The 56178-nt window shown below is 71.4% G+C and carries 55 protein-coding genes and 1 pseudogene (2 of these 56 cut by a window edge); 32 read left to right on the plus strand and 24 right to left on the minus strand.

Going from position 1 to position 56178, the window contains the following annotated elements; all coding sequences use genetic code 11:
• Positions 1-150, minus strand: partial view of an anion permease gene (locus ACFUO4_RS18015; RefSeq protein WP_383485472.1) — the beginning only. It extends 1095 nt beyond the left edge of the window; the window shows 150 of its 1245 coding nt (coding positions 1-150); its start codon is at positions 148-150; the stop codon falls past the left edge of the window.
• 154 nt (positions 151-304) lie between these two features.
• Positions 305-1054: a lysozyme gene (locus tag ACFUO4_RS18020; RefSeq protein ID WP_383485475.1), complete on the minus strand. Its 750-nt coding sequence runs from the start codon at positions 1052-1054 to the stop codon at positions 305-307.
• Between the two features lie 198 nt (positions 1055-1252).
• Between ACFUO4_RS18020 and ACFUO4_RS18025 the strand changes: the two genes are divergently transcribed.
• The 3 genes from ACFUO4_RS18025 to ACFUO4_RS18035 all read left to right on the plus strand — a co-directional run bounded on the left by ACFUO4_RS18025 (position 1253) and on the right by ACFUO4_RS18035 (position 5181).
• Entirely contained in the window at positions 1253-1984 is a 732-nt protein-coding gene (locus ACFUO4_RS18025; protein WP_383485478.1) for a class II aldolase/adducin family protein, read from the plus strand.
• A gap of 488 nt (positions 1985-2472) precedes the next feature.
• Positions 2473-3600, plus strand: coding sequence for an alpha/beta hydrolase family protein (locus tag ACFUO4_RS18030; protein ID WP_383485481.1), 1128 nt, complete (start codon positions 2473-2475; stop codon positions 3598-3600).
• A 168-nt stretch (positions 3601-3768) separates the two neighbouring features.
• Positions 3769-5181 carry a hypothetical protein gene (locus tag ACFUO4_RS18035; protein ID WP_383485484.1) on the plus strand — a complete coding sequence of 471 codons (1413 nt, stop codon included), beginning with the start codon at positions 3769-3771 and terminating at the stop codon, positions 5179-5181.
• A 9-nt stretch (positions 5182-5190) separates the two neighbouring features.
• On the opposite strand, the gene ACFUO4_RS18040 is transcribed toward ACFUO4_RS18035, so the two are convergent.
• Both ACFUO4_RS18040 and ACFUO4_RS18045 read right to left on the minus strand, forming a co-directional pair.
• A complete protein-coding gene (locus ACFUO4_RS18040) occupies positions 5191-5604 on the minus strand; it encodes a VOC family protein (protein WP_079308267.1) in 414 nt (137 codons plus the stop codon).
• A gap of 118 nt (positions 5605-5722) precedes the next feature.
• Positions 5723-6616 carry a neutral zinc metallopeptidase gene (locus ACFUO4_RS18045; protein ID WP_383485489.1) on the minus strand — a complete coding sequence of 298 codons (894 nt, stop codon included), beginning with the start codon at positions 6614-6616 and terminating at the stop codon, positions 5723-5725.
• Between the two features lie 189 nt (positions 6617-6805).
• On the opposite strand from ACFUO4_RS18045, the gene ACFUO4_RS18050 reads away from it, so the two are divergent.
• The 3 genes from ACFUO4_RS18050 to ACFUO4_RS18060 all read left to right on the plus strand — a co-directional run bounded on the left by ACFUO4_RS18050 (position 6806) and on the right by ACFUO4_RS18060 (position 9884).
• A complete protein-coding gene (locus ACFUO4_RS18050) occupies positions 6806-8404 on the plus strand; it encodes an ABC-F family ATP-binding cassette domain-containing protein (RefSeq protein ID WP_383485492.1) in 1599 nt (532 codons plus the stop codon).
• A gap of 335 nt (positions 8405-8739) precedes the next feature.
• Complete coding sequence (locus tag ACFUO4_RS18055) at positions 8740-8961, plus strand: helix-turn-helix domain-containing protein (protein ID WP_004002281.1); 222 nt, start codon at positions 8740-8742, stop codon at positions 8959-8961.
• Positions 8962-9089: 128 nt separating this feature from the next.
• On the plus strand, positions 9090-9884 hold the full coding sequence (locus ACFUO4_RS18060; RefSeq protein ID WP_079308218.1) for an enoyl-CoA hydratase/isomerase family protein: 795 nt from the start codon (positions 9090-9092) through the stop codon (positions 9882-9884).
• 13 nt (positions 9885-9897) lie between these two features.
• Here ACFUO4_RS18060 and ACFUO4_RS18065 read toward each other — a convergent pair whose 3' ends face one another.
• Positions 9898-10581 (minus strand): nucleopolyhedrovirus P10 family protein, encoded by a 684-nt coding sequence (locus ACFUO4_RS18065; RefSeq protein WP_383485497.1) that lies wholly within the window; start codon positions 10579-10581, stop codon positions 9898-9900.
• A gap of 87 nt (positions 10582-10668) precedes the next feature.
• Between ACFUO4_RS18065 and ACFUO4_RS18070 the strand changes: the two genes are divergently transcribed.
• The 5 genes from ACFUO4_RS18070 to amaP are packed head-to-tail and all read left to right on the plus strand — an operon-like array spanning position 10669 to position 12973.
• Positions 10669-11133 (plus strand): Asp23/Gls24 family envelope stress response protein, encoded by a 465-nt coding sequence (locus tag ACFUO4_RS18070; protein WP_383485500.1) that lies wholly within the window; start codon positions 10669-10671, stop codon positions 11131-11133.
• A 31-nt stretch (positions 11134-11164) separates the two neighbouring features.
• Positions 11165-11365 carry a hypothetical protein gene (locus ACFUO4_RS18075; protein ID WP_059197240.1) on the plus strand — a complete coding sequence of 67 codons (201 nt, stop codon included), beginning with the start codon at positions 11165-11167 and terminating at the stop codon, positions 11363-11365.
• Positions 11362-11736 carry an Asp23/Gls24 family envelope stress response protein gene (locus ACFUO4_RS18080; protein WP_383485504.1) on the plus strand — a complete coding sequence of 125 codons (375 nt, stop codon included), beginning with the start codon at positions 11362-11364 and terminating at the stop codon, positions 11734-11736. Before ACFUO4_RS18075 ends, ACFUO4_RS18080 begins: the two co-directional genes overlap by 4 nt.
• A complete protein-coding gene (locus ACFUO4_RS18085; protein ID WP_383485507.1) occupies positions 11733-12389 on the plus strand; it encodes a DUF6286 domain-containing protein in 657 nt (218 codons plus the stop codon). Before ACFUO4_RS18080 ends, ACFUO4_RS18085 begins: the two co-directional genes overlap by 4 nt.
• Positions 12386-12973, plus strand: coding sequence for an alkaline shock response membrane anchor protein AmaP (gene amaP / locus ACFUO4_RS18090; protein WP_383485510.1), 588 nt, complete (start codon positions 12386-12388; stop codon positions 12971-12973). The genes ACFUO4_RS18085 and amaP overlap by 4 nt, the downstream gene beginning before the upstream one ends.
• Positions 12974-13025: 52 nt before the next feature.
• Here the strand turns inward: amaP and ACFUO4_RS18095 are convergent, their stop codons facing one another.
• From ACFUO4_RS18095 to ACFUO4_RS18125, 7 genes are all read right to left on the minus strand, one after another.
• Complete coding sequence (locus ACFUO4_RS18095) at positions 13026-13781, minus strand: SDR family oxidoreductase (RefSeq protein WP_079308214.1); 756 nt, start codon at positions 13779-13781, stop codon at positions 13026-13028.
• 5 nt (positions 13782-13786) lie between these two features.
• Positions 13787-15574, minus strand: a complete 1788-nt coding sequence (locus ACFUO4_RS18100) for a glycoside hydrolase family 15 protein (protein ID WP_383485514.1) — start codon at positions 15572-15574, stop codon at positions 13787-13789.
• Positions 15575-15810: 236 nt separating this feature from the next.
• Positions 15811-16614: an SURF1 family protein gene (locus tag ACFUO4_RS18105; protein ID WP_383485517.1), complete on the minus strand. Its 804-nt coding sequence runs from the start codon at positions 16612-16614 to the stop codon at positions 15811-15813.
• Positions 16615-16683: 69 nt separating this feature from the next.
• Entirely contained in the window at positions 16684-16917 is a 234-nt protein-coding gene (locus ACFUO4_RS18110) for a hypothetical protein (RefSeq protein WP_079083468.1), read from the minus strand.
• Positions 16918-17181: 264 nt separating this feature from the next.
• A complete protein-coding gene (locus ACFUO4_RS18115) occupies positions 17182-18189 on the minus strand; it encodes a DEDDh family exonuclease (RefSeq protein ID WP_383485521.1) in 1008 nt (335 codons plus the stop codon).
• Between the two features lie 104 nt (positions 18190-18293).
• A complete protein-coding gene (locus ACFUO4_RS18120) occupies positions 18294-21119 on the minus strand; it encodes an MXAN_6230/SCO0854 family RING domain-containing protein (RefSeq protein ID WP_383485524.1) in 2826 nt (941 codons plus the stop codon).
• Positions 21120-21276: 157 nt separating this feature from the next.
• On the minus strand, positions 21277-21912 hold the full coding sequence (locus tag ACFUO4_RS18125) for a TetR/AcrR family transcriptional regulator (protein WP_079308212.1): 636 nt from the start codon (positions 21910-21912) through the stop codon (positions 21277-21279).
• Positions 21913-22012: 100 nt separating this feature from the next.
• Between ACFUO4_RS18125 and ACFUO4_RS18130 the strand changes: the two genes are divergently transcribed.
• The 8 genes from ACFUO4_RS18130 to ACFUO4_RS18165 all read left to right on the plus strand — a co-directional run bounded on the left by ACFUO4_RS18130 (position 22013) and on the right by ACFUO4_RS18165 (position 29675).
• On the plus strand, positions 22013-22810 hold the full coding sequence (locus tag ACFUO4_RS18130) for an acetoacetate decarboxylase family protein (RefSeq protein ID WP_383485528.1): 798 nt from the start codon (positions 22013-22015) through the stop codon (positions 22808-22810).
• On the plus strand, positions 22810-23694 hold the full coding sequence (locus ACFUO4_RS18135) for an SDR family NAD(P)-dependent oxidoreductase (RefSeq protein ID WP_383485531.1): 885 nt from the start codon (positions 22810-22812) through the stop codon (positions 23692-23694). Before ACFUO4_RS18130 ends, ACFUO4_RS18135 begins: the two co-directional genes overlap by 1 nt.
• A gap of 10 nt (positions 23695-23704) precedes the next feature.
• Positions 23705-24988, plus strand: a complete 1284-nt coding sequence (locus ACFUO4_RS18140; RefSeq protein ID WP_079308210.1) for an amidohydrolase family protein — start codon at positions 23705-23707, stop codon at positions 24986-24988.
• Positions 24985-26211, plus strand: coding sequence for an amidohydrolase family protein (locus tag ACFUO4_RS18145; RefSeq protein ID WP_383485534.1), 1227 nt, complete (start codon positions 24985-24987; stop codon positions 26209-26211). Before ACFUO4_RS18140 ends, ACFUO4_RS18145 begins: the two co-directional genes overlap by 4 nt.
• Positions 26212-26236: 25 nt before the next feature.
• Positions 26237-26947, plus strand: a complete 711-nt coding sequence (locus ACFUO4_RS18150) for a VIT family protein (RefSeq protein ID WP_079308208.1) — start codon at positions 26237-26239, stop codon at positions 26945-26947.
• Positions 26948-27060: 113 nt separating this feature from the next.
• Entirely contained in the window at positions 27061-27927 is an 867-nt protein-coding gene (locus tag ACFUO4_RS18155; RefSeq protein WP_383485539.1) for a sterol desaturase family protein, read from the plus strand.
• Positions 27924-28595, plus strand: a complete 672-nt coding sequence (locus ACFUO4_RS18160) for a lysoplasmalogenase (RefSeq protein WP_383485542.1) — start codon at positions 27924-27926, stop codon at positions 28593-28595. The genes ACFUO4_RS18155 and ACFUO4_RS18160 overlap by 4 nt, the downstream gene beginning before the upstream one ends.
• A 36-nt stretch (positions 28596-28631) precedes the next feature.
• Positions 28632-29675, plus strand: coding sequence for a zinc-dependent alcohol dehydrogenase family protein (locus ACFUO4_RS18165; protein ID WP_383485545.1), 1044 nt, complete (start codon positions 28632-28634; stop codon positions 29673-29675).
• Positions 29676-29734: 59 nt separating this feature from the next.
• On the opposite strand, the gene ACFUO4_RS18170 is transcribed toward ACFUO4_RS18165, so the two are convergent.
• Both ACFUO4_RS18170 and ACFUO4_RS18175 read right to left on the minus strand, forming a co-directional pair.
• Positions 29735-30745 (minus strand): CopD family protein, encoded by a 1011-nt coding sequence (locus tag ACFUO4_RS18170; RefSeq protein ID WP_383485548.1) that lies wholly within the window; start codon positions 30743-30745, stop codon positions 29735-29737.
• Positions 30746-30845: 100 nt separating this feature from the next.
• Positions 30846-32204 (minus strand): CoA transferase, encoded by a 1359-nt coding sequence (locus ACFUO4_RS18175; RefSeq protein WP_383485550.1) that lies wholly within the window; start codon positions 32202-32204, stop codon positions 30846-30848.
• Positions 32205-32421: 217 nt separating this feature from the next.
• Between ACFUO4_RS18175 and ACFUO4_RS18180 the strand changes: the two genes are divergently transcribed.
• Positions 32422-32580, plus strand: coding sequence for a hypothetical protein (locus ACFUO4_RS18180; protein ID WP_383485553.1), 159 nt, complete (start codon positions 32422-32424; stop codon positions 32578-32580).
• 144 nt (positions 32581-32724) lie between these two features.
• Here the strand turns inward: ACFUO4_RS18180 and ACFUO4_RS18185 are convergent, their stop codons facing one another.
• Positions 32725-34254, minus strand: a complete 1530-nt coding sequence (locus tag ACFUO4_RS18185; protein ID WP_079308202.1) for a S8 family serine peptidase — start codon at positions 34252-34254, stop codon at positions 32725-32727.
• Between the two features lie 327 nt (positions 34255-34581).
• On the opposite strand from ACFUO4_RS18185, the gene ACFUO4_RS18190 reads away from it, so the two are divergent.
• The 3 genes from ACFUO4_RS18190 (at position 34582) to moaA (ending at position 37721) form a co-directional block, all read left to right on the plus strand.
• Positions 34582-34938 (plus strand): DUF485 domain-containing protein, encoded by a 357-nt coding sequence (locus tag ACFUO4_RS18190; RefSeq protein ID WP_079308200.1) that lies wholly within the window; start codon positions 34582-34584, stop codon positions 34936-34938.
• On the plus strand, positions 34935-36554 hold the full coding sequence (locus tag ACFUO4_RS18195) for a cation acetate symporter (protein ID WP_079308198.1): 1620 nt from the start codon (positions 34935-34937) through the stop codon (positions 36552-36554). The genes ACFUO4_RS18190 and ACFUO4_RS18195 overlap by 4 nt, the downstream gene beginning before the upstream one ends.
• A gap of 177 nt (positions 36555-36731) precedes the next feature.
• Positions 36732-37721: a GTP 3',8-cyclase MoaA gene (moaA, locus tag ACFUO4_RS18200; RefSeq protein WP_383485558.1), complete on the plus strand. Its 990-nt coding sequence runs from the start codon at positions 36732-36734 to the stop codon at positions 37719-37721.
• Between the two features lie 13 nt (positions 37722-37734).
• Here moaA and ACFUO4_RS18205 read toward each other — a convergent pair whose 3' ends face one another.
• Both ACFUO4_RS18205 and ACFUO4_RS18210 read right to left on the minus strand, forming a co-directional pair.
• Entirely contained in the window at positions 37735-37962 is a 228-nt protein-coding gene (locus ACFUO4_RS18205; RefSeq protein ID WP_079308194.1) for a hypothetical protein, read from the minus strand.
• 215 nt (positions 37963-38177) lie between these two features.
• Positions 38178-38576, minus strand: coding sequence for a DUF3099 domain-containing protein (locus ACFUO4_RS18210; protein ID WP_079308192.1), 399 nt, complete (start codon positions 38574-38576; stop codon positions 38178-38180).
• 244 nt (positions 38577-38820) lie between these two features.
• Here ACFUO4_RS18210 and ACFUO4_RS18215 point away from each other — a divergent pair, with 244 nt between their 5' ends.
• Entirely contained in the window at positions 38821-39099 is a 279-nt protein-coding gene (locus ACFUO4_RS18215) for a GlsB/YeaQ/YmgE family stress response membrane protein (protein ID WP_079308190.1), read from the plus strand.
• A 111-nt stretch (positions 39100-39210) separates the two neighbouring features.
• Here the strand turns inward: ACFUO4_RS18215 and tyrS are convergent, their stop codons facing one another.
• The 3 genes from tyrS to ACFUO4_RS18230 are packed head-to-tail and all read right to left on the minus strand — an operon-like array spanning position 39211 to position 43450.
• Positions 39211-40479 (minus strand): tyrosine--tRNA ligase, encoded by a 1269-nt coding sequence (gene tyrS / locus ACFUO4_RS18220; RefSeq protein WP_079308188.1) that lies wholly within the window; start codon positions 40477-40479, stop codon positions 39211-39213.
• A gap of 56 nt (positions 40480-40535) precedes the next feature.
• Positions 40536-41930 carry a metallopeptidase TldD-related protein gene (locus ACFUO4_RS18225; RefSeq protein ID WP_383485564.1) on the minus strand — a complete coding sequence of 465 codons (1395 nt, stop codon included), beginning with the start codon at positions 41928-41930 and terminating at the stop codon, positions 40536-40538.
• Positions 41927-43450 (minus strand): TldD/PmbA family protein, encoded by a 1524-nt coding sequence (locus ACFUO4_RS18230; protein WP_383485567.1) that lies wholly within the window; start codon positions 43448-43450, stop codon positions 41927-41929. The genes ACFUO4_RS18225 and ACFUO4_RS18230 overlap by 4 nt, the downstream gene beginning before the upstream one ends.
• 241 nt (positions 43451-43691) lie before the next feature.
• Here ACFUO4_RS18230 and fabG point away from each other — a divergent pair, with 241 nt between their 5' ends.
• The 3 genes from fabG (at position 43692) to ACFUO4_RS18245 (ending at position 45657) form a co-directional block, all read left to right on the plus strand.
• Entirely contained in the window at positions 43692-44396 is a 705-nt protein-coding gene (gene fabG, locus ACFUO4_RS18235) for a 3-oxoacyl-[acyl-carrier-protein] reductase (protein ID WP_079308182.1), read from the plus strand.
• 4 nt (positions 44397-44400) lie between these two features.
• Positions 44401-45174 carry an enoyl-ACP reductase FabI gene (fabI, locus tag ACFUO4_RS18240; protein ID WP_079308180.1) on the plus strand — a complete coding sequence of 258 codons (774 nt, stop codon included), beginning with the start codon at positions 44401-44403 and terminating at the stop codon, positions 45172-45174.
• 147 nt (positions 45175-45321) lie between these two features.
• Positions 45322-45657 carry a hypothetical protein gene (locus tag ACFUO4_RS18245; RefSeq protein WP_079308178.1) on the plus strand — a complete coding sequence of 112 codons (336 nt, stop codon included), beginning with the start codon at positions 45322-45324 and terminating at the stop codon, positions 45655-45657.
• Here the strand turns inward: ACFUO4_RS18245 and ACFUO4_RS18250 are convergent.
• Positions 45638-46327: a FadR/GntR family transcriptional regulator gene (locus ACFUO4_RS18250; RefSeq protein WP_079308176.1), complete on the minus strand. Its 690-nt coding sequence runs from the start codon at positions 46325-46327 to the stop codon at positions 45638-45640. The genes ACFUO4_RS18245 and ACFUO4_RS18250 overlap by 20 nt on opposite strands.
• Before the next feature lie 70 nt (positions 46328-46397).
• Between ACFUO4_RS18250 and ACFUO4_RS18255 the strand changes: the two genes are divergently transcribed.
• From ACFUO4_RS18255 to ACFUO4_RS18270, 4 genes are all read left to right on the plus strand, one after another.
• A complete protein-coding gene (locus ACFUO4_RS18255; RefSeq protein WP_383485573.1) occupies positions 46398-47771 on the plus strand; it encodes a CynX/NimT family MFS transporter in 1374 nt (457 codons plus the stop codon).
• Between the two features lie 48 nt (positions 47772-47819).
• Complete coding sequence (locus tag ACFUO4_RS18260) at positions 47820-47936, plus strand: SGM_5486 family transporter-associated protein (protein ID WP_097262240.1); 117 nt, start codon at positions 47820-47822, stop codon at positions 47934-47936.
• Positions 47937-48111: 175 nt separating this feature from the next.
• Positions 48112-48318: a hypothetical protein gene (locus ACFUO4_RS18265; protein ID WP_059197204.1), complete on the plus strand. Its 207-nt coding sequence runs from the start codon at positions 48112-48114 to the stop codon at positions 48316-48318.
• Positions 48319-48418: 100 nt separating this feature from the next.
• A complete protein-coding gene (locus ACFUO4_RS18270) occupies positions 48419-48937 on the plus strand; it encodes a SixA phosphatase family protein (RefSeq protein WP_383485578.1) in 519 nt (172 codons plus the stop codon).
• Between the two features lie 91 nt (positions 48938-49028).
• Here the strand turns inward: ACFUO4_RS18270 and serB are convergent, their stop codons facing one another.
• A complete protein-coding gene (gene serB, locus ACFUO4_RS18275) occupies positions 49029-50240 on the minus strand; it encodes a phosphoserine phosphatase SerB (RefSeq protein ID WP_079308170.1) in 1212 nt (403 codons plus the stop codon).
• Positions 50241-51272: 1032 nt separating this feature from the next.
• A pseudogene (locus ACFUO4_RS18280) lies at positions 51273-52808 on the minus strand (streptophobe family protein); the annotation flags it as partial.
• Positions 52809-53045: 237 nt separating this feature from the next.
• Here ACFUO4_RS18280 and ACFUO4_RS18285 point away from each other — a divergent pair.
• Positions 53046-55571: an FHA domain-containing protein gene (locus ACFUO4_RS18285; protein WP_383485774.1), complete on the plus strand. Its 2526-nt coding sequence runs from the start codon at positions 53046-53048 to the stop codon at positions 55569-55571.
• 106 nt (positions 55572-55677) lie between these two features.
• On the opposite strand, the gene ACFUO4_RS18290 is transcribed toward ACFUO4_RS18285, so the two are convergent.
• Positions 55678-56178: the 3' portion of a transglycosylase SLT domain-containing protein gene (locus ACFUO4_RS18290; protein WP_383485582.1), read on the minus strand. It continues 240 nt past the right edge of the window; 501 of the gene's 741 nt are visible here — the last part of the coding sequence; the start codon falls outside the window, past its right edge; its stop codon occupies positions 55678-55680.

The raw sequence follows: 56178 nt of genomic DNA on the forward strand, positions 1-56178 counted from the left end.
GGCGGACATGGCCACCGCGACCTTGGGCTTGAGCGCACCGGTCGAGATGGTCGTGGCCATCGCGTTGGCGGTGTCGTGAAAACCGTTCGTGAAATCGAACGCGAGTGCGGTTACCACCACAATCGCGAGGATCAGCGAGAAGTTTTCCATTTACCCAGGCAATCGTTCGAGCGTCATTGGCTCATTGAAGGTAGGTAACCAGGGTGAACGGAAGATGAACTGAGGCGGGCCGCACGGTGTCTGGAACCGAGGGTTTTCCCTCCGGTGTCGCCGACGCCCGCCGCACGGCCCGTGCGCCGCACGGTCACGCGCCCCGGGCGAACTTCCTCAGCTGTGCCGCCGAGCCGTTGAAGAGATTCTGGTCACCCGGCAGGTTGCCGCTGTTGTCGTACTGCCAGAGCGTCCAGTACGACCATCCGTTCGGCAGCGATCCGGCGTCCGCCGCGTCGTAACGGGCCACCCACAGTGCGTGATTCGCGGCGAACGCGCGGCTGCCGCCGGTGCAGACGTTCCACCAGTGGGCGGTCGTGTAGATCACCGGGCGCCGGCCGGTGAGCCGCTTGACCTCGTTGCTGAAGGACTTGATCCAGCTGACCATCGCGGCCTTCTTCAGGCCGTAGCACCGGTGCTTGCCGTCGTACGGGTTGTATTCGATGTCGAGCGCCGGCGGCAGCGTCCAGCCGTCCGCGCTCCAGCCGCCGCCGTTGTTCACGAAGTACCGCGCCTGCGCCTTGCCCGACGACTTGTCCGGCAAGGCGAAGTGGTACGCCCCGCGGAGGAGTCCCGCGGCGCGCGATCCGGTGTACTGCTGGTCGAAGTACGGGTTGCGATAGGTCCGGCCCTCGGTCGCCTTGATGTAGACGAACCTGGCGCCCTTGCTCTTCGCGCTCTGCCAGTCGACGTTCTTCTGGTGCGAGGAGACGTCGTGCCCCTTCGGCTTGCCCGCCGCCGCGGCCGGGAACTCGGCCAGTGCGGTTCCCGAGAGGGCGAGGGCGGCCACGGAGGCCGCGAGGACGCGGGCGCGGTGGCGGGACGGTTTGCGATCACGAGCCATATTTCCCCCCGGAATGGCGACGTGCACGACAAATCAGGCAGCGAGATTACTGGAAGATCAGGGAACCTTCGGTGATGTCTGGCCAAGCTGCGCAAGAGGGTGATGTATCCGTAGATGCGTACTTCCGGACGCCGTGCCTCCGCCCTAAAGTGCCCCGGCCCGGCGGTGCGCGAGAGGCCTGCCTGGGAGGATCGCGACATGGCTGAGCAGCGGCAGGAGCAGCGGGACGGACGGGACGACCGGGAGGGCGCGCGGACCGTGGGCGAAGCGTGGGGGCGCGGTGTGCGCGAGGAGGAGGCCCGCGCCTGGGAGCACCTCGTCGCCACCGCCCGCCGCACCGTCACCGACGGACTCGTCGTCGGCACCTCTGGCAACGTCTCCGTCCGCGTCGGCGACACCGTGCTGGTCACGCCGTCGGGAGTGCCGTACGACCGGCTGACGCCGGACGACGTCACCGGCGTCGACCTCGACGGCCGGCAGGTCCTCGGCACGCTGGTCCCGACCAGCGAACTGCCCATGCATCTCGCCGTCCACCGCGCCACCGACGCCCGCGCCGTCGTCCACACCCACGCCGTCCACGCGACGGCCGTCTCCACGCTCGTGCCGGAACTCCCCGCCGTCCACTACATGTCCGGCGCGCTCGGCGGCGCCGTCCGGGTTGCCCCGTATGCGACGTACGGCACCGAGGAGTTGGCCGAGAACATGCTCCACGCCCTCGCCGACCGCACCGCCTGCCTCCTCCAGAACCACGGCACGATCACCTACGGCGACACCCTCGACCAGGCCTTCGACCGCACCGCCCAGCTGGAGTGGATGTGCCGCCTGTGGCTGACGGCGTCCTCGGTACCGGGCCTGACCCCGAGCCTGCTGTCGCCGGAACAGGTGGCCGAGGCGGGGGAGAAGCTACGGGGGTACGGTCAGCCCGGCTGACGCCCACCGCCCACGGAGATCGACGGCCCCTGACTTCCACCGCGAGCGAACCCGGTCGCGACGACCTCCCGCCCCGACGGCACTCGCCCGCGACGATGCCCCACAGAACGATGCCCCGCCGCACCCCACCAACCCGGCGCCCCGACCTCGCCCGAGCCCCTCCCAACGCGCCGTCTCCGGGCACCGGACCCTGCCCGCGCTGCCTCCGACGCGCCGTCTCCGGGCATCGGACCTCGCCCGCGCTGCCCCCAACACGCCCTCTCCGGGCATCTGACGTCGCCCACGCCTCCCGGCACCGGACCTCGCCCGCACCGCCCCCAACCCACCCCCTCCCGGCACCCGACGCCACCCGCTACCCCCAACAGGCCCCCTCCCGGCACCGGACCTCGCCCGCGCCGCCCCCCCCACGCACCCCCTCCCCGCACCCGAAGTCACCCTCACCCGCCCTCCCACTGGCCCCCACCCCGCTCCACCCGGACACTGGACGGGTGCGCACTGTCAAAGCGACGGCCGCCGCCGTCACCGTGGCCCTGGCCGCCGGAGCCGCGAGCGTTGCCGCCGGGCGGCTCGCCAGCGACGCCGCTCTCAAGGCGCCCCCGGGCCGGCCCCTGCCCAGCGAACCCCGGCTCACCGTGCACGCCACGGCCGCCGGCCAGATCGCCCTGACCCGCGACCTCGCCGCCCTGCGGCCCGGCACGTACGGCCTCGCCGGCGACGGCAGCCATGCGGTGGTCGGACCCGTCCTCGGCACCGCCTCCCACTCCGCCGACACCGTCGTACGCCGCCTCGAACGCGTCACGCACGGCACCCTCGAACCCGGCGACAAGGTGTGGTTCACCCCTCAGGTCCACGCCGGCGACCCGCGCTCCGCCCTCGGCCTCGACCATGCCGACGTCGAGATCCCCGGCGAACTCGGCACCCTGCCCGCGTGGTTCGTGCCCGGCGCCCGCGCCACCTGGGTCATCGCCGTCCACGGCCTCGGCGCCACCCGCGAACTCTCCATGAACGTCATGCGGTTCCTCGTCGACCGGCGCTTCCCGGTGCTCGCCCTCGGCTACCGCGGCGACCTCGGCGCACCCCGGCAGCCCGACGGCCTCAACCACCTCGGCGAGACCGAGTGGCGCGACCTGGACGCCGCGATCCGCCACGCCCTGCGCAACGGCGCCCGGAACGTCGTCCTGCTCGGCTGGTCCACCGGCGCCACCATGGCGCTGCGCGCCGCCGCCCACTCCGGCGTCCGCGAGCGCATCAGGGGCCTGATCCTGGACTCCCCGGTGCTCAGCTGGGAGACCACCCTGCGCGCCCTCGCCTCGGCCAACCGCACCCCGGGCGCCCTGCTGCCCCTCGCCGTCCGTGCCGCCCAGGGCCGCACCGGACTGCACGGCGACCGCCTCGCCGAAGCCGTCGACCCCGACCTGCTCAAGGTGCCCACCCTGATCCTGCACGGCCCGGACGACACCGTCGCCCCCTGGTCCCTCTCCCGCCGCCTCGCCGCCACCCGCCCCAACCTCGTCGCCCTCCACACCGTCCCGCACGCCCCGCACGGAGCCATGTGGAACGCCGACCCGACGGGCTACGAAGAGGCGCTCCGCCGTTTTCTGACGCCGCTGATGTAGCTGATGTAACGGTCCTCCGCCGACGGTCGCGAAGGTTCCGTTTAAGGCCGTACCACTGGCCTGATCCCGGTCCCCGAGCCCCCGCCGCGACCCGTGCGTTGGCCATCCCCGTAGCCCGCCGTTACATTCCGTTTGGGTTTTCGGACCGTCAACCGGAAGACTGCACCCGTGACGTCCCGTATCCCGCGCGACTCCAGGCTTCGACTCGTCCGCACGCGACCCCTGGCCGCCGCCCCCCGAGCGATGAACCAGCGGCGCTCGCGCCGCCCCGCACCCCGCCCCCCGGAGGGCACCCCGGCACAGGCCGAGTTGGCCAGAATGGCTCGCTCCGGCCTCGCCGGCGCGGCCCGCGTCGCCCACTGGGCCGACGCCGCCCTGGGCCCCGGCCGGGACGGCGGCCGAGCCGACGGCAAGGCCACCCTCTCCGACGAGACCGCCGAACGGGCCGCCGCCGACCTGGGCCTGACCCCGGCTCAGATCCGCGCCGACTGGGACACCGCCCGCCTCGCCGGCCTCGTGGAGGTGCACGGCGACAGCGCCCGCCCCGGCTGGCGCCTGCGCGCCTGGGACCGCGACGACAGCGCCGTCCTGCGCGGCTGGGTCGCCCTCTTCGACGCCTGGTCGCTGGCCCACCCCGAACCCGCGGACCACGAGCCCGCCGCCGTCGCCGAGGTCGTCTCGGCCATGCCGCAGGTGCTCTCCTTCCTCCAGCTCTCCGCCGGCCCCGTGCCCGTGGAACAGCTCCTGGACCTCCTGGAGCAGCGCGTCACCGAACTGCGCACGGAGCGCTGCGAGATCCCCTACGGCCCGCGGCCCGACCCCGCCGCACAGCCCGAGCCCCAGCCGCAGCCCGCGGACGCCCCCCTCGAACCGCTCCTCGACTGGGCCCTGCACGCCCTGGCCTCCGTCGGCGCCCTCACCTACGGCGACGGCCAGGCCACGCTCACCCCGCTGGGCAGCTGGGCGGTGTGGGTCAAGCTGGAACAGATCTGCGTCGCCGCGCAGAGCCCCGCCGGCAACATCGAGGTCGGCGCCGAGGAGATGCTCCGCGGCTGCGCACAACTGCGTCCCAACGCCGCCCGCGCCGAGTACCGGGCCTGGCTCGCCGCCCGCCCCGTCGGCAGCGCCGTCACCGAACTCATCGACGCCGCCCGCGGCGAGGACGCCCTGCTGCGCGGCCTCGCCTTCGAGGCGCTGCGGGTCGTCGGCGCCCCCGCCGAGCCCGACGTCCGCGCCGTGGCCGACGAGCCGACGCTGCGGCCGTACGCCCTGCTGTGGCTCGCCGAGCACGACGGCCACGACCCGGAGGACGCCCACGAGGTGCTCACCCGCGAGGAGGCCACCTGGCTGTGGGTCGACACCGCGGCCGCCGTCGCCGACCACGGAGAGGCCCCGCTGCTGGTGCGCCACCTGGAGTCCGCGGTGCAGCCGACCGTGCCCATGCTCCTCGACGAGGTGCGGGCCGTCGGTCACCCCCGCACCGTCCAGGTCCTGGTCGCCCTCGCCGCCGCCCACCCCGACCCGGCGCTGGCCAAGGCGGTCCGCCGGGCGGCCTTCCAGGTGCACACCGGCCGCAGCTGAGGCAGGGACCTAGCCGCCTATCTCCGGCGTATAGGTCCCGAAGCTCCAGATGTTGCCCTCGACGTCACGGGCCATGTAGTCCCGCGCTCCGTAGTCCTGGTCGGTCGGGGGCATCAGGATCTCCGCGCCCTGCTCCACGGCGTGCCGGTGGTGTGCGTCGACGTCGGCCACGGCGACGTACACCCCGGTCGTGCCCGCGTCCTTCATCGCCGCGTCGAAGAGACCCCCGCGGCCCTTGGAGCCGACCATCACCGCGCCGTTGCCCTGCACCAGCTCGGCGTGCAGCACCGAGCCGTCCTCGCCCTCGTACACCGACAGCTCGGTGAAGCCGAACGCCTCCGTCAGCTGCCGGATCGCCGCCTTGGCGTCCGCGTACAGCAGCGTCGGGTAGATGCTGGGCCGCCCACCGCTCGTGCCTGCCATGCCGATCACTCCCTCGTGATCCGGAAACACTCGGAAATCGACGAATCCCGATGTGCGGCCCAGTCTTGCAGCGACCACTGACAATCACCCGTGACCAGCTGAAACCCCCGCACACCGGTCAGCGGAAGGTGTTGCACTGCGCCATGTCGCCGCTCTCGTACCCCGTCCGGAACCACTGCTGCCGCTGCGCCGCCGACCCGTGCGTCCACGACTCCGGCGTCACCCGCCCCTGGAACCGCTCCTGGATCCGGTCGTCGCCCACGGCCGCCGCCGCGTCCAGGCCGTCGGCGATGTCGGCGGCGGTGAGGCTGGTGATGAGGGGCCGCCCGGTCGACTCGTCCTTCGTGGTGGTCGCGTGGTGCGCCCACACCCCGGCGTAGCAGTCCGCCTGGAGCTCGACCTTGACCGCGTTGCTGCCCGCGCCGGTGCGCCCGTCCTGGGACCGGCCCAGCGTGCCCGTCAGGTCCTGCACGTGATGCCCGTACTCGTGCGCGACGACGTAGGCCTGTGCGAAGGCGCCGCCGCTCGCGCCGAACTTCGAGCGCAGCTCGTCGAAGAAGCCGAGGTCCAGATAGACCTTCCGGTCACCGGGGCAGTAGAACGGCCCGACCGCGGAGGTCGCCGACCCGCACGCCGTGCCGACCCGCTCACTGAAGAAGACGGTGGGGGTGCGGGAGTACACGCCGTTGCGCCGCGCGAACTCCAGGTCCCAGTAGTCCTGCACGCTGTTGACGACCGCGACCATCCGGCAGTCGTCCCGGGTGTTCGCGTCCTGCCCGGTACGGCAGGACTGCTGGACCTGCGCGAGGCCGGAGGACGTGGCGGCGGGCCGGCCCCCGCCGCTGTCGCTGAGCCCCAGTTGGTCGGGTCCCACCCCGAGGAACAGCCCCAGCAGCAGCGCGATCAGACCGGCGATGCCCCCGCCGACGGTCGCCCTGCCTCCGGGGATGCGGCTGCCGCGCACGTCCTGGACCTCGGAGGTGTCCAGTCGGGCGTCGTCGTCGAACTGCATGCCGCCATCGTGATCCACGGCTCCGGCCCCCGCACCCGGAGCACACCGCGGGTCCCGAACACCCGCACCCAGAAAAAGTGCTTGCATGCCCCCGTTAGACTTGGCCCATGGCCATTCTCCTCGCGCATTAGACGGCGGGAACGTCCTCAGCCGCCCACAACCGTCATACACACGCCCTGGAGTCTGTCCGTGATCTCCGCCACCGGTATCGAGCTGCGCGCCGGCGCCCGAGTCCTCATCGAGTCCGCCACCTTCCGTGTCGCCAAGGGCGACCGCATCGGCCTGGTCGGCCGCAACGGCGCGGGAAAGACGACCCTCACCAAGTGCCTCGCCGGTGAGGGCATCCCCGCCGCCGGCCAGATCACCCGCTCCGGCGAGGTCGGCTACCTCCCGCAGGACCCTCGCACCGGCGACCTCGACGTCCTCGCCCGCGACCGCATCCTCTCCGCGCGCGGCCTCGACGTACTGATCCGCAAGATGCGCGAGAACGAACAGCGCATCGCCAACGGCCAGGGCGCCACCCGCGAGAAGGCGCTCAAGCAGTACGAGCGCCAGGAGACGGAGTTCCTCACCAAGGGCGGGTACGCCGCCGAGGCCGAGGCCGCCACCATCGCCGCCGCGCTGAACCTTCCCGACCGGGTGCTCGGCCAGCCGCTGCACACCCTCTCCGGTGGTCAGCGCCGCCGTATCGAGCTGGCCCGCATCCTGTTCTCGGACGCGGACACGCTGCTGCTCGACGAGCCCACGAACCACCTCGACGCCGACTCGATCGTCTGGCTGCGCGACTACCTCAAGACCTACCGCGGCGGCTTCATCGTGATCTCCCACGACGTCGACCTGGTCGAGACGGTCGTCAACAAGGTCTTCTACCTGGACGCCAACCGCGCCCAGATCGACGTCTACAACATGGGCTGGAGGCTCTACCAGCAGCAGCGCGAGGCCGACGAGAAGCGCCGCAAGCGCGAGCGGCAGAACGCCGAGAAGAAGGCCGCCGCCCTGCACTCGCAGGCCGACAAGATGCGCGCCAAGGCCACCAAGACGGTCGCCGCGCAGAACATGGCCAAGCGCGCCGACCGGCTGCTGGCGGGCCTGGAGGCGGTCCGGGTCTCCGACAAGGTCGCCAAGCTCCGCTTCCCGGAGCCGGCGCCCTGCGGCAAGACCCCGCTGACCGCCGAAGGCCTGTCGAAGTCCTACGGCTCGCTGGAGATCTTCACCGACGTCGACCTGGCGATCGACAAGGGATCGAGGGTGGTCATCCTCGGGCTCAACGGCGCGGGCAAGACGACGCTGCTGCGGCTGCTCGCCGGTGCCGAGCAGCCGGACACCGGTGCCGTCGTCCCCGGTCACGGCCTCAAGATCGGCTACTACGCCCAGGAGCACGAGACCCTGGACCCCGACCGCACGGTCCTGGAGAACATGCGCTCGGCCGCCCCCGACATGGACCTCGTCGAGGTCCGCAAGGTGCTCGGCTCCTTCCTGTTCTCCGGCGACGACGTCGACAAGCCCGCGGGCGTCCTCTCCGGCGGTGAGAAGACCCGGCTCGCCCTCGCCACCCTGGTGGTGTCGTCGGCGAACGTGCTGCTCCTGGACGAGCCCACCAACAACCTCGACCCCGCCAGCCGCGAGGAGATCCTCGGCGCGCTGCGCACCTACAAGGGCGCCGTCGTCCTCGTCACCCACGACGAGGGCGCCGTCGAGGCGCTCCAGCCGGAGCGGATCATTCTGCTGCCGGACGGTGTCGAGGACCTGTGGGGTGCCGACTACGCGGATCTGGTCGCCCTGGCTTGATCGAATGCGTGATCCACGGCGTATGGATCATTCGGCTTACCGGTGATCCATCATCTGTGTGAGATCTCCTCGTACCGGGGTGTGTCCTACATCCATTTCGCGGCCGATCCCTTTGTCGACAAGGGGTCGGCCGTCGCACGTCTCTGACCTGCCCGTTCACAAATGAACCCGTTCGGCGGTACGAACGCGCCGTGATGGAATCCCAGATTCCGTATGTGGGGATGCGCTCCTGTCGTCACAACCTTGTCTTACGGACCTTGCCGAATGGGTGGCCAGGAAGCCCGGGAGGGGTGATCATGAGGAGACCAGAGCGCACTTCCCATGAGGAGGCACGGGTGGCCGAGACTCTGAAGAAGGGCAGCCGGGTGACCGGCGCCGCGCGCGACAAGCTCGCGGCAGACCTGAAGAAGAAGTACGACTCCGGTGCGAGCATCCGGGCGCTGGCCGAAGAGACCGGCCGCTCGTATGGCTTCGTACACCGGATGCTCAGCGAGTCGGGCGTCACGCTTCGTGGGCGTGGCGGCGCGACCCGGGGCAAGAAGGCCGCGTCGTCCTGATTCCGGGCGGCCCCTCGGCTTCGATGGTGGCCACCCGGTCGGTCGGCTGACCGTCCGGGTGGTTACTGTGCAGTCACTTAGCTGTGCCGTGTGGCACGGCGGATGACCGCACTCATCGGAGGCGCCCCATGGGCCAGGAACTCGTTCCCCTGCTCGACAAGGACGGCGTACGGCTCACCGTCGAGGACACCCTCGCCACGGTGACGCTGACCAACCCGGCCAAGCTCAACGCGCAGAGCCCCGCTCTGTGGCGGGCGCTCGCCGCGGCGGGTCGGCTGGTGCCGGGCTCCGTCCGGGTCGTCGTGCTGCGCGGTGAGGGCAAGTCCTTCTCCGCGGGGCTCGACCGGCAGATGTTCACGCCGGAGGGGATCGAGGGCGAGCCGTCGTTCATCGACCTCGCCCGCAGTGGTGACGCCGAACTCGACGCTGCCATCGCGGAGTTCCAGGAGGGCTTCACCTGGTGGCGGCGGAGCGACATCGTGTCCATCGCCGCCGTCCAGGGGCATGCCATCGGGGCGGGCTTCCAGCTCGCGCTCGCCTGCGACCTTCGCGTCGTCGCCGACGACGTGCAGTTCGCCATGCGCGAGACCAGCCTGGGCCTGGTCCCGGACCTCACGGGCACGAACCCGCTCGTCTCCCTCGTCGGCTATGCCCGTGCGCTGGAGATCTGCGCCACCGGACGCTTCGTCCTGGCCGAGGAAGCCGTCACCACCGGCCTGGCCAACATCGCCGTCCCCCGGGACCAGCTCGACGACGCCGTACGCGACCTCGCCGGCGCCCTGCTGGCCGCGCCGCGGGACGCCGTCATCGAGACCAAGGCGCTGCTGCGTGGCGCCCAGGACCGCACCTACGACGAGCAGCGCGCCGCCGAGCGCGCCGCACAGGCACGCCGACTGCGCGACCTGGCCGGCATCGGCGAATAGCCCCCACAGGCGTTCACCCGACCGCGGTGACCAGCACCGCCACCGTCGGATGACCGGGAAGCGCCTTCCCCACCTGCTCGCGGACCGCCAGGGCCACATCCAGCGCCCGGTGGTCCGCGTCGACCGCCACCTCCACCCGGACGTGGCCTCGCGGCAGGGCCGCCTCGCTCCGCACCGCCTGCCCCAGCGCGGCGGTGACCCCCGCCACGCCGGGCACCGCGAGGGCGGCGGCCGCCGCGGGATCGTCGGCCACCACGGCCGACGGCGGCTCGGGCCGCCGCCGTACCGGCTCGGCCTCCGGCTCCTCGTCCAGCAGAGCCGTCACCTCCAGATCGACCTCCGCCACCGCCAGCCCCAGCAGCTCCGTGGCCGCGGTCGCCAGACCCGTCCGCAGCCGGTCCGCCGTCGTCGGCAGCGGCTCCCGCGCGGTCGCCGCGAACCCCGCCGAGACCCGCAACGGCCCCGGCGGCAGGGCGCTCGGCGGCGGCGGTACGACAGGCTCGCGCGCCGCCTCCGGATCGACGAGCGCGATCCGCAGCGACTCCAGGCGTACGCCGCGCATCCCCCGTACCGCACGCCGCAGCACCGCCTCGGCCGCCTCCTCCGCGATCCACGCGCCGTCACGCGCGCCACCCAGGGGCAGCAGCCTGCCGAGGCCGAGCTGATGCCGTACGGACTGTGTCCACCGGTCGGTCATTGCTCCAGCCTGCCGCATCCCCGGCGCGCGCGGGCGCAACCCCACTTACGGTGGTTCAAGGACGACGATCGAAAGGGATGTACGGCGATGACAGAGCAGACGCAGACTCCCGACATGGAACCCGCCACGCAGCCCCGCAAGGCCGTCAAGCGCGGCGGCGGCGACCCGGCGACCCGGGGACGGACCACCATCGCCGACGGGGTCGTGGAGAAGATCGCCGGGCTGGCCGCCCGGGACGTCCTCGGCGTGCACGCCATGGGCAGCGGGCTCTCCCGCACCTTCGGGGCCGTCCGCGACCGGGTGCCCGGCGGCTCGAAATCCGTGACACGGGGCGTGAAGGCCGAGGTCGGCGAGGTGCAGACCGCACTCGACCTGGAGATCGTCGTCGACTACGGCGTGTCGATCGCCGACGTGGCCCGGGCCGTCCGGGAGAACGTCATCGCGGCCGTGGAGCGGATGACCGGCCTGGAGGTCGTCGAGGTCAACATCGCGGTCAGCGACGTGAAACTGCCCGAGGAAGAGGACGACGAGCCGGAGCCCCGGATCCAGTGAAGGGTCTCCGGGCGGCTGAGGGGAGTGCGGCATGAGCATGGCCGTGGTCGGCATGATCGCCGGTATGGCGCTGGGCTTCGCCGGGTACTTCGGCGGGTTCGGGGCCTTCCTGCTGGTGGCGGCCCTGGGCGCGATCGGGTTCGTCGTCGGCCGCTTCATGGAGGGAGACCTGGAGATCGGTGACTTCTTCCGCACCCGTGACGACCGCCGCGACCGGCAGGGACCCAGATGACCGCAGAGGCCGGTGAGCTCCGCAGACCCCTGCCTGTCGTACCGCCCGGCGAACGCGGCGCGACGCGGATCGCCGACCGGGTCGTGGCGAAGATCGCCTCGCAGGCGGCGCGCGAGGTGATCGGCGAGGTCCCCGACGAGGCCGCGCCCGCGCACGCCACCGTGGTGGTCCACCACGACACGGCGCGCGTCCACGTCCACCTCGAACTCGGCTACCCCACCGACATCGGCGCCCGTTGCGCCCGCGTGCGTCGACATGTCGTGGAGCGGGTACGCGCGTTGGTGGGAATGGAGGTGTCGGAGGTCGCGGTCCAGGTCGAACGGCTGCATCTGACCCCGGCGCACGGCGCGGCACAGGGGAGGACGCGATGAGCGAGCCCCAGGGCTCCGAGGGCACGACGCAACGACTGCCGGTTCTGGAGAAACTGACCGAACCGGACCCCGCACCACCACCGGCCCTCGAAAGCGACGTCGGCAGCGGCCACAGCGGCCGTTTCTGGTCGCCCCGGCGCGTCCCCGCGGCCGTCGTCGCGGTGCTGCTCCTCGCCGTCGCCGGGCTCTTCCTCTACGACATCACGGCCGTCCGCGCCGAACAGCCGGCCATGCGCTGGCGCCGCGAACTGGCGACCCAGCTCGCCGAGCGGCCCCTGGACGACACCTGGGTCCTCGTCGGTGCCGGCGTCGCCGCCGCCCTCGGCCTCTGGCTGATCGTCCTCGCCGCCACCCCCGGACTGCGCCGCATCCTGCCCATGCGGCGCACCCACGCCGACGTACGGGCCGGCCTCTACCGCGAGGCCGCCGCCCTGGTCCTGCGTGACCGGGCCGTCGAGGTCGCCGGCGTGCAGTCGGTGCGGGTCCGGCTGTCCCGCGCCAAGGCCGACGTCAGCGCGGTCTCGCACTTCCGTGAACTGGACGACGTACGCGCAGACCTGGACGCCGTGCTGGGCGATGCGATCCAGGGACTGGGCCTGGCCCGGCCGCCGTCGCTGTCGCTGCATGTGCGGCGGCCCGGGAAGAAGGGGTGAGGGCCGTGCTCAGGGGTGTCAACCGGGTGCTGCTGGGCCTGACCGGGCTCTTGCTGGTCGTCGTGGGCGGCGCGGTGCTGGCCGTGGGGCTGGGCGCGAACCCGCCCTCCTGGTGGATCCACGACAGTCGTCACGACGTACTCCTCGACACCGCCGAACGCACCCGCTGGCGGGACGCCGGCTGGTGGTGGCCGACGGTCCTCGGCGTGCTCGCGGTCCTCGTCCTGCTCGCCCTGTGGTGGCTGGTCGCGAACCTGCGCCGGCACCGCCTCACCGAGGTCCTGGTGGACACCGGCGACGGCGAGGGCGCGCTGCTGCGCGGCCGGGCGCTGGAGGGTGTACTGGCCGACGAGGCCACGCGGTTGGATGGCGTCGCCCACGCCCATGTGCAGCTGACGGGCCGGCGCGACGCCCCGGAGACCCGCGTACGGCTCCAGCTGGAACCGCACGTGGACCCCGGGACGGCACTGACCCACGTAACGGCTGAGGCCCTGACACACGCTCGCAATTCGGCGGCCCTGGAGTCTCTGCCGACAGAGGTCCGCATGAAGGCCGTCAAGCATCGTGCTGAAAGGGTCAGCTGAGGCTCTTGAGGGGCGCGGGGAACTGCGCGCTCAACCCCCACCGGCCCGCAGCTCAAAAACCGTGCCGCATGCCCCCATCAACGGGCAGCATGATCCCGGTCAAATAGGAAGCCGCAGGGGAGAGCAAGAACGCCGCCGTACGCCCGAACTCCTCCGGCGTCCCGTACCGCCGCAACGGAATCCGCGCCTCATTGGCGGCCCGGGTGGCCTCCGGATCCGCGGACAACCCGTCCAGCTCGCGCACGCGATCCGTGTCGATCCGCGACGGCAGCAGGCCTACGACGCGAATCCCGCGCGGCCCCAGCTCGTCCGCGATCGACTTCGCGAAGCCGGCGAGCCCCGGCCGCAGCCCGTTGGAGATCGTCAGCCCCGGAATCGGCTCGTGCACCGAGCCCGACAGCACGAACCCGATGACACCTCCCGCCTCCAGTTCCTCCGCCGCCGCGCGAGCGAGCCGTACCGCGCCCAGGAACACCGACTCGAACGCGCTGGTCCAGTGCTCGTCCGTGTTGTCCGCGACGAACCCCGGCGCCGGGCCGCCCACGCTGATCAGGATGCCGTCGAAGCCGCCGAAGCTCTCCCGCGCGGCCGCGATCAACCGGGCCGGCGCCTCCGGGTCGGCGTTGTCGACGGCCACCCCGATGGCGTTCGGCCCCAGCTCGGCCGCCGCGTCGGCGACCCGCTTCTCGTCGCGCCCGGTCAGTACCACCTTCGCCCCGTCGGCGACCAGCTCGCGCGCGGACGCGTTCCCGAGACCGCGGGTGGCCCCGGTGACGACGTACACCCGGTCCTTCAGTCCAAGATCCATGGCCCCTATCCTGCCTCCTCGTCCCCGAACAGGGCGAGGGCGGTGTTCACCAGCCCGATGTGGCTGAACGCCTGCGGGAAGTTGCCGAGCTGGCACTCGTGCGCCGGGTCGTACTCCTCGGACAGCAGCCCCACGTCGTTGGCCAGCCCCACCAGCCGCTCGAACAGCTCGCGGGCCTCCTTCGTGCGGCCCGTCATGTGCAGGGCGTCCGCGAGCCAGAACGAGCACACCAGGAACGTGCCCTCGTCGCCCGGCAGCCCGTCGACCGTCGTGCCGTCGGTGCTGTAGCGGCGCAGGAAACCACCGTGGTCCAGCTCCTCGCGGATCGCGTCGACGGTGCCGATCACGCGCGGATCGTCGGGCGGCAGGAAGCCGACGCGGGGGATGAGGAGCAGGGAGGCGTCGAGCTCGCTCGAACCGTAGGACTGGGTGAAGGTGTTGCGCTCGGCGTCGAAGCCCTTCTCGCACACCTCGCGGTGCACCTCGTCGCGCATCTTCCGCCAGCCGTCGATGTCGCCCTGCAACTCGGGGTGCTCCTCCGCGGCGCGCACGGCCCGGTCGGCGGCCACCCACACCATCACCTTGGAGTGGACGAACTGCCGGCGCCCGCCGCGCACCTCCCACAGCCCCTCGTCGGGCTGCCGCCACGCCCCACGCAGGAAGTCCATCAGGGCGCACTGGAGGGACCACATGTGCGGCTTGGTGGACAATCCCGAACTCCGGGCCAGCGAGAGGGAGTCCATGACCTCGCCGTACACGTCCAGCTGGAGCTGCTTCACGGCCTCGTTGCCGATCCGCACCGGTGCCGAGCCGCGGAAGCCGGAGAGCCAGGGCAGCTCGAACTCGGGCAGCCGCCGCTCGCCCGCGAGGCCGTACATGATCTGCAGGTCCGCCGGATCGCCCGCGACCGCCCGCAGCAGCCAGTTGCGCCAGGCCTCGGCCTCCTCCTGGTAGCCCGCCGACAGCAGTGCGCCGAGGGTGAGCGTGGAGTCGCGCAGCCAGCAGTACCGGTAGTCCCAGTTGCGTACGCCGCCCAGTTCCTCCGGCAGTGAGGTGGTGGCCGCGGCGACGATGCCGCCGGTCGGGGCGTAGGTGAGGGCCTTGAGCGTGATCAGGGAACGCAGGACGACGTCCTTGTAGGGGCCGTCGTAGCGGCAGCGGGCCGACCACGCCTGCCAGTCCTCGACGCTGGTGCGCAGGGCGTCGAGCGGGTCGGTCTCCGGCGGGCGCGGCTCGTGCGAGGGATGCCAGGTGAGGACGAACGACACCTTCTCGCCCTTCTTGACGGTGAACTCCGAGTGCGTGCCGAAGTCCTCGCCCCAGGTGTGCACCTCGGGTTCGCTGCGCAGCCACGCAGAGTCCGGTCCGGCGACGGCGACCCGGTGCCCGTCGGTCCTGCGCATCCACGGCATGATCGAGCCGTAGTCGAAACGCAGCCGGAGCGTGCTGCGGACGGTGACCTCGCCGCTGAGGCCCTCGACGACGCGTACGAGGTCGGGGGCACGGTCGCGCTGGGGCATCAGGTCGGTGACCCGCACCGAGCCGGTGTCGGTCTCCCACTCGGTGTCCAGGACGAGGGTGCCGGGGCGGTAGGCGCGGCGGGCGCACCGGTCCGGGCCGTCGCGGGGCGCGATGCGCCAGTGGCCGTTGTTCTCGTCACCGAGCAGCCGGGCGAAGCAGGCGGCCGAGTCGAAGCGGGGCAGGCAGAGCCAGTCGACGCTGCCGTCCTTGCCGACCAGGGCAGCGGTCTGTTCGTCGCCGATGACGGCGTAGTCCTCGATACGGGGGTGCACGGGATGCGGGTTCCCGGAGGGGTGCCGGGGCAATCCGGGGTGGAGCCGCCCGAGTGAAGTCGCTGGCGGGCTCGGACGGCGGGTCCTGGAGGGATGTCGGCCAGCAGGCTCGGACGGCGGGCCGCCGAGGGATGTCGGTCGGCAGGCAGTCGGGGGATGTCGGGCGGCAGGCCTCAGTCGGCGGGCCGCCGGGGGATGTCGGACGGCGGGCCGTCAGTGATTCCGGACGGCGGGCCTCAGACGGCGGTCGGTTCCGTCTCCGGCTCCGCGCCCGACTCCTTCTCCGCCTTCTCCCGGCGGTCCCGCGTCTCGCGTCGCACCAGCACGACCCAGCCGATCGGCACGGCCGCGGCGAACAGCCACCACTGGTAGGCGTACGCGTAGTTCAGCGCGGCGTTCTCCATGCCGGGCTTGCTGCCCAGCAGCTCCGGGGTGTCGCCCTTGGGCTCGGGCGCGGTCTGGGCGATGTAGCCGCCGAGGACGTCGGCGCCGAGCCGCCTCGCCTCCTGCGCGCTGTTGATCAGCATGATCTGGCGGTCGGGCAGGCCCTTGAGGTCCTTGATGCCGCTCGCCTCGGTCGTCTCGTCGGGCATCAGGCGCCCGGTGACGGTGATCTCGCCGCGCGGGGGAGCGGGGATCTTCGGGAACGCGGTCTGGCTGGGGCCGTCCGCGGCGATCCAGCCCCGGTTGACCAGCAGCACCTTGCCGTCGTTCAGGACGAACGGGGTCAGCACGTGGTAGCCGACCTCGTCGTCGGAGTTGGTGCGGCGGCGGACGACGACCTCGTGATCGGTGTCGAACCGCCCCTTCGCGGTCACCGAGTGGTACCGCTCCTTGCTGGTCACGGTGTGCCCCGGGGACGTCAGCGTCTCCACGGGCACCGGCTTCGCGTCCAGCGCGTCGGAGACCAGCTGGTTGCGGGCGGTGCGCTCGTCGTAGCGGTGCATCTGCCAGATGCCCAGCCTGATCATCGTGGGGATGAGAAGGAGGGCGACCAGCGTGAGGATCACCCACTGCCGGGACAACAGGAAGCGGTACACCCCACGACGGTACAACTCGGGCCGTGGGGTGTTCGCACAGGGGTGTGCCGGATCCGGCCGGACCGGTGGTCAGACCCGGTCGACGATGCCCACCTTCCCCTCCGCGCGGGCGCAGTGCGCACCGCAGAACCAGTGGCCCTCGACCTCGACGCCCTGGCCGATGATCTGGACCCGGCAGTGCTCGCAGATCGGGGCCATGCGGTGGATCGCGCAGGAGAAGCAGTCGAAGACGTGGACCGCGCCCTGGGCGTGCACCTCGAAGGTCATGCCGTAGTTGTTGCCGCAAACTTCGCAAGTCGCCATGCGCCACAGGGTGAGCCGTCGGCCGGGCGCGGGCGAGCGGCGGCGGGGCGAGTCGCGACGCAATCACCCGTCCGTACGGTCCCGCCTCCGACGCCGGCGCCGGCGCCACGCGCGCGGGCGGTCCGCCATCCGGCGCGGGTGCCGCCCGTCCGTGCGGTCCGTCATCCGGCGGGGATGCCTCCTGTTCGTGGGTCCGTCATCCGGCGGGGATGCCTCCTGTTCGTGGGTCCGTCATCCGACGCTGACCGCCGCCCGTCCGTGCGGTCAGTCTTCAGACGCCGGTGCCACGTTGCCCAGGAGCTGGCCGAACGCCGCCTCGTCGACGACCGGCGTGCCGTACTGCCGGGCCTTGACGACCTTCGACGTGCCCGAGTCGGGGTCGTTGGTGACGAGGAGGCTGGTCAGTCGGGAGATGCTCGTGGCGACATGCAGCCCGGCCTCGATCGCGCGGTCCTCCAGCAGGTCGCGCTCGGTCGAGGTGTCTCCGGAGAACGCGACCCGCATGCCCTGCTTGAGCGGTTTGCCCTCTTCGTAACGCCCCGGGTTGGGATAAGGGCATGCAGGCCTTTTGCGTGCCGGGCGCCAACTGGTCGGCCGATAGCTGCTGTAGCCGCCGTACCCGCCGCCACCGCCGCTGCTCTGCTGCCGGGGCACCGCCCGGTCCGTCCACTCCGTCAGCGGCCGGCACTCGTGCAGCGGCAGCCGGATGCTCCGCGAGGCCGCCGCCCTGAGGCTCGGCCGGAACGCCTCCGCCAGCACGCGCGCGTCGTCGAGCGCGTGGTGCGCGCGCTGCTGGACGACGCCGAAGTGGGCGGCCAGCGACTCCAGCTTGTGGTTGGGCAGCGGCAGCGCGAGCTCCTTGGACAGCGCGATGGTGCACAGCCGCTGCCGCACCGGCGCCTCGCGCTCCGCGCGCGCGTACTCCCGGGCGATCATCTGCCAGTCGAAGACCGCGTTGTGCGCGACGAGCACCCGGCCCTCGAGCCGCGCCGAGAACTCCTCGGCGATGTCCTGGAACAGAGGCGCGCCCTCCAGCACGTCGCTCGTCAGACCGTGGATCCACACCGGGCCCGGGTCGCGCTCCGGGTTGACCAGCGTGTACCAGTGGTCCTCGACCTCGCCGCGCGCGTCCAGCCGGTAGACGGCCGCGGAGATTATCCGGTCGTCGCGGGCCAGTCCGGTGGTCTCCACGTCAACGACCGCGTATCCCTTCGGATACGCGGCCGGCCACTGGGTGGGGGTGGACGCCTCGGCGGTACGGTCTTCGAGCATGGTCCCTGAGGATACGGGCCCCCACTGACAGTCCCGCGCCCACCCGTCCCGCAACCCTGCTCCGGTGCCCGGCACTTCACTGCTCTTCCAGCGGGCTCGAATCCTCAGCCCAGCGCCGCCACCAGATCCCCCGCCGCCAGCGCTTCGAGCCCGCAGCCGTCGACCGGCCCCGGCAGCAGCCGGTACGCCGACCCGGTCGCGCCGGCCGGTGCCACGCCCCCGTGCACGAGCGCCAGGAACACGTGCCGGTGTGACGCGGCTTCACCCGCGAGGGCGTCGGCCGTCTCGGAGGGTTGCCGCGCCTCGGGCGCTTCGAGGTCGCGCACGCGCGCGGCGAACGCGGTGTCCGGCTCCCCTTCCTGCCGCCGGTAGCGCCACAGTTCGTCCAGGGCGCGCGGATGCGGTGCGCGCCGTATCACCGCGACCTCGTCGCCGCGCGCGGCCGCCCGCCACACCGCCAGGTCCCACAGGGTCGTACGGCCCGACGCGAAGTACTGGTGCAGGTCCTGGGCGACCCGGCCGAGGTCGGCGCCGTGCCGGTAGAGGCTGTGGAAGCCTTCGTCGGCCGGGAGGTGGAGGTCGGTCCACAGGAACGTACGGCGGTCGAGGTCGACCAGCATCGGGACGTGGATGCGCGAGTCGCCCACCAGGTCGTAGCGCTGACGGACCGTACGCGGGTCGTACGACGCGTTCCGGTCCTCCTCGGCCGCGGACGGCAGCGCCATGAAGCCGGCGAAGGCGTCCAGGAGGTCGTCGAACGCGATGTCGTTGAAGCTGAAGACGACCGGCAGGGCGTAGCGCACACCGCGCTCCGCGAGTGCCGCCAGGTCCAGGTCCACGTACTCGGTCGCTCCGTCCGGCGCGGGCGCCGACACCAGGTCGCCGGAGTGGACGGCCGAACGGCCGTCGTGGACGAGGCTCGTGTAGTCGCACAGGCCCGCGAAGTTCCACTCGGCGTCGTAGAAGGCCACCGACAGGTCGAGGTCCACGCGCTGCTTGGCGGGCTCCGTCCAGTGCAGGAAGAGCCGCAGCACCTCGCCCTCGGGCAGGGGTTGCGTGCTGCCGCGCGGGACGGTGACGAGGGCCTTGCTGGCGGCGGTCTCGGCGGCGGGTACCGCGAGCCCGGTGAGCGCCGAGTCGAGCACGGACAGGTCGAGACGGGGCTCGTCGTGCCGGCCGAGGCGGCGCAGCGCCTCCGCCTCCAGCAGGTCGCAGACCGCCTCCGTCACCTTCGGCGACAGCGGCACGCGCGTGTCGTCGATCGTGAACGAGTGCGTCACCTGGCCGCGCGGGAAGAACACCCGCCGCCCGCCCGGGAGATGGCGGATGCGCATCCGCCCGAGCACGGCGAGCAGCGGCCCGGGGCCGGCCTTGGGCAGTACCCGGCGCAGCACGTCACGGCATTCCTCGGGCAGTACGTCGAGTTCGCGCAGCCGCAGCAGGTGGTCGAGGCGGCGCAGCAGCTCGCCGGGGCGCTGGGCGAGCAGATCGAGGGCGCCCTCGAAGTCGGCTTCCTGCAGCGCCTGTTCGACGCGTGCCGTCCAGGTTGCCGGTCTGATGCGGGTTCCGGCCGTCGGCGTCGCGGTGGGCTGTCCTGCGATCGTCCGCGTCGCGGGCTGTTCCGCGGTGGTCGGCGTCGCGGTGGGCTGCTCGGCGATCGTCCGCGTCGCGGGCTGTTCCGCGGTCGTCGGCGTCGCGGTGGGCTGCTCGGCGATCGTCCGCGTCGCGGGTTGTTCTGCGGTCGTCCGCGTCTCGGTGGGCTGTTCCGCGGTCGTCCGTACCGCGTCCCGGTGGGTCACCCGCACCGCGTCGGGATGCTGCGCGGCCGTCCGCAGCAGGGCCTCCCCGAGGGCGCCCTCGGAGACGTCCGTGGCGCGCAGGACCGCGAAGGCGAGCGCGGCCTTCGGGTGGCGCGCGTGCTGCTCGTACGGGTGCAGGATCTCGGCGGCGCGCTTCCAGGCGCCCGGGTGCCTCAGCACGTCCTCGACCAGCGACGGCATCGCCAGTCCGTCGAGGACGCCGAGCAGCCGGCGCCGCAGCGGGCGCGGGAGCGAGCGCATGCGCGGCGGCTCCAGGAGGTCACCGTCGCCGCCGGACCACACGCACAGCAGCCGCAGCACGTCCGTCGCGGTCGTGAGCTGCGTGTCGAGCAGCTCGGTGGCCCCCACGCGCGTGTGCCGGTCGAGCAGGAGCATGCCGAGGGCCAGCGCCTTGGTCTGCCGCACCGGGACGTCCTCGGGGAACCAGCCCAGGTCGGCCGGTGCGTGCGCCAGCAGGATCTTCACGTCGTCGCGGTCCTGCGGCGGCAGCGGGGTCCGCCGGGCCAGCAGCCGCAGCAGCGCCCGCACCGCGTCCGCCCGGGAGTCCTTGCCGAGCGCGAGCAACTTCAGCGGGCCGACGCCGACTTCACGCGCGTGACGCGGTGCCGCGGGCTTCAGGAAGGGGTCGTCGCGGTCGATCCGGCGGTGGCAGATCGGGCAGCCCGCGTAGTCCGCGCCGTCCCAGCACTCCCGGCACACCAGATGCGCGCACGGGGACACGGGGTGCACGCTGCCGACCGTGCCGCACAGTACGCACGGCTGCTTCGGCCACTGCAGCAGCAGCGTGAAGACGCGGTCGACGAACAGCTGGAAGGTGTCGTCGGGCACCGAGGCCGGGAAGCTGCGGAACATCGGCATGTGGGTGCGGTCCGCGCCCAGTTCGGCGTCGATGTGCCGGACGAGCTGCTTGCCCGCGTCCGCGAGCCCGGCGGGCCCCAGCCAGGCGAGCGCCGCGTGCAGCTCCGCCGTCGGTGCGAATCCCCGGTCCAGCAGCTCGGCTTCGAGCGCGACGAGCCCTGGTGCCGTCGACGGGTCGCCCGGACGCGGCCCGGCCTGGTCGACGTAGACGGTACGGAGGCGGCGGAGCAGCACGGACGACAGTACGGACAAGCGGAAGCCCCCTGGGGGAAGGTGGAGAGAAGTCTCAGAGGCGGGGACGGAGAGTGGGCGCGCTGTCGTTGTCATAGGAAAGAGAGAAGGAAGCACGCGGCGGAGCCGTCCCCGCGAGCACGACTGTAGGAGGACGGTCCCGGCGGGCGCCACCGAATTATTTCCGAGCGGCTTCTCCTCGTTCTCGAGTGGCTCGCCCGCTGTCGAGCAGCGACCGCGCGAGAGCCCGTACGGACGTCACGAACAGCCGTTCCTCGTCGACGGGACGGGCGAAGGCGCGGGCGAGCGCGGGGTCGTCGTACGGGTCCTCCGCGGGCTGCTGTGCGGGCGCCCGTTCACGATTGCGTTCTACGAGGACGAAGCCCACGACCTGGAACTGCACGGCCCGCACCGCCTCCGCCGCGCGGGCACCCCGCAGCCCGGCCGCGTGCACCTCGCGCACCAGCGCCTGCTGCGCGGGCAGGAACATCCGCTCGGTCAGGCCGCGTTCGTGGACCATCGCGACGAGGTGCGGATGCTCGCGCAGCCGCCGGCGCAGGATGCGGGCCACGGACACGACCCGCTCGGCCGGGGTGCGCCCGGCGGGCCTGATCTCACCGAGCTCGGCCACGGTCCGCCGTACGAGGGCGTCCAGCAGGGACTCGCGGTTGCCGACGTGCCAGTAGATCGAGGTGACGGCGGTGCCCAGTTCGGCGGCGAGCTTGCGCATGGTCAGCGCCTCGGGGCCGTGCTGCTTCACCAGGTTCGCGGCCGTGTCCAGGACGTCGTCCCTGGTGAGCGACGCTCTCGCCATGCTGCCCCCAAGTCCCGGTCGTGCACGCGTATTTACCCCGCAGGGGGTCTGCTGTAACTGTGTTACAGGTGACGGCCCATCAGAAGAAGGGCGGTACGGCATGGCACGCGTACGGTACGGCGCGCGGACCGAGGCGGAGATCGCGGCCGCGCGCACCGCGGGCGCGAGGCTCCCGGACATCTGGTCCACCGGGGTGGTGGCCGTCTGGGAGACCGACCCGGACGCGGTCGCGGCGGTCCTGCCGCCGCCCCTGAAGCCCACGGGCAGGCCGCTGGCCCGGGTCAACATCAGCAAGGTCGACCTGCCCGGATACCCGCTCGGCGCGGGCTCGTTCGCGGTCGCGGCCGCCCATGACGGAGTCGACGGCTGGTACCCCCTGGTCATGCCGATGACCCACGAGCGGGCCCTGATCGGCGGCCGTGAGGTGTTCGGCGAGCCCAAGAAGCTCGGCGAGGTCGTCGTGGAGCGCGAGGGCCTGGTCGTCCGCGCCTTCCTCGCCCGGCACGGCATCGCCTTCGTGGAGGTGTGCGGCGCGGTCGCCGGTGCGCTGCCGCTGCCGGAGCCCGCCCAGAAGACGGACTTCTACTTCAAGTTCCTTCCCGCGGTGGACGGTTCGGGCTTCGACGGCGATCCCGTCCTCGTGCACTGCCTGCGCAACGAGAAGGTGCGCCGCCTGGAGCGGATCACCGGCGACGTGGTCCTGCGCGAGTCGATGTACGACCCGGTGGCCGACCTGCCGGTGCGCCGGCTGGTGGAGATCACCATCGGCGAGAAGACCAGCGACCAGCGCGGCAAGGTCGTCGAACGGGTGGATGCGCGGGCGCTGCTGCCGTACGTCCATCAGCGCTACGACGATCCGGCGCAGGTGCTGGACGGTCCTCCGGAGGGGAGCGCCTGATGGACCTCCTGCCCGGTCAGGTCGCCGTCGTCACCGGTGCCGCGAGCGGTGTCGGTCTCGCCATGGCCCGCCGGTTCGCCGCCGAGGGGCTGAAGGTCGTTCTCGCCGACGTCGAGCGACCGGCGCTGGACGCGGCCGTCGCGGCGCTCCGCGCGGACGGGGCCGACGTGCACGCGCGCGTGGTCGACGTCGGCGAGCGCGAACAGGTGCTGGAACTGGCGGACTTCGCCTACGAGACGTACGGCGCCGTCCATGTGCTGTGCAACAACGCCGGGGTCGGCTCGGGTGCCGAAGGCCGGATGTGGGAGCACGAACCGAACGACTGGAAGTGGGCGTTCTCCGTCAATGTGTGGGGCGTCTTCCATGGTGTCCAGGCATTCGTCCCCCACATGATCAAGTCGGGTCAACCCGGTCATGTGGTCAATACGTCCTCCGGTGACGGCGGCATCGCCCCGCTCCCCACCGCCTCCGTCTACGCCGTCACCAAGGCGGCCGTGGTGACGATGACCGAGTCCCTGTACGCCCATCTGAAGGCCGAGCACGCGCGCGTGGGCGCCTCGGTCCTGTTCCCGGGACCGCACATGCTCCGCACCGGCCTGTGGGAGTCGCACCGCAACCGCCCCGAGCGGTACGCCAAGGAGCGGCCCCGCAGGACGCCGTACCGCAGCCTCGACCAATGGGAGGCCGCGATGAGGGAGGCGGGCCGGGAAGTGCGCTTCACACCCGTCGAGGAGGTCGCCGAGACCGTCGTCGACGGCATCCGCGCGGACCGCTTCTGGATGCTGCCGCCGAGCGAGCACAGCGACGCGCAGATACGCGCGCGTGCCCAGTCGATGCTGGACCGCGCGAACCCGGCGTACCTGGAGAACTTCATTCTCGACTGAGGGGGTCGACGTGACCGACCAGGAGCCCTATCTGATCATCTCCTCCGACTGCCACGCCGGGCTGCCCACCGAGGAGTACCGGCCCTATCTGGACGCCCGGTTCCACCGGGACTTCGACGACTTCCTCGCCGGGCGCGAGCGGCGCCGTGCGGAGATGACCCGGCTCGGCATCCGCAACGAGGCCTTCGCGGCCAAGTGGTTCCAGGACAACGAGGAAGGCCTGCGCGGAGGTTGGGACACCGCGCAGCGGCTCAAGGAGCTGGACGGCGACGGGGTGGCCGCCGAGGTCGTCTTCCCGGACGCCGACGCGGTCGACAGCCAGACGGCGGCGCCCTTCGGGGTGGGGCTCGGCCTCTCCGGCGACCAGGACCCGGAGCTGGGCATGGCCGGCGCCCAGGCGCACAACCGCTGGCTGGCCGACTTCGTGTCCGAGCACCCCGAACGGCACTGCGGGGTCGCCCTGCTGCCGGTCACGGCCCCGGCCGAGAGGGTCGTCGCCGAGGTGTACCGCGCCAAGGAGTCCGGCCTCGGCGCCCTGATGATCCCGTCCATGTGGGTCGACAAGGAGCCCTACCACGACCGCCGTTACGACCCGGTGTGGGCGGCCGCCGCCGAGTGCTCGATGCCGGTCCTCACCCACTCGGGAGCGGCCCCGCGCCACGAGTACGGCGACCATCTCGGCATCTACGTCAGCGAGGTGACCTGGTGGCCCGCCCGGCCGCTGTGGTTCCTGCTCTGGTCCGGCGTCTTCGAACGCCACCCCGGGCTCAGGTTCGGTGTGGCGGAGTCCGGCTGCTGGTGGCTGCCGAACCTGCTGTGGTTCATGGACCGCCTCTACCTGGGCGCGCACGGCGGCAAGAAGCTCTCCCCGTTCCAGGAGCTGAAGCGCCCGCCGCACGAGTACCTCGACCGGCAGGTCTTCGTCTGCGCCACCAACACCAAGCGCCGCGAACTCGCCCAGCGCTACGAGATCGGTGTCGACAACATCCTCTGGGGCAGTGACTTCCCGCATCCCGAAGGCACCTGGCCCGACACGCGCGCGTGGCTGAAGCGCACCTTCCACGACATCCCGGTCGCGGAGACCCGCCGCATGCTGGGCCTCGCCGCTGCCGACGCCTTCGGCTTCGACGTCGAGAAACTGACCCCGCTCGCCCGCCGCATCGGCCCCACCCCCGCCGACCTCGGCCAGAGCGCCGACCAGACGGCCGTGGAGGCGTCCTGGGCGCGCTCGCGCGAGGTGGGCCGGCACTGGCTGACCGACCACGACTTCCCCGTGCTGGGGGCCACCTCATGACCGACCGCTACACGGTGATCTCGGCCGACTGCCACGCGGGCGCCGACCTCCTCGACTACCGGCCCTACCTGGAGAAGCGGTACCACGACGAGTTCGACGCGTGGGCGGCGACGTACGTCAACCCGTACGAGGACCTGCTCGCCGACACCGCCGACAGGAACTGGAACTCCGAGCGGCGGCTCGCGGAGCTGGAGGCGGACGGGATCGTCGCCGAGGTGGTGTTCCCGAACACGGTCCCACCGTTCTTCCCGTCGGGTTCGCTCATGGCGCCCGCACCCACCGCGGAGGACTTCGAGCGCCGCTGGGCCGGTCTGCGCGCCCACAACCGCTGGCTCGCGGACTTCTGCGCCGCCGCGCCCGGCCGCCGCGCGGGCGTCTTCCAGATCCTCCTCAACGACGTCGAGGAAGCCGTCAAAGAGGTCCGGTGGGCCGCCGGAGCGGGCCTCAAGGGCGGTGTCCTGCTCCCCGGCACCCCGCCCGGCTCGGGTCTGCCCGAGCTGTACTCCTCGGTGTACGACCCGCTCTGGGCGGTCTGCGCGGAGCTCGGCGTCCCCGTCAACCACCACGCCGGCTCGGCGTCCCCGCCGCTCGGCGACGAACCGGCCGCCCGCGCGGTCTTCATGGTCGAGACGACCTGGTTCTCGCACCGGGCGCTGTGGCACCTCGTCTTCGGCGGCGCCTTCCGCCGTCACCCGGGCCTGAAACTGGTCCTCACCGAACAGGGTTCGGGCTGGATCCCGGGCGTGCTGGACATGCTGGACTACTACCACGGACGCCTGGTCGCGGCGGCGACGAAGGCCTCCACCGCGGAGTCCAAGTTCGGCGCCGGACTGGCCGCCCGCATGGGCGACGCGCCCTCACAGGTCTGGCGCGACAACTGCTTCGTCGGCGCCAGCTTCATGCGCCCGCACGAGGTGCCGCTGCGGGACCGGATCGGCGTCGACAAGATCATGTGGGGCAGCGACTACCCGCACGACGAGGGCACCTACCCGTACACGCGCGAAGGCCTGCGCCACGCCTACGCGCGCGTGCCCCGCGACGAGGTCGCGGCGATGGTCGGCGGCAACGCCGCGCGCGTGTACGGCTTCGACCTCGACCTCCTCGACCCGATCGCGGCGAAGGCGGGGCCGACGGTCGAGGAGATCGCGGAGCCGCTGGAGGAACCGCCGAAGGACGCGACGAGCCCGGTGTTCGCGAAGGGGGCGTCGGTACGGGTGTGGTGACACCTGCGGTGCCATCCTCGCGTCTGTGACAGAACCCACGCATGACGAGACCCACGGCGGTGCGCTCGGCGAGCGGCTGAACTGGCTGCGGGCCGCCGTCCTCGGCGCCAACGACGGCATCGTGTCCACCGCGGGCCTCGTCGTCGGCGTGGCCGGCGCCACCGACGACCGCTCCGCCCTGCTGACGGCGGGCCTGGCCGGACTGCTCGCCGGGTCGATGTCCATGGCGGCCGGCGAGTACGTCTCCGTCTCCACCCAGCGCGACTCGGAGAAGGCGGCCCTGGCGCTGGAGAAGCGGGAGCTGCGTGAGCAGCCGGAGGCCGAGCTGGAGGAGCTCACCGGGCTGCTGGAGGAACGGGGGCTGTCCCGGGAGGTGGCCCGCGAGGCCGCCGAGCAGCTCACCGCGCGGGACGCCCTGCGCGCCCACGCGCGCGTGGAGCTGGGCATCGACCCCGACCAGCTGACCAACCCCTGGCATGCCGCCTGGGCGAGCTTCCTGGCGTTCACGGCGGGCGCCCTGCTCCCGCTCCTGGCGATGGTCCTGCCCCCGGCCGGCTGGCGCCTCGCGGTCACCGTGGTCTCCGTCCTCGCCGCCCTCGTCCTCACCGGCTGGAGCAGCGCCCGCCTCGGGGCGGCCGACCCGGGCAGGGCGATGCTGCGGAACGTGGCGGGCGGCGCGCTGGCCATGGGCGTCACCTACGCCGCGGGGGCACTGCTGGGGGCGGCCGGAGTCTGAAACCGCGCGTGCAGACTTTGGCGGAGATCACCAACAAGTAAGCGCGTACCGCCGGTAATACTTGTGAGTAACAACGTCTAGTCGCGGCCCACCAGCGGTTCTACGGTGCGAGCATGCCGAACCTGCCCGATGTCGTGCTGTGGTCGATACCCGCTTTCGTGCTGCTCACCGTGGTCGAGATGATCAGCGTCCGCATCCACCCCGACGAGGATGCCGCCGGATACGAGACGAAGGACGCCGCCACCAGCGTCGGCATGGGCCTGGGAAGCCTCGTCTTCGACTTCCTGTGGAAGATCCCGATCGTCGCGATCTACACCGCGGTCTACGAACTCACGCCCCTGCGCGTCCCCGTGCTGTGGTGGACCGTCCCGCTGATGCTGCTCGCGCAGGACTTCTTCTACTACTGGTCCCACCGCGGCCACCACGTCATCCGCATCCTGTGGGCCTGCCACGTCGTCCACCACTCCAGCGAGAAGTTCAACCTCACCACCGCGCTGCGGCAGCCCTGGACCTCGCTGACCGTCTGGCCGTTCTACGTGCCGCTCATCGCCGCCGGTGTGCACCCGGCCGCCCTCGCGTTCTGCTCCTCGGCGAACCTCGTCTACCAGTTCTGGATCCACACCGAGCGCATCGACAAGATGCCCCGCTGGTTCGAGTTCATCCTCAACACGCCCTCCCACCACCGGGTCCACCACGCCTCGCAGGGCGGCTACCTGGACCGCAACTTCGGAGGCATCCTCATCGTGTGGGACCGGCTCTTCGGCTCGTTCATCGCCGAGACCGACCGGCCCGTCTACGGGTTGACCAAGAACATCAACACGTTCAACCCGATCAAGGTGGCCACCCACGAGTACATGTCGATCGCCAAGGACATCAAGGCCGCTCGAAGGTGGCGTGATCGCGTGGGGGTCCTCTTCCGGGGCCCGGGTTGGAAACCCGCTACCGCTGCGGAGCCGGCCAAGGAGATCATCGCCGCGTGACACGCCTCCTCCTCAGGGCCTTCGCCCTCGCCGCCGCCGTGGACCTCGCCTCGCTGGCCGCCGGGTGGGACATCGGGCACATGGTCGCCAAGCCGCTCCTGATGCCGCTGCTGGCCGCGTACGCGGCGTCCAGGGGCGCCCCTCGCCTCCTGACCGCCGCCCTGCTCTGCGGCTGGGGTGGCGACGTCCTGCTCCTCTTCGACGCCGACCCGGCCTTCCTCGCGGGGATGGCCTCGTTCGCCGCCGGACACGTCTGCTACATCGTGCTGTTCCAGAAGTACGGCACGGACATCGCGACCGTACGCGCGCGGGGCGGCCTCCTCGCCGTCATCTACGTCGTCGTGCTGTCCACCACGATCCAGTCCCTCTGGCCGGACCTCCCCGCCGACCTCCGCGTCCCCGTCGCCGGCTACAGCGTCCTGCTCACCGCCATGGCGTACCTCGCCGCCGCCCGCATGGGCCGCGTGGCCGGGATCGGCGGTGTGCTCTTCGTCGTCTCCGACACGCTCATCGCGAGCGGTGTCGCCGACTGGGACCAGCTGCCGCGCCCCGACCTGTGGATCATGCTCACCTATGTCGCCGCCCAGTACCTGCTGGTCACCGGCGCCCTCGGCGAGCGACGGCTGCCCGGGGCGGCGTACGGTGAAGTGCGCTCGACCACCCCCTGAGCGCACGTACCGCCCCAGACGAGAAGGACCCTCGCCATGCGCGCCACCACCATCCACGCCCCCTTCGACATGCGCGTGGAGGACGTGCCCGACCCGGTCGTGCAGCTGCCCACCGACGCCGTGGTGCGCGTGCTGCGCGCCTGCATCTGCGGCAGCGACCTGTGGGCGTACCGCGGGCAGGCAGCCCGGCAGCCGGGGCAGCGCATCGGGCACGAGTTCCTCGGCATCGTCGAGGAGACGGGCTCCGAGGTGGGCACCGTACGGCGCGGAGACCTGGTCGTCGCGCCCTTCATGTGGTCCGACGGCGTCTGCGACTACTGCCGTGAGGGCCTGAACACCTCGTGCGAGCACGGCGGCTTCTGGGGCTCCGTCGGCTACGACGGCGGCCAGGGCGAGGCCGTGCGCGTGCCCTTCGCCGACGGCACCCTCGTGCAACTGCCCAAGGAGGCGGCCTCCGACGACCACCTGCTGTCCGGCCTGCTGACCCTCTCCGACGTCCTGGGCACCGGCCACCACGCCGCCCTCGGCGCCGGCGCCCGCGCGGGTGCCACGGTCGCCGTCGTGGGTGACGGTGCCGTCGGCCTGTGCGCGGTCCTCGCCGCCAAGCGGCTGGGCGCCGAGCGGATCATCGCGCTGGGCCGCCACGAGGCCCGCACCGACATCGCCCGCCGCTTCGGCGCCACCGACGTCGTCGCCGAGCGCGGCGACGCGGCGGTCGAGGCCGTCCGCGAACTGACCGGCGGCCAGGGCGCGCACGCCGTCGTCGAGGCCGTCGGCACCGAGCAGTCCATGCGCACGGCGGTCGGCATCGCCCGCGACGGCGGCACCGTCGGCTGGGTCGGCGTCCCGCACGGCAGCGGCACCGGGCTCGACCTCGGCGTCATGTTCGACCGGAACATCGCCCTGCGCGGCGGCGTCGCCCCGGTCCGCGCGTACATCCCGGAGCTGCTGCCCGACATCCTGGACGGCAGCATCGATCCGTCGCCCGTCTTCGACCTGACCGTCGGCATGGAGGGCGTCCCGGACGGCTACAAGGCGATGGACGAGCGTACGGCGCTGAAGGTCCTGGTCACCGGCTGAGGCTCAGGCGCGGCCTGAAGACCGTCGCGCGGACCCGAGGCTCACCAGACTCACCAGGCTCACCAGCGGATCGGCAACGGCAGCGCCGTCAGCAGCCCCGACACCACGACCACCGCGCCCAGCAGGGCGACCTCCGCCCGCGCGGGGGAGCAGGCGGTCAGCGGGTCGGGCGCCCGGCGCAGCCGGAGCCGCGCCCACAGGGCGAGCCCGGCGACCGCGGCCACCAGCAGTACCTTGGCGAGCAGCACGCGCCCGTACGCGGTCGACGTCAGCTGGTCGAGGACCGTCTCCGGCGGCATCCGGCGCAGGGTGCTCCACAGCCCGGTCGCCGTGATCGCGGCCAGCAGGACGGCGGCCACGCGCGCGTAGAGGCCCAGCAGGGCCGAGCCCGCCTCCGACGCCCCCCACCCCCGGAGCGTCCGCAGCGCGTACAGCAGTCCGCCCACCCACAGCGCCGCACAGGTCAGATGAACGAGGGTCAGCCCCGACCCGACCAGCGGCTCGTGCTCGGTCGGTGGATGGGCCCGGAGCGCCTCCGCGACCACGACCGCGGCCAGCGGCCAGACCTGGGAGGCGGGGCGGGCCGACCGGGCGCACAGCCCTGCCACGAGGAACGCGTTGACCTCGACGAGCGCGAGCTTGCCGTCCCGGGAGTCGTACAGGCCGCCCACGTCGATCTCGGCGAGGCTGTGCGGCACGAGGTTCCCGGTCGCCACCACCGAGGCCAGCCCCAGGGCGGCCACGAAACCGGCCCCCGCGGCGTACACGGCCCAACTGCGGGGCATGGCCTTCGGCGCGTCGGGCACCGCGCGGGCCAGCCGCTTCACGAACAGCTCGCCCACCGGAACGCACAGCCCGGCGAACAGCACCGCCCGCAGCAGCGCGATGCCACCGTCACCGGGTGGCGCTGCCTCCCCGGTGCCGTGCAGCGCGGCGGACGGACCGAGCAGGGGTATCAGGGCCCCGAGGGCCACCAGGACGAGGACGGCGACGGCACGGGCGGTGCCGGACCGGCGCGGCAGCGGTCCGCCGGCGTCCGGCGCCCCGGTGCTGGGTCTTATCAAGGTCACCTCAAGATGTTCACCAGCCGTCGCAGAACAGGGCAAGTCCAGAAAAACAACGGGCGTTACGCCATTCCGCCCAGAGGTACGTTTTCCGGCCGACCGCCGCTCACGCCCACCGCGCGGGATCGGCGCCCCAGGGCCCCGGCGGCCGCGCCCAGTCGACCGGCCCGCCGGCGAAGGACACCGGCGACCGGGCGTACCGCAGCCGCCCGATGCCGCTGTCGGTCTCGGCGAGGCAGGCGTCCGGGCCGTCGTAGGAGGCCTGAGCGCCCTGCCCGGCCGCCTCTTCCTGCCCGGCGGTCCCGGTCACGTCGAGCCCCCGGACCCATCCGGCCGACCCGTCCGGGACCCCTTCCATCAGCCACTGCGCCGTCCGGGCCAGCGCCAGCCGCACGCACCGGCTGCCGCCGTCGTATGACTGCTCGCGCACCGCCCGCAGCACCTCCGCCGCCAGCAGATACCCCGTCCCGTGGTCGAGCGCCTGCGCAGGCAGCGCGCCGGGCCGCTCCGGCGACCCCTCGACCACCGCGATCCCGGTCGCCACCTGTACCAGGCTGTCGAAGCCCCGCCGCTCGCTCCACGGCCCGTACGCGCCCCACGCCGACAACTGCGCCACGACGATCCCCGGCCGCCGCTCGGCCAGCGCCTCCGCCGACAGCCCGAACCGGTCCAGCGCACCCGGCCGGTACCCGGTGACGACCACGTCGGCCAGCGCCAGCAACTCCTCGAAGGCGCCCCGGTCGGCCGCCAGGTCCAGCGTCGCGGACCTCTTCCCGAAGCCCGTGTCGGCGTGCTGGTCCGGGAGCTCGGGCATCCGGGGCGGATCGATCCGCAGCACGTCCGCGCCCAGCAGGGCGAGCGTGCGCGTGGCGACCGGTCCCGCGATGACCCGGGTCAGGTCCAGCACCCGCAGTCCGGCGGCGGGCAGCAGGGGAGTGCCGCCGATCGGCGCGAGCACGCGCGCGGGGGCGGAGTCGAGCCGTTCCCGTTCCACAAGAGGCCGCTTCGCCAGCTCCACGGCCTGCTCGTGCGCCGCCCACTCCTCGGGCGTCCGCAGGGCGACGGCGGGCCCGCCGGCCGAGTACACGGCGTCCTCGACCTCCGGAGCGGACCGTTCGGCGAACGCCGCCTCCAGTGAGTCGGCGGGTCCCATCACCCTGAGCAGCCGCTCGCGATGGTGCGGGTAGTTGGCGTGGGTGCGCACCCACCCGTCGGCGGTCCGCCAGAACCTCGACAAGGGCGCGAAGTTGACCGGCGCCCGGCCATTGATCAACAGATGCCGCTCACTCGTGAACGCGGTGGCGACGGCCCTGTCGTCCACCCGCACATCCGGCACCGCGTCGAGCCCGGCCCGCCGCGCCCCCAGCTCGGCGGCGGCCCGCGCACACGCGTCGACGCAGGCCCGCGCCAACTCCCGGACGGGAAGCCGCGCCTGAAGCGCCCCCTCGCGCACCACGTCAGTCACGACTTCACTATGCAGTATTGATTCAATCAATCCGAGATCAGCCTACGAGCCGGTCCCGGCGAGTCATGGTGAGCTCAACACGTATGACAAGGACTTCACGAACAAGCCGACCAGCAGTTGCGCGAACCGGTTCTTCGATGTCCGCTCCGTCGGTACGCACGAGGCCGGACACGTCTTCGGGCTCGGTCATGTCGGGGCGGGGCACGAGAACCTCACCATGTACACGGATTCGTTGAGGTGCAAGACGATCGCCAGGACCCTCGGCAAGGGCGAAATCCTGGCCCTGTACCAGGAGCGGACGTACGAGGACGTCGCCGCCGTCTACTCGAACAATGAACTGCCGCCCGAGGTGCAGAAACTGATTGCCGGATCCTGACCTGGGGTGCTCCGGCCGCGGTGCACTGATCAGGAGGTGGGCGCAGCCGGTCTGCTGGCCTCCCCAGTTGGTTCGTGGTCCGGGCGGACCGTGCGGGACGTACTGGGCGGCGCAGCCTGTCGAGGCCGCGCCGCCCGGTTCGGGTTACTTGACCGCGCGCAGCGCGTTCACGATGCCGAAGCCGTAGAACCCGTTGACCCGCTTGCCGCCCACACAGGTCGCGTCCTGGGTGCCGTCGCCGTCCTGGTCGTAGGAGGCCGGGCAACCGGGGTTGTCCGCCTGCGCCTTCAGCAGCGCCTGGAGCTGCGCCGGGCTCGCCCACGGATGCGTCGACTTCAGCAGCGCGGCGACACCCGCGGCGTGCGGAGACGCCATCGAGGTGCCCTGGAGGAAGCCGTACGAGTTGTTCGGCAGCGTCGACAGGATGCGGCCGTTCTTCGACGGGGTGTCCGGGATCTGGTAGAGCCGGTCGCCGCCCGGCGCCGCGATGTCGACGACGCCGTAACCGTACGACGAGTAGTACGACTTGAGGTTGTTGACGCCCGTCGCGCTGACCGTGACGACACCCGGCAGCATGGTCGGCACGTCGAAGCACTTGTGCGGGTCGACGGTGCGGGTGACCGGCGTGGAGTCGTCGGGGCTGGAGTCGTCGACAAGGGCGTCGGAGTCGAGGTCGTCGTTGGAGTTGCCCGCCGACGCCAGGTTGAGCGTGCCCTTGTGCTGAGCGTAGAGGGACGCCCGGTTGACCGAATCAACAATGGCCCGCTGGTCGGGGTCGTCAAGGCAGTTGTACAGCCATGGATCAACGTAGTAGCTGTTGTTCGTGATCTCCACGCCGTGGTCGGCCGCGAAGACGAACGCGCAGACGACGCTCTCCGGGTAGAAGAGACCGTTGCTCGGGTCGGTCACATTGATGGCCGCGACCTTCACACCGGGCGCGACACCGGCGACACCGATGCCGTTGCGTGCGGCGGCGATCTCACCGGCCACGTGGGTGCCGTGGTAGTCGTCCGCGGTGTACGGCCGCCAGGCGCCCTCGGAGGTGTCCGGGACACCGCCGTCGCAGTTGGCGGACTGGGACTTGGAGAAGTTGGGGGCGATGTCCGGGTGGGTGTCGTCGACGCCGGTGTCGATGACGGCGACGGTGACCTTCTTGCTGCCCGGGTTGATCTGCGCGGCCTTGTCGGCGCCGATCGCCCGCAGGTCCCACTGGTCGGCCTCGAGAGGCTCGCTCCCGGCGTCGGCGGCCGAGGCCTTCTCGACCTTCTCGGCCTGCTCCTTGGTGAGCAGCTGCACCGCGCCCTCGTCCGTGGTGCCGGCCGGAGTCAGCGCCGAGGTACGGGTCGCGCCCGCCGACTGCACGCCACGGACCTTGCGTATCTGGGGCCCGAAGTCGGGGTTGGCCGAGTGGACGACGATCACGCCGATCTTGTCGTACGTGATGACGACCGTGCCCCCGGCCGCCGCGATCGCCTTCTTGACCGACGCGATCGTGTAACGGTCCACCTTGGTGTTGACGACGTACGACAGGTTCGGTGCGTCCGCTGTCTGCGCGGTGGGCTCCGCGTAGGGGGCGGCCGACGCGGCCGCCGGCAGGAAGCCGAGCGAGGCGGTCAGTGAGAGCACGACAGGTACGGCAAGGGCGAGCCGACGTCTGGAACGCAGACGGGACATGGGGTCTCCACATCATCCGGAAACGAAACCGCCCGAGACACAGGTGGTGCTCGGGCAGGTACATGACGGGTGGTGCAGGCCCGAAGTTATCTCTCCCAGTCACTGGCCAGCAATGACCTTCCCGAGATGACTTCAAGAAGAAGCAAACCCCGTTGAACCGGTCCTCGCGTGCCTCCGTGACCTTGGGCAGGGAGCACGAGGACGATCGAGCCCCCTGACGAACCGCGAGGAACAGAGCCGTCCATGTCCGTCGTACCGAACCCGTCCCCCACGCCCGAACAGCCCCAGTCCGCCGTGGCAACAGCGCCCGCAACGCGAGGAGACTCCGTGGCTACCGACGCACCGCCCCCCTCGACAGAGCAACACAAACTCCCCAGCACCGAGGAGTTCACCGCGGTGCAGCAGAGCGCGGAGTTCGGTGAACTGCGCCGCTCCTACCGCAACTTCGCCTTCCCCCTGACCGTCGGCTTCATCGCCTGGTACCTGCTGTACGTCCTGCTGTCGAACTTCGCGGGCGACTTCATGGGCACCAAGCTGTTCGGCAACATCAACGTCGCCTTCGTCTTCGGAATCGCCCAGTTCATCACCACGTTCCTCATCGCCTGGTGGTACTCGCGGCACGCCGCCGCGAAGCTCGACCCCAAGGCCGAGGCCATCAAGTCCCGGATGGAGGGCGGCGCATGAGCCCCGCGATCACCCTGGCCGCAGGCGAGGCCAGCGAGCACCGGCCGCTGATCATCACCCTGTTCGCCCTCTTCGTCGTGGCGACCCTCGTCATCACCGTCTGGGCGGGCCGCCAGACCAAGGACGCCGCCGACTTCTACGCCGGCGGCCGCCAGTTCAGCGCCTTCCAGAACGGCCTCGCGGTCTCCGGCGACTACATGTCGGCCGCGTCCTTCCTCGGCATCGCCGGCGCCATCGCCCTGTTCGGCTACGACGGCTTCCTGTACTCCATCGGCTTCCTGGTCGCCTGGCTCGTCGCCCTGTTGCTGGTCGCCGAGCCGCTCAGGAACTCCGGCCGCTACACCATGGGCGACGTCCTGGCGTACCGCATGCGCCAGCGTCCGGTCCGCACCGCGGCCGGCACCTCCACGATCGTCGTGTCGATCTTCTACCTGCTCGCGCAGATGGCCGGCGCCGGCGTCCTCGTCTCGCTGCTGCTCGGCATCACCTCCGACGCGGGCAAGGTCGGCATCGTCGCCCTCGTCGGCATCCTGATGATCGTGTACGTCTCCATCGGCGGCATGAAGGGCACCACCTGGGTCCAGATGGTCAAGGCGGTGCTGCTGATCAGCGGCACCATCCTGATCACGTTCCTGGTGCTGCTGAAGTTCGACTTCAACATCTCCGACCTGCTCGGCAAGGCCGCCGAGAACAGCGGCAAGGGCACCGCCTTCCTGGAGCCCGGCCTCCAGTACGGCGCGACCGGCACCTCCAAGCTGGACTTCATCTCCCTCGGCATCGCCCTGGTCCTCGGCACCGCCGGCCTGCCGCACATCCTGATCCGCTTCTACACGGTGCCCAACGCCAAGGCCGCCCGGAAGTCCGTGAACTGGGCCATCGGCATCATCGGCGGCTTCTACCTGATGACCATCGCCCTCGGCTTCGGCGCCGCCGCGCTCATCAAGCCGGACGAGATCATCGCCTCCAACCCGTCCGGCAACACGGCCGCACCCCTGCTCGCCCTGCACCTCGGCGGCGTCGACTCGACGTGGGGCGCGATCCTGCTGGCCACGATCTCCGCGGTGGCCTTCGCGACGATCCTCGCGGTGGTGGCGGGCCTGACCCTCGCCTCCTCGTCGTCGTTCGCGCACGACATCTACGCCAACGTCATCCGCAAGGGCCAGGCGTCCGGCAAGGAGGAGGTCCGCGCGGCCCGCTGGGCGACCGTCTTCATCGGCATCGTCTCCATCGGCCTGGGCGCCCTCGCCCGCGACCTCAACGTGGCCGGCCTGGTCGCGCTGGCCTTCGCGGTCGCCGCGTCCGCCAACCTGCCGACGATCCTCTACAGCCTGTTCTGGAAGCGGTTCACCACCCAGGGCGCCCTGTGGTCGATCTACGGCGGTCTGATCGTCGCCACCGGCCTGGTGCTGTTCTCCCCGGTGGTCTCCGGCGACCCGAAGGCGATGTTCCCGGACGTCGACTTCGCCTACTTCCCGCTGAAGAACCCGGGCATCATCTCCATCCCGTTCGGCTTCCTCATGGGCTTCCTGGGCACCGTCCTGTCCAAGGAGGAGCCCGACGCCGGCAAGTACGCGGAGCTGGAGGTCCGGTCCCTGACCGGCACCGGCGCCCACTGAGTCCCCTCCGGGACGATCCTCCGAGCGGCCGCGTCGTAGGTCCCTACGACGCGGCCGCGTCGTACCTCGTGGGATCGGGCACTGTCGATGTCAGTGCGGTCACGTAGGCTCGCAAGTGACGGAAAATGAATGATCCGCGATGATCCGCAGTGTTCCGCGACGAGGGAGGGGGCCCACGTGCTCATCGACACCTACGGCCGGCAGGCCACCGACCTGCGTGTGTCGCTGACCGACCGGTGCAATCTGCGCTGTACGTACTGCATGCCCGAAGAGGGCCTGCAGTGGCTGGCCAAGCCCGACCTGCTCACGGACGACGAGATCGTCCGCCTGATCGACATCGCCGTCACCTCCCTCGGCATCGAGGAGGTTCGCTTCACCGGCGGCGAGCCCCTGCTGCGTCCCGGCCTGGTCGGCATCGTCGAGCGCGTCGCCGCCCTCGAGCCCCGCCCCCAGATGTCGCTGACGACCAACGGCATCGGTCTCAAGCGCACCGCGGCGGCCCTGAAGGCCGCGGGCCTGGACCGGGTCAACGTCTCCCTGGACACCCTGCGCCCGGACGTCTTCAAGACCCTGACCCGCCGGGACCGCCACAAGGACGTCATCGAGGGCCTGTACGCCGCCCGCGAGGCCGGCCTGACCCCGGTGAAGGTCAACTCGGTCCTGATGCCGGGGCTCAACGAGGACGAGGCCCCCGACCTCCTCGCCTGGGCCGTCGAGCACGACTACGAACTGCGCTTCATCGAGCAGATGCCCCTGGACGCCCAGCACGGCTGGAAGCGCGACGGCATGATCACGGCAGGGGACATCCTCACCTCCCTGCGCACCCGCTTCGAGCTGACCGAGGAGGGTTCGGAGAAGCGCGGCTCGGCCCCGGCGGAGCGCTGGATCGTCGACGGCGGCCCGCACGTGGTGGGTGTCATCGCCTCGGTCACCCGCCCGTTCTGCGCGGCCTGCGACCGCACCCGCCTGACGGCCGACGGTCAGGTCCGCACCTGTCTGTTCGCCCAGGAGGAGACCGACCTCCGCGCGGCCCTGCGCTCGGGCGCCCCGGACGAGGAGATAGCGAACCTCTGGCGGACGGCGATGTGGGGCAAGAAGGCGGGCGCGGGCCTGGACGACCCGACGTTCGTGCAGCCGGACCGCCCGATGTCGGCGATCGGCGGCTAGGCGCCTCAAGGGGCTAGGACTGGGCCTCTTCGGGGGCTTCCCAGTCCATGAGGAGGACCACGTCCTTCAAGAACCCCCGCACCCCGAGGAACTGGGACAGATGCTCGCGGTGTTCGTCGCACGCGAGCCACGTCTTGCGCCGCTCCGGCGTATGGATCTTCGGGTTGTTCCACGCGAGCACCCACACCGCGTCGGCCCGGCACCCCTTCGCCGAACAGATCGGCGCGGTCTCTTCACTCACTGGTCCGTCTCACCAACTGCGCTGAACAAGGCGACGCCGAGCAGCCACGGGGGGAGCTGCCCGGCGTCGGTCTGTCGCTCCGACGGGGGATGCGGAGCGCGTAGGAAGTATGTCACGGGTAACCCGTCGCCCGGCACTGGAACAACATGATTGATCTGAGCTTTTCTTGAGCATGGTCCGGAGGTGACGTCCGGTTGCGAGCCCTCCGCCGAGCGTCACATCCGCTCGTGAGGCTCGCTCCGCACACCCGCCGCCGGACCGCTCGCGGCGTCTTCCGGGACGGATTCCGCGAAGGGTTCGTCGGCCCGCGCCGGCGAGATCATCGGCCGCAGCGGAGCGGCCACGAAGGTGGACGGCAGCCCCGGCGCGTTCTCCCGCCCGGCGTTCGCGATCACCACCGCGATGTAGGGCAGCAGAGCCCCCAGCACCAACGCGACGATCGCGACGTGCCGTTCGACGTTCCACAGGGTGGCCGCGAGGATCACCGACAGCGTGCGCACCGACATCGAGATCACGTACCGCCGCTGCCGGCCGCGCACGTCCTCCTGAAGGCCCGCACGGGCTCCGGTGATCCGGAACACCTGGGCGCCGCCGCCTGCATGCTGCTTCCGCATCACATTCCACCATCCGCCCGCATCGGACTCTCCCCGGCCCGTTCCCGCTCCGCTCCCGGCACGAGAACCGGGCCCGGACACGTCCTACGTTACGCCGCACCTGCGCCGCCTACGAGACCGGGGCACCTCCCGCAGATGCGAACAACCTGCGCTTGCGCACGTACGGCCGACTCGACATGCGGCGTACGGCGCATGGGCCGACACTGACGGTAATGCTCACGTCGAGCCGTACAAGGAGGCAGCCATGGGCTGGTTGTGGGCGATCATCGTGGGATTCGTGCTGGGCCTGATCGCGAAGGCGATCATCCCGGGCAAGCAGCACAGTCCGCTCTGGCTGACGACCATCTTCGGCATGCTGGGCGCCCTCGTCGGCAACGCCATCGCCCGCTGGGCGGGCGTCGACGCGACCTCCGGCATCGACTGGAGCCGCCACGCCTTCCAGCTGATCGCCGCGATCATCATCGTGGGCGTCGGCGACATGCTGTACATGGCGACGCTGGGCAAGCGCAAACAGCGGGCGTGAGAGCAACGCCCTGAGGGGCGCGGGACTGTGCCGATCTGCGGCTCCGCCGCGTGGGCGCGACCAGCCACGACGAAGCGGCAGTCGCCAGGCCACCCGCGCCCCTACGGCGTTCTACGCTCCGGTCACCTCGACCGCGGCCAGGTTCTTCTTCCCCCGCCGCAGCACCAGCCACCGCCCGTGCAGCAGGTCCTCCTTGGCGGGAACGGCGTCCTCGGCGGCGACCTTGACGTTGTTCACGTAGGCGCCGCCCTCCTTCACGGTGCGCCGCGCCGCCGACTTGCTGGCCACGAGACCGACCTCGGCGAACAGGTCCACGACGAGACCGAGCTCGGCGACCTGGATGTGCGGCACCTCGGACAGCGCCGCCGCCAGCGTTCTGTCGTCCAGCTCCGCCAGCTCGCCCTGACCGAAGAGGGCCTTGGACGCGGCGATCACGGCCGCCGTCTGGTCGGCGCCGTGCACCAGCGTCGTCAGCTCCTCGGCCAGCGCACGCTGGGCGGCACGGGCCTGCGGGCGCTCCTCGGTCGCCTTCTCCAGCTCCTCGATCTCCTCACGGGACTTGAAGCTGAAGATGCGCAGGAACTTGGAGACGTCCCGGTCGTCCGCGTTCAGCCAGAACTGGTAGAAGGCGTACGGCGTGGTCATCTCGGGGTCGAGCCAGACCGTGCCGGACTCCGTCTTGCCGAACTTGGTGCCGTCGGCCTTGGTGATCAGCGGAGTGCCCAGCGCGTGCACCACGGCCTCCGGCTCGACCCGGTGGATCAGGTCGGTGCCCGAGGTGAGGTTGCCCCACTGGTCGCTGCCGCCGGTCTGCAGGGTGCAGCCGTACCGCCGGTACAGCTCCAGGAAGTCCATGCCCTGCAGGATCTGGTAGCTGAACTCGGTGTAGCTGATGCCCGCGTCGGAGTTGAGCCGCCGGGAGACGGCCTCCTTCGCGATCATCTTGTTGACCCGGAAGTGCTTGCCGACGTCCCGCAGGAACTCGATGGCCGACAGGCCCTGCGTCCAGTCCAGGTTGTTGACCATGACCGCGGCGTTCGGCCCCTCGAAGTCCAGCAGCGGCGCGATCTGCGCACGCAGCCGCTCGACCCACTGGGCGACGGTGTCGGGGGCGTTGAGCGTGCGCTCGGAGTTCGGCTTCGGGTCGCCGATCAGACCCGTCGCACCACCGACCAGGCCCAGGGGACGGTTGCCCGCGTCCTGGATCCGGCGCATCGTCAGGATCTGCACGAGGTTGCCGAGGTGCAGGCTGGGCGCGGTCGGGTCGAAGCCGCAATAGAACGTGACGGGACCGTCCGCGAACGCCTTGCGCAATGCGTCCTCGTCAGTGGAGAGGGCGATCAGCCCACGCCACTTCAGCTCGTCGACGATGTCCGTCACGGTTCTCGCGTCTCCTTGATGATCTTCGGGCAGCCGAGTGACTACCGGCTACGAGGTTATACGCCCCGACTGACAGAGCTCATATTGAAGTCCGGCACCCGCAGGGCCGGCATCGCAGCCCTAGTGAACCAGTCGCTCCACTCCCTCGGCAGCGTCTTTTCCGTGCGCCCGGCCTCGGTGGCCCGGCCCAGCAGGTCCACCGGCGACTCGTTGAACCGGAAGTTGTTGACCTCGCCGGTCACCTCGCCGTTCTCGACCAGATAGACACCGTCCCGGGTCAGCCCGGTCAGCAGCAGGGTCGCCGGATCGACCTCGCGGATGTACCACAGGCAGGTCAGCAGCAGCCCGCGCTCGGTGTTCGCGACCATCTCCTCCAGGGACCGGTCCTCGCCGCCGTCGAGGATCAGGTTGTCGATCCCCGGCGCCACCGGCAGCCCGGTCAGCCCGGCGCTGTGCCGGCTGGTGAGCAGGTTGCTCAGCTCGCCCTCTCGCATCCACTCGGTGGCCGTCAGCGGCAGCCCGTTGTCGAACACCGACGAGTCCCCGCCGGAGGAGTGCGCGAGCACGAACGGGGCGGACTCCAGACCCGGCTCGTTCGGGTCGCTGCGCAGCGTCAGCGGCAGCTCGGTGAGCCGGTCGCCGAGCCGGGTGCCGCCGCCCGGCTTGGAGAACACGGTCCGGCCCTCGGCGGCGTCCCGGCCCGACGCCGACCACATCTGGTAGATGAGCAGGTCCGCGACGGCGGTCGGCGGCAGCAGCGTCTCGTACCGCCCCGCGGGCAGGTCGTGCTTGCGCTCGGCCCAGCCCAGGCGTACGGCGAGTTCGGCGTCCAGGGCGGCCGGGTCGACGTCCTTGAAGTCCCGCGTGGACCGGCCCGCCCACGCCGAACGCGTACGGTCCGGGGATTTGGCGTTCAGCTCGAGGGTGCCGTTGGGCTGGTCGTGACGCAGTCGAAGGCCGGTGGAGGTGCCGAGGTAACTGGAGACCAGCTCATGATTGGCGAAACCGTACAGTTCCCGGCCGCCCGCACGCGCGCGTGCGAACGATTCACCGAGCGCCGGGGCGAAATCCGCGAAGACGGCGGAGGACGTCTCGGACGGCGCGTCCGTGAAGTCGGGGGAGGCCGGTACGTCCCTGACCAGAGGCTGCGCGTCCTCGGCGGGCGCCGCCCCGCGCGCGGCGGCCTCCGCGGCCCGCACCAGGGGCTCCAGCTCGTCCAGGGTGACGGCGGCGCGGGAGACGACACCCGAGGCGGTGCCCTCCTTGCCGTCGACCGTCGCGATCACGGTGAGGGTGCGGGAGCGCGTGACGCCGTTGGTGGTGAGCGCATTGCCGGCCCAGCGCAGGTTCGCCGTGGACTGCTCGTCGGCGATGACGACACAGCCGTCCGCGCGGGACAGCTCCAGGGCGCGCTCGACGATCTCGTGCGGCTTGTTCGTACGAGAGCTCATCGACCGGCCTCCTGGGTGGTGTTCAGAATGTTGACGCCCTTGAAGAGGGCCGACGGGCAGCCGTGCGACACGGCGGCGACCTGGCCCGGCTGGGCCTTGCCGCAGTTGAAGGCGCCCCCGAGGACATAGGTCTGCGGACCGCCGACGGCGGCCATGGAGCCCCAGAAGTCGGTGGTGGTCGCCTGGTAGGCGACGTCCCGCAGCTGGCCGGCGATCCGGCCGTTCTCGATCTTGAAGAACCGCTGGCCGGTGAACTGGAAGTTGTAGCGCTGCATGTCGATGGACCAGGAGCGGTCGCCGACGACGTAGATGCCGCGGTCGACGCCGCCGATCAGGTCCTCGGTCGACATGCCGGCCGGATCGGGCTGCAGGGACACGTTGGCCATGCGCTGCACCGGCACATGGCCGGGCGAGTCGGCGAACGCGCAGCCGTTGGAGCGCGCGAAGCCGGTCAGCTTCGCGATGCGCCGGTCCAGCTGGTAGCCGACGAGCGTGCCGTCCTTCACCAGGTCCCAGGACTGGCCCTCGACGCCCTCGTCGTCGTAGCCGATGGTCGCGAGGCCGTGCTCGGCGGTGCGGTCACCGGTGACGTTCATCAGGTCGGAGCCGTAGCGCAGCTTGCCGAGCTGGTCGAAGGTGGCGAAGGAGGTGCCGGCGTAGGCGGCCTCGTAGCCGAGGGCGCGGTCCAGCTCGGTGGCGTGGCCGATGGACTCGTGGATGGTCAGCCACAGGTTGGACGGGTCGACGACCAGGTCGTACACCCCGGACTCGACACTCGGCGCCCGCATCTTCTCGGCGAGCAGCTCGGGGATCTGCGCCAGCTCGCTCTCCCAGTCCCAGCCGGTGCCGGTGAGGTACTCCCAGCCCCGGCCGACCGGCGGCGCGATGGTCCGCATCGAGTCGAACTCGCCGCTCGACTCGTCGACCGACACCGCGGTCAGCGCCGGGTGCAGCCGGACCCGCTGCTGGGTGGTCACGGTCCCGGCGGTGTCGGCGTAGAACTTGTTCTCATGGACGGTGAGCAGCGAGGCGTCGACGTGGTTGACCCCGTTCGCCGCCAGCAGCCGCGCGCTCCACTCCGCGAGCAGCCCGGCCTTCTCCTCGTCGGGCACGGTGAACGGATCGATCTCGTACGACGAGATCCACGTCTTCTCGGCGTGCACCGGCTCGTCCGCCAGCTCGACCCGTTCATCGGAACCGGCGGCCTTGATCACCTGGGCGGACAGCTTCGCCATGGCCACCGCCTGCGAGGCGACCCGCGCCGCCGCGTCCATCGTCAGATCCACGCCGGACGCGAAACCCCAGGTCCCCCCGTGCACGACCCGCACCGCGTACCCGAGGTCGGTGGTGTCCGAGGACCCGGCGGGCTTGGCGTCCCGCAGCCGCCAGGACGCGCTGCGCACCCGCTCGAACCGGAAGTCCGCGTGCTCGGCACCCAGCGCACGCGCGCGTGCCAGCGCGGCGTCGGCGAGGGCGCGTAGGGGAAGCGCTGTGAAGGCTTCGTCGATGGTATGAGGCACCGAGGTATCTCCCTGCTGTCGTGACCTGGACTCCGCATCATGTCTCGTGCGCGGGTCGAGCGACCATACGTTTCCGGGCGGCCACGCGGGTCCTTCTGTAGAGACCCGACAGCGAGTCCCCTTAGCCACTGTCGCTGCCCGATTGTCCGCCGGAGGCCGGGGACCGATAGATTTTCGGAGAAGCCGCCTGTCATCCAGGTGTTCGGGCGGGCATTCAGACCGCTATGGAAAGGGTGATCCGTTGAGCCGCTCGGTTCTCGTCACCGGAGGCAACCGGGGCATCGGCCTCGCCATTGCCCGCGCTTTCGCCGACGCCGGCGACAAGGTCGCGATCACGTACCGCTCGGGCGAGCCACCGGCCGGCTTCCTCGCCGTCAAGTGCGACATCACCGACACCGAACAGGTGGAGCAGGCCTACAAGGAGATCGAGGCCGAGCACGGCCCGGTCGAGGTCCTGATCGCGAACGCCGGCATCACCAAGGACACGCTCCTGATGCGGATGTCCGAGGAGGACTTCACGTCCGTCCTCGACACCAACCTCACCGGCACCTTCCGCGTCGTCAAGCGCGCCAACCGCGGCATGCTGCGCGCCAAGAAGGGCCGCGTCGTCCTGATCTCGTCGGTCGTCGGGCTGTACGGCGGCCCCGGGCAGGCCAACTACGCCGCCTCCAAGGCCGCCCTGGTCGGCTTCGCGCGCTCCCTCGCGCGGGAGCTCGGCTCGCGCAACATCACGTTCAACGTCGTCGCCCCCGGCTTCGTCGACACCGACATGACCAAGGTGCTCACCGAAGAGCAGCGGGCGAACATCGTGCAGTCCGTGCCGCTCGGCCGTTACGCGCAGCCGGAGGAAGTCGCCGCGACGGTGCGGTTCCTCGCCTCCGACGACGCCTCGTACATCACTGGAGCCGTCATCCCGGTTGACGGCGGACTGGGAATGGGTCACTGACACCATGGCTGGAATCCTCGACGGCAAGAAGATCCTCATCACCGGTGTGCTGATGGAGTCCTCCATCGCCTTCCACACCGCCAAGCTGGCCCAGGAGCAGGGCGCGGAGGTCATCCTCACCGCGTGGCCGCGGCCGACCCTCACCGAGCGCATCGCCAAGAAGCTGCCCAACCCGGACGTCAAGGTCCTGGAGCTCGACGTCTCCAACGACGAGCACCTCGCCCGCCTGGAGAGCCAGGTCCGCGAGCACCTGGGCGACAAGCTCGACGGTGTCGTGCACTCCATCGGCTTCGCGCCGCAGGACGCGCTCGGCGGGAACTTCCTGAACACGCCGTTCGAGTCCGTGGCCACCGCCATGCACGTCTCCGCCTTCTCCCTGAAGTCGCTGACCATGGCGCTGCTGCCGCTGATGACCGAGGGCGGCTCCGTCGTCGGCCTCACCTTCGACGCGCAGTTCGCCTGGCCGCAGTACGACTGGATGGGCCCGGCCAAGGCCGCCCTGGAGGCCACCAACCGCTACATGGCCCGTGACCTGGGCAAGCACGACATCCGCTGCAACCTGATCTCGGCGGGTCCGATCGGCTCCATGGCCGCCAAGTCCATCCCGGGCTTCGCGGAGCTGGCGGCCGTCTGGGACAGCCGCTCCCCGCTGGAGTGGAAGCTGGAGGATCCGGAGCCGGCCGGCAAGGGCGTCGTCGCCCTGCTGAGCGACTGGTTCCCGAAGACCACCGGCGAGATCGTCCACGTCGACGGCGGTCTGCACGCCATCGGCGCCTGACGTCTCCCACGATGAGGGCCCGCGTTCTCCGGAACGCGGGCCCTCACCCGTTCGGCCCATCCGGCCGGGCGGGGGAGCGGCACAACTGGGCACTCTGGATTACGCGTTCACCGCTTCCCTCCCCAGCACGGCCGAGGAGGTCCCCTTGTGCGCCTGTCCCGCAGCCTGGCCCCGATAGCCGTCGCAGCCGTCCTGCTGATGTCCCTGCCGCAGGAAGCGTCGCCCCACGCGCGCGAGGACAAGGCACCCGATCTGTTCGGCGCCGCGTGCTACAGCAAGATCACCGGCTCCCGTGTGACCGCCTACTGCCACAACCCCTACCCCGACGTCGACCGGGTGCGGCTGCACATCGAGTGCGACCGCTGGTGGGACGTGGACAGCGACGGCGCTCCCGTGGAGGCCGGGCCCGCGCAGACCGTACGGCTCGACGGCCGCTGCTGGAAGGAAGTCCGCTCGGTGTGGGTCAGTCACCAGAAGGCGTGAACAGCCCCGGCCGGCACTGGAACGGGTAGCCCGCCGCCTGCGCCGCGGCCGCCTCCGCGTCGCCCGCGCGGATCGCGTCCACCAGCCCCGAGTGGTCCAGATACGACTCCGGCGTCATCTCCTCGCCGACGTCGTCGCGCAGCCAGTCCCGCAGCACCTCGCCCAGATCCGCGTACATCGCCGTCATGACGTCGTTGTGGGACGCGGACACCACGGCGAGGTGGAAGGTCGCGTCCGCCGCCACGAAGGCCTCCTTGTCCCGCGCCTCCCAGGCCTCCTCACGGCGTACCAGGAGCGCGTCGAGCTGCTTGAGGTCCTTCTCCGTACGCCGCCCGGCGGCCAGCTGCGCGGCGGACGACTCCAGCGTGGAGCGCAGCTCGGCGATGTGCCGCGGGTCGGCGTCGGCGAACCGGCGCTGCATCACCCCGGCCAGCTCGCTGGTCGCCACGACGTACGTGCCGGAACCCTGGCGGATGTCCAGCAGACCGTTGTGGGCGAGCGCACGGACGGCCTCACGGACCGTGTTGCGGGCCACCCCGAGCTGCTCGACCAGCTCCGGCTCGGTCGGGATGCGCGAGCCCACCGGCCACTCGCCGGCGGTGATCTGCTGCCGCAGCGCGGCGATGACCTGCTCGGACAGCGCCGATCGACGGGGGTGGCTCAGAGGCATGGCACACCTTCGCACGGGACGGGCGCCCGCAGGCGGCCAGGGGATGGACAGCCAATCATCCAATGATTCTATGATGGGCGACATGGCAAGCGAGGAAACCCGGACGACGACGTCCCCGCACATCCGAAGCTCGGCGACCGGCGACACCCCCGAACCGGCCACGCGCGCGTGGACGACACGGCTGCTCGTGCTCGGCATCGTGCTGGCCGCCGTCAACCTCCGCCCCGCCATCACCAGCCTCGGCGCCCTCCTGGAGGAGGTCCGCGACGGACTCGGCATGAGCGGCAGCGTCGCCGGGGTGCTCACCTCCGTGCCCCCGCTGTGCTTCGCCGTCTTCGGTGTCATGGCCCCGCGCCTCGCCCGCCGCTTCGGCCCGGGCGCGGTCGTCTGCGCCGGCATGGCCGCCATCACCGCCGGCCTGCTGATCCGGCCCTACGTCGGCGGCACCGCCGGCTTCCTGGCCGCAAGCGGCCTCGCCCTCATGGGCATCGCCGTCAGCAACGTCCTGATGCCGGTCATCGTCAAGCGCTGGTTCCCCGACCGGGTCGGCTCCATGACCGGCCTGTACTCCATGGCACTGGCCCTCGGCACCGCCACGGCCGCCGCGGCGACCGTGCCGGTGACCGACCTGCTGGGCGGCAGCTGGCAGACCGGCCTCGCGGTGTGGGCGGCCCTGGCCGCCGTCGCCGTACTGCCGTGGATCCCGTTCGTACGGCAGCGCGACGGCGTACGGCAGGACGACGGCGTACGGCAGGAGGGCGGCGTAAGCCGGCAGGGCGGGGTACGGCAGGAGGGCGGCGTACCCCAGCAGGGCGCGGCCCCCGCCGGACAGGCGCCCGCGCGTGAGACGCGGCCCGCGCTGCGGATCACCCGCAGCCGCACCGCCTGGGCGCTCGCCGTCTTCTTCGGCCTCCAGGCCACCGCCGCCTACATCACGATGGGCTGGATGCCGCAGATCTTCCGGGACGCGGGCGTGCCCGCGAGCACGGCGGGACTGCTGCTGGCCGTCACGATGGTGATGGGCGTACCGCTCGCCTTCGTCATCCCGCGCGTGGCCACCCGGCTGCCGCACCAGGGCCCGATCGTCCTCGTGCTCGGCGTCTGCGGCCTCGTGGGCTACGCCGGGCTGTATCTCGCGCCGGCCGCCGGAGCCTGGGCCTGGGCCCTGCTGCTCGGCATCTCCAACTGCTCCTTCCCGCTGGCCCTCACCATGGTCGGGATGCGGGCCAGGAGCGGCGCGGGCGTCGCCCAGCTGTCCGCCTTCGCGCAGAGCACCGGCTATCTCATCTCCATCCCCGGGCCGCTCCTCGTGGGCGTCCTCTACCAGCACAGCGGCGGCTGGGGGCTGCCGATCGCCCTCATGGCCGGGCTGATGATCCCGCAGATGGTCGTGGGCGTGCTCGCCGGACGCGATCGCACGGTCGAGGAGGAGGCGGCCCGCTGACCCCACCCCGACCGGGCTCGTGGCGGACGGGGGTGCGAGACTTGCCGCATGCCAGTGCTCGACCCGAACCCCCAGAACGGCCAGAAGAAGATGCTGCTCGTCTTCGGCTCGTTCCTCGCCATCTTCGTGATCATCGCCGTCATCGCGACGATCGCCTCGCCCTGACCTCCTCCGACTCCGGAGGGCGGGGGTGGGGTTATCCCCCCGTCCCCTAGGGGGCGGGTCTCAGGGTCAACTGGGTGGATCACCGGATGGGTTGGGGGCCGCCGGATCCGTACCTTCGAGATGTGGCCGCGACCGAGCGGACCACCGGCCCACTCGGAGAGACGCGGAGGCACCCATGTCGGCCCCATCGCACACCCCGCCCCACCCGGCGACCCGGGGTCGCGCCGACATCCGGCTGCCCTGGTGGGCCCTCGCCCTGCCGACGCTCGCCTTCATCACCCTGCTCGCGCTGATACTCAACCCGGCCGACGCGCAGGCCGCCGCGGGCGACCCGGCGATCACCCATCTCTTCGAGCGCATACAGCAGCTGGCCGCGCGCTGACCGGCCCGGATTCCCCGGCCCGCGGTGATCGCCAGGCATCGTCGCAGCCGCATGTCAACTCCCTGCGCCCCATGGCCTGTTTCATGCGAAGCTGGGTCCCATGAGCGTCGCAGAACCGCGCAGGATTGTCCTTTTCCGGCATGCGAAAGCCGACTGGCCACAGGTGTCCGACCATGAGCGACCGCTTGCCGAGCGGGGACGCATGGACGCGGCCGTGGCAGGGCGGAAGCTGGCCGACTCCGACATCACCCTCGACCTGGCCCTGTGCTCCACGGCGGTCCGCACCCGTGAGACATGGAAGCTCGCCGTGCACGAACTCGCGCACCGGCCGAAAACCGTCTATGAGGAGCGGATCTACGAGGCCTCTCCCGGCGAACTCATCGCCGTGCTCAACGAGACCCCGGACGACTCCCAGAACGTCGTCCTGATCGGCCACAACCCCGGCGTGCAGGGTCTCGCCGAGATCCTGGCGGGCTCGGCCGAGGGCGACGCCCGCGAGCGGATGACCCGCCGCGGCTTCCCGGCCGCCGCGTTCGCGGTCCTGTCCTTCACCGGTTCCTGGAAGAGCCTGGAGCCGGGCGTGGCCACCCTCGTCGACTACTGGGCACCGTCGGAATGATCCGCACCGAGTCATGACGGCGAGGGCCCGGCACCGCGGAGGTGCCGGGCCCTCACCGCATGATGCGGAGGTGTCGGACGATCCGGGGATGTCAGAGCACGTCGTCGTGGGTGTCCGCCGCCTCGACCTCTTCGCGGGTGACGCCGAGCAGGTAGAGGACGGTGTCCAGGAACGGCACGTTCACCGCGGTGTGCGCGGCCTCCCGCACCACCGGCTTGGCGTTGAAGGCGACGCCGAGGCCGGCCGCGTTCAGCATGTCCAGGTCGTTGGCGCCGTCGCCGATGGCCACGGTCTGCGACAGTGGCACCCCCGCCTCGGCGGCGAACCGGCGCAGCAGCCGTGCCTTGCCGGCCCGGTCGACGATCTCGCCGGTGACCCGCCCGGTCAGCTTGCCGTCGACGATCTCCAGGGTGTTGGCCTGGGCGAAGTCCAGCCCGAGCCGCTCCTTCAGATCGTCGGTGACCTGGGTGAACCCGCCGGAGACGACGCCGACCTGGTAGCCGAGCCGCTTGAGGGTGCGGATGAGGGTGCGGGCACCGGGGGTCAGCCGCACCTCGGTGCGCACCTTCTCGACGACGGACGCGTCCAGCCCCTCCAGCAGGGCCACGCGCGCGTGCAGCGACTGCTCGAAGTCCAGCTCCCCGCGCATCGCGGCCGCCGTCACCTCGGCGACCTTGTCCTCGCAGCCGGCGTGCGCCGCGAAGAGCTCGATGACCTCGTCCTGGATGAGGGTGGAGTCCACGTCCATGACGACGAGACGCTGAGCGCGCCGGTGCAGGCCCGCCGCGACGACGGCGACGTCCACACCGAGCGCCGCGGCGTCGGTCACCAGCGCGGTGCGCAGCGGCGGGGTCTCGACACCGGACACCGCGAACTCCACAGCCGTCACCGGGTACTTGGCGAGCCGGAAGATACGGTCGATGTTGCCGCCGGCCTTGGTGATCCGGGCGGCGATCGCGGCCGTGGCCTCCGCGGTGAGCGGGTGGCCGAGCACGGTGACCAGGGAACGGCCGAGGCCGCGGGGGCGGTTGTCGCCGAGGCCGGAGATGATCTCCGCCTGCATCTTCACCGACTCCGCCCAGCTGTGGACGGTCGACCGCAGTTCACCCTCGAGCCCGCGCGGCGGCTCGGTCACGAGCGCGCACAGCACCATCCGGCCACGGGTGACGACCTGCTCGATGTCGACGACGTCGACCGAGTAGGCGGCGAGGGTGTCGAAGAGACCGGCCGTGATGCCCGGCTTGTCCTTGCCGAAGATCTTGACGAGAAGAGTGGGTACGTCGGAGGTCTGCGAAGCGCTCATGGTGCACCCACCGTATCCGGCACGCAGTGCCTTGCGCCCCTGAGGTCCGCCTGGCGGACAGGGAACACTCGGTGTCGTTCAGATGGACCGGATCTTACGCACCGCCCTGTGGCCCTCGGGCGGTCACCTCCGCCCCTTCGGCCTGCCGGGTGGGGGAGGAGGCGGGGGCGGCGGAGGCGGCGGCGTCCCTTCACCGGGCGCCGACGGCGGCTTCCGCGAGGGCGGCTGGATCGGCCGCACCATGGTGGGCGCGCCGTACACGTCGTCCCCGGCGGGGGGTGGCTCGTCGACCGGCTCCCCGTCGTCGGACCCGCGCGAGTCATCAGGCCGCCCACGGCCCCCTGGCCACCCGCCGGACTGACCGGCGCCGCTGCCCGGCTCCCCGGGGCGTGGACGTCCAGGTCCGGGCGGTGAGCCGTACTGAGGTCGTGAGTCTCCGGGCGGTGAGCCGTAGTGCGGCCGTGAGCCGCCCGGCGGGGCGTCCGCCACCCCCGCGCCCCGCCCCTCGGGCGGCCGAGCGTCCTCGGGGCCTCGCAGCTCCTCCGGCACACGCAGATACGGATTGGTGTCGGGATTCGGCGGCCGATACGGCGTACCCGGCACGTACGGTCCAGCCTCCCCCGAGGCCCCGCCCTGTCCCGCCCCTGAAGCTGAGGCCCCGCCCGGCCCCGCCCCGGAAGCCATCCCTCGACCAGCCCCGGAGGTCGAAGCGCCGCCGCGTCCCGTATCCCAGGCCCCACCCTGATCCGCAGACGCAGCCCCGCCTTCACCGGCGTACGGCCCGGCCCCGCCTCCGCGCGACCACTCCCGGCCTTCACCGGCATAAGGCGCAGCCCCGCCTTCGCCGGCATAAGGAGCGGCCCCGCCCTCACGCGACCACGCCCCACCCGCACCAGCCCCCGCTGCCCCGGCGCCGCCGCTCACCCCCGAGGCTCCGCCCCCACCCGCATAAGGCCCAGCCCAGGACCCATCTCCCTGCTGCCCAGCCCAGGACCCACCCCCCTGCGTCCCAACCCCCGACTCCCCGGCATCAGGCCCCGCCCCGCCGCCCCAACCCACCGCGACCCCGGAACCGCCCCCGCCGCCCGCGCCGCCCGAACCATCCGCAGCTCCCGCCACGTCACCCAGTGCCAACGCAGCCGCCCGTTGCCCGGCCGCCCCCGTCGCCCGTGCCAGCAGGGCCCCGGCCGCGCCCGCGCCCGCGCCCCACAGGGCGCCCAGGAGCAGGGCCATGCCGAGGTGGCCGTGGAGTTCGATGCCGGCGCCGAACGCGTCGAAGCCCAGTACCGACAGCGAGGCGTCCACCGACACCTCCGTCAGCCAGGCCAGCAACGGCAGCGCCAACGCCGTCGCCAATCCCAGCCGCAGCGCACAGCGCCCGGCGAAGCCGAGGGCGCCCGGATCACGTACGTACGAGGCACCCAAGCCCCCAGCATCTCCCCTCACCACCACGCCCACCGGCGTCCGCACCGCCGCCAGCACCCCCGCCAGCAGCATCATCACGGCCGCCGCGACCGCCAACAGCCAGACCCGGCTGTCGAGTTCGGCGAGGCGGGAGAGGGAGACGGACTCGTCGCGTTGGGAGCTGAGCAGGTCGTCCAGGGGAGCGGGGAGGAACGCGGTCAGGGGGCCCGTCGCGCGGCCGTCCCACGGGACGAACAGGCCGATCGGGATGCCGAGCCAGGTGCCGTTGGGCGTGCCCAGCAGCGCCGCGCCCGCGATCCGCTTCGGGTGGTCGTCGCCGATCGCCGCGTACGCCGCCGCCGCGAGCCCCGCCGCGACCGCCACCAGCAGCACCGCGACGAGGGCCGACACCGCCGGGCGGACCACGCGGTGCACGGCCTCCAGGCCGCGGGGGAGGGGCGTACGGCGGGACGCCAGCAGGGCGATCAGCAGGATGCCCGCCGACCAGCCCAGCCCGCCCAGCAGCGTCGGCACCGTGTCCACGGTGAAGCCGACCGCCGCCTTCGCGTCGACGAGGTTGCCGATCTTGTCCGGCAGCAGCCCTCCGATGTCCCCGACGTCACCGAGTCCGGGGATCTTCAGGCCACCGCCGCCCCCGCCCCCGCCGCCGGGCAGCTTGTCGAGCCCGAGGGCGCCGCCGTCGATCGTGATGACGTCGTGCCCCGCCCAGGCCAGCCCGCCCAGGGTGGCCACGAAGAGGACGATCACCGCGCCCGCGCGCGCCAGGAGTTCGGCCGGTGCGATCACAACTCCCGCCGACCGCAGGGACCGTAGGAAGAACCATGACAAAAGGAGCGCGCCGACCAGGCTCACCCCCAGTGGCGTGATCTCGATGGCGGTCGCCGCCTCCGCGCCGGTGAGGCCGAATGCGGACACATCTCCGGACGGCGTCACCGAACCACCCGCCCCAAGCGCCACCACAGCCGCGGTCATCGGGCCCAGCGAGGCCGTCGCGTCGGCCCCCAGCAGGTGCAGCCCGAGCGCCGCGACGCCGGCCATGCCGATCAACGCCCAGCTCACGGCGACGATCGCGGTCAGCAGGATGTCTCCCCACGGCAGCTTCGCGCCGTACTTCGCGGCCTCGACGTTCGTGGACGCACTCATGGCAGACCCCCCGATCCGCGGCGCGGCGATCGCCGCGCATGTCCCCCTCGCGTGGATTACCACTCTCCGGGTCGGTTTCAACCCCGTCAACGGGACCGGTCGATGCGTACGTACGTGGTCTTCACAAGGCCCGACTTTCGGTCAGGGGGCCGAGCCTGAAATAGTTCCCGACGATGTTCGACATCCCTAGACTCCCTGTGTTGGGGGTAACTCGGGGGACTACTCATGGGGCATGGAGTGCCGGAACTCGTACTGGAATTGAACGGACGTACCTGGACGCTCGACCCGTCCAGGCCTTACACCCTCGGACGCGATCCGCAGGGTGACATCGTGCTGGACGACGCCAGGGTGTCCTGGCGTCACGCCACGATCAGCTGGAGCGGCCGCAGTTGGGTCATCGAGGACCACGGCTCGACCAACGGCACCTTCGTGCAGGGCCAGCGGATCCACCAGCTGGAGATCGGCCCTGGCACGGCGGTGCATCTCGGCAACGCGACCGACGGACCGCGCGTGAGCGTCTCCGGCGCCGCGGCGGCTGTCACGCCGCAGCCCCAGCAGCAGCCGTACGCCGCGCAGGGCGCCGGCCCGGGCTGGGCCCAGGCGCCGCAGCCGCAGGCGCCTCACCAGCAGGCACCGGCGCAGCAGGCCCCGCAGGCCGGCTGGCAGCAGCCGCCCGCGAACATCCCGCCGCAGCAGGGCGGCCCCGGCGTCGGCGCGGGGGCGCCGCCGGTCTACGGCGACCGCAGCCCGACCACGTTCCACCAGTTCTCGATCGGCCGCGTCATGCGCATCGGTCGTGCCCTGGAGAACGAGCTGGTCGTCTCCGACCTCCAGGTCTCCCGTCTGCACGCCGAGTTCCGCTCGACGCCCGACGGCCGCATGGAGATCCGCGACCTCGGCTCGCACAACGGCACCTACGTCAACGGCCAGCCGATCGCCAAGGGCGGTTCGCAGCTGCTCGGCCCGGCGGACATCGTCGGTGTCGGTCACTCGACCTTCCGGATCGTCGGCGACCGGCTCGAGGAGTTCGTCGACACCGGTGAGGTCTCCTTCTCGGCCCGCCACCTGACCGTCACGGTCGACGGCGGCAAGCAGATCCTGAAGGACGTCTCCTTCGGCGTCCCGGAGAAGTCGCTGATCGCGGTCATCGGACCGTCCGGTTCCGGCAAGTCGACGCTGCTCAAGGCGCTGACGGGCTACCGGCCCGCCAACCAGGGCGATGTCCTCTACGACAACCGGAACCTCTACAAGCAGTTCGCCGAGCTGCGTCAGCGCATCGGTCTGGTCCCGCAGGACGACATCCTGCACAAGGAGCTGACCGTCAAGAAGGCCCTGAAGTACGCGGCCAAGCTCCGCTTCCCCGCCGACACCACCGGCGTCGAGCGCGAGGCCCGTATCGACGAGGTGCTGCGCGAGCTGAAGCTCGACATCCACAAGGAGAAGAAGGTCACGTCTCTCTCCGGCGGCCAGCGCAAGCGCGTCTCGGTGGCCCTGGAGCTCCTCACCAAGCCGTCGCTGATCTTCCTGGACGAGCCCACCTCGGGCCTCGACCCGGGCATGGACCGCGACGTCATGCAGCTGCTGCGCGGACTCGCCGACGACGGCCGCACGGTCCTCGTCGTCACCCACTCGGTGGCCGAGCTGGCGATCTGCGACAAGCTCCTCGTGATGGCTCCCGGCGGTGCGGTCGCGTACTTCGGCCCGCCCGAGGAGGCGCTGAACTTCTTCGGCTACGACAGCTGGGCCGACGTCTTCTCCGCCTTCGAGAACTACCGCGACTACGACTGGGCCGGACGCTGGAAGGGCTCGCAGCACTACCAGATGTACGCCGCGGACATCGACGCCGTTGCGCCGCAGTCCGTACAGATGCCGCCCATGCAGGCGATGAAGCCGCCGAAGCCGCAGGGCTGGATGTCCCAGTTCGGCACGCTGGTGCGCCGCTATGTCTCGGTGATCGCCTCCGACAAGGGCTTCCTGGCCCTGTCGATCATCCTGCCGCTCGTCCTCGGTTCGGTGAGCCTGCTCATCGACTCCGGCAAGGACCTGCTGGTCAACACGGAGATCAACCCGAACACCGGCAAGCCCGTCGCCAACGGCACGGCCCTGACAGTGCTGCTGATCCTCGCGGTGGGCGCCTGCTTCGCCGGCGCGGCCAACTCCGTCCGTGAGCTGATCAAGGAACGGGTCATCTACGAGCGCGAGCGCGCCACCGGCCTGTCCCGCTCGGCGTACCTGATGTCCAAGGTCTTCGTGCTCGGCCTGGTCACCATGCTGCAGGGCCTGCTGGTCGGCATCATCGGCTTCTCCAGCCGCACCATCCCGGACAAGGGCCTGATCTTCGGCAGCCAGATCCTGCTGGAGCTGTGCATTCCGATCATGGCGCTGGGCTTCACCGCGATGATGTTCGGTCTGATCATCTCGGCCCTGGTGAAGACCGCCGAGAAGACCATGCCGCTGCTGGTCATGTTCGCGATTGTCCAGGTCGTCTTCACCGGCTGCCTGTTCCCGCTGGCCAACTCGGTGGGCGTCAACCAGCTGTCCTACCTGATGCCGTCGCGCTGGGCGGTCGCCGCCGCGGGCGCCACGCTCGACTTCAACAAGATCAGCCCGCCCGCCAAGGGCGACAGCGACGACCCGCTGTGGGCCCACAGTGTCGGCGCCTGGAGCATGGACATGATCGCCCTGATCGTGCTCGGCGTGATCTGCGGCTTCCTCGTGGCCCGCTTCCTGCGCCGCCACGAGCCGGAGGTCATGCGCAAGTAGTCGCGGTCGTACGACGCCGAAGGGCGGCACCCCGTCAGATGGGTGCCGCCCTTCGGCGTACGCGAGCTGAGGTCCGCGCGGCCTCAGTACGCGTTGTTCACGTGCGTCAGTACGCGCTGTTCACGTTGTCGATCGAGCCGTACTTGTCGGCCGCGTAGTTCGCGGAGGCGACGATGTTGGCGACCGGGTCGTACTGGCTCCAGGACGTGCCCGCGACGTGGTACGCGTCGAAGGTCGGCTTGATGATCTGCAGCAGACCGATCGACGGGGTGCCGTTGATCGCGTTGATGTCCCAGTTGTTGATGGCGCTCGGGTTGCCCGAGGACTCCCGCATGATGTTGCGGTACAGACCGTTGTACGTACCGGGGATGCCCTTGTCGTCCATGATGTCGAGGGCGTGCTTGATCCAGCCGTCGAGGTTGTTGGCGTAGCTCTTGGGGGCGGCCTTGATCGCGGCACGCTTGGCGGACCGGCTCGCGGCCTCCTTCGCCTTGCGCTCCTGGGCGGCCTTCTGCGCGGCCTTCTTCTTGGCGGCGGCCTCGGCGGCCGCCTTCTTCTTCGCCGCGGCCTGAACGGCGGCCTTCTTCTTGGCGGCGGCCTCGGCGGC

It is taken from the genome of Streptomyces sp. NPDC057280 (genome assembly GCF_042668605.1).
Taxonomy (GTDB): Bacteria; Actinomycetota; Actinomycetes; order Streptomycetales; family Streptomycetaceae; genus Streptomyces.

Bases quoted from the DNA above. Each gene is read 5' to 3' on its own strand.
- ACFUO4_RS18180 (WP_383485553.1), top strand. From the start codon at position 32,422: ATGTACACGGATTCGTTGAGGTGCAAGACGATCGCCAGGACCCTCGGC.
- ACFUO4_RS18155 (WP_383485539.1), top strand. From the start codon at position 27,061: ATGCCGAACCTGCCCGATGTCGTGCTGTGGTCGATACCCGCTTTCGTG.
- ACFUO4_RS18065 (WP_383485497.1), bottom strand. From the start codon at position 10,581: ATGACCGACCGGTGGACACAGTCCGTACGGCATCAGCTCGGCCTCGGC.
- ACFUO4_RS18215 (WP_079308190.1), top strand. From the start codon at position 38,821: ATGGGCTGGTTGTGGGCGATCATCGTGGGATTCGTGCTGGGCCTGATC.
- ACFUO4_RS18145 (WP_383485534.1), top strand. From the start codon at position 24,985: ATGACCGACCGCTACACGGTGATCTCGGCCGACTGCCACGCGGGCGCC.
- ACFUO4_RS18115 (WP_383485521.1), bottom strand. From the start codon at position 18,189: ATGCTCGAAGACCGTACCGCCGAGGCGTCCACCCCCACCCAGTGGCCG.
- ACFUO4_RS18195 (WP_079308198.1), top strand. From the start codon at position 34,935: ATGAGCCCCGCGATCACCCTGGCCGCAGGCGAGGCCAGCGAGCACCGG.
- ACFUO4_RS18255 (WP_383485573.1), top strand. From the start codon at position 46,398: ATGATGGGCGACATGGCAAGCGAGGAAACCCGGACGACGACGTCCCCG.
- ACFUO4_RS18250 (WP_079308176.1), bottom strand. From the start codon at position 46,327: ATGCCTCTGAGCCACCCCCGTCGATCGGCGCTGTCCGAGCAGGTCATC.
- ACFUO4_RS18040 (WP_079308267.1), bottom strand. From the start codon at position 5,604: ATGGCAGGCACGAGCGGTGGGCGGCCCAGCATCTACCCGACGCTGCTG.
- ACFUO4_RS18165 (WP_383485545.1), top strand. From the start codon at position 28,632: ATGCGCGCCACCACCATCCACGCCCCCTTCGACATGCGCGTGGAGGAC.
- ACFUO4_RS18045 (WP_383485489.1), bottom strand. From the start codon at position 6,616: ATGCAGTTCGACGACGACGCCCGACTGGACACCTCCGAGGTCCAGGAC.
- ACFUO4_RS18210 (WP_079308192.1), bottom strand. From the start codon at position 38,576: ATGCGGAAGCAGCATGCAGGCGGCGGCGCCCAGGTGTTCCGGATCACC.
- ACFUO4_RS18060 (WP_079308218.1), top strand. From the start codon at position 9,090: ATGGGCCAGGAACTCGTTCCCCTGCTCGACAAGGACGGCGTACGGCTC.
- ACFUO4_RS18135 (WP_383485531.1), top strand. From the start codon at position 22,810: ATGGACCTCCTGCCCGGTCAGGTCGCCGTCGTCACCGGTGCCGCGAGC.
- ACFUO4_RS18260 (WP_097262240.1), top strand. From the start codon at position 47,820: ATGCCAGTGCTCGACCCGAACCCCCAGAACGGCCAGAAGAAGATGCTG.
- ACFUO4_RS18185 (WP_079308202.1), bottom strand. From the start codon at position 34,254: ATGTCCCGTCTGCGTTCCAGACGTCGGCTCGCCCTTGCCGTACCTGTC.
- ACFUO4_RS18270 (WP_383485578.1), top strand. From the start codon at position 48,419: ATGAGCGTCGCAGAACCGCGCAGGATTGTCCTTTTCCGGCATGCGAAA.
- ACFUO4_RS18125 (WP_079308212.1), bottom strand. From the start codon at position 21,912: ATGGCGAGAGCGTCGCTCACCAGGGACGACGTCCTGGACACGGCCGCG.
- ACFUO4_RS18130 (WP_383485528.1), top strand. From the start codon at position 22,013: ATGGCACGCGTACGGTACGGCGCGCGGACCGAGGCGGAGATCGCGGCC.
- fabI (WP_079308180.1), top strand. From the start codon at position 44,401: ATGGCTGGAATCCTCGACGGCAAGAAGATCCTCATCACCGGTGTGCTG.
- ACFUO4_RS18020 (WP_383485475.1), bottom strand. From the start codon at position 1,054: ATGGCTCGTGATCGCAAACCGTCCCGCCACCGCGCCCGCGTCCTCGCG.
- ACFUO4_RS18075 (WP_059197240.1), top strand. From the start codon at position 11,165: ATGAGCATGGCCGTGGTCGGCATGATCGCCGGTATGGCGCTGGGCTTC.
- ACFUO4_RS18085 (WP_383485507.1), top strand. From the start codon at position 11,733: ATGAGCGAGCCCCAGGGCTCCGAGGGCACGACGCAACGACTGCCGGTT.
- ACFUO4_RS18265 (WP_059197204.1), top strand. From the start codon at position 48,112: ATGTCGGCCCCATCGCACACCCCGCCCCACCCGGCGACCCGGGGTCGC.
- ACFUO4_RS18070 (WP_383485500.1), top strand. From the start codon at position 10,669: ATGACAGAGCAGACGCAGACTCCCGACATGGAACCCGCCACGCAGCCC.
- serB (WP_079308170.1), bottom strand. From the start codon at position 50,240: ATGAGCGCTTCGCAGACCTCCGACGTACCCACTCTTCTCGTCAAGATC.
- ACFUO4_RS18080 (WP_383485504.1), top strand. From the start codon at position 11,362: ATGACCGCAGAGGCCGGTGAGCTCCGCAGACCCCTGCCTGTCGTACCG.
- ACFUO4_RS18110 (WP_079083468.1), bottom strand. From the start codon at position 16,917: ATGGCGACTTGCGAAGTTTGCGGCAACAACTACGGCATGACCTTCGAG.
- ACFUO4_RS18095 (WP_079308214.1), bottom strand. From the start codon at position 13,781: ATGGATCTTGGACTGAAGGACCGGGTGTACGTCGTCACCGGGGCCACC.
- ACFUO4_RS18225 (WP_383485564.1), bottom strand. From the start codon at position 41,930: ATGAGCTCTCGTACGAACAAGCCGCACGAGATCGTCGAGCGCGCCCTG.
- ACFUO4_RS18025 (WP_383485478.1), top strand. From the start codon at position 1,253: ATGGCTGAGCAGCGGCAGGAGCAGCGGGACGGACGGGACGACCGGGAG.